This is a genomic window from Streptomyces sp. NPDC101110 (genome assembly GCF_044759525.1).
Classification (GTDB): domain Bacteria; phylum Actinomycetota; class Actinomycetes; order Streptomycetales; family Streptomycetaceae; genus Streptomyces.
The window spans coordinates 1-55610 of sequence record NZ_JBIVZM010000008.1 but is presented as its reverse complement, the minus strand read 5'-3'; the positions used below and the strand labels follow the sequence as shown (position 1 = coordinate 55610).

The window sequence follows — 55610 nt, the reverse complement described above, 5'->3', positions numbered from 1 at the left end:
CGCGCTCGTGGTCGCAGGGGTCACGTCATGCTCCCGTTTCCGCAGGTCATAGGCTCAGGCCGGACATTTTGCGGGAGACGGGGGGCCTTGCCGCAAGGCCCCCCGTGGGCTATAACTTGAGACAGGCGAGGAGAGGACTCCTTGCCTTTCTTGTTGCCCGCCCCTGGTGCCCGTCCCCGGTTCCCGTGTGGCACGCTCGTCGTCCCGGCAGCGTGGAGAGGCGGCGGCATGCGCATAGGACTGCTCGGCACCGGACCTTGGGCGCGGATGGCCCACGCCCCCGCGTTGAGCGGGCACCGGGAGCTGGATTTCGCCGGTGTGTGGGGCCGGCGCCCCGAGGCCGCGAAGGAACTGGCCGAGCGGTACGGCGTTCCCGCCTACGACGACGTGGACGCCCTGTTCGCGGCAGTGGACGCCGTCGCCGTGGCGCTGCCGCCGCAGGTGCAGGCCGCACTCGCCGCGCGGGCGGCGCGTGCCGGGTGTCACCTGCTGCTCGACAAGCCGCTCGCGCCGACGCTGACGGAGGGACGGGCCGTGGCCGACGCGGCCCGGGAGGCCGGTGTCGCCTCGGTCGTGTTCTTCACGACCCGCTTCCAGCCCGGCCCGGCGGCGTGGATCGCCGAGCAGGCGGCGGTGCCGGGCTGGTTCACCGCGCGGGCCGAGTGGCTCGGGGCGGTGTTCACCAGCGAGAGCCCCTTCGCGACGCCGTGGCGGCGCGAGAAGGGCGCCCTGTGGGACGTCGGCCCGCACGCACTGTCCGTGCTGCTGCCGGTCCTCGGCGACGTGCGGCACGTGACGGCGGCGGCGTACGGCCCCGGGGACACGGCGCACGTCGTCCTCGACCACGCGGGCGGCGCGTCCAGCACCCTCACCCTGAGCCTTACGGCACCGCCCGCCGCGGCCGGTGCCGCCGTGGAGCTGCGGGGTGAGGCCGGGGTGACCGCGCTGCCGGACGGCTCCGAGGGAGCGGTGCCCGCGCTGATGCGGGCCGCGGACGCGCTGCTCGGCGCCGCCCGGAGCGGTCACCCGCACGCCTGTGACGCAGCGTTCGGCCTGCGGGTGACGGAGATCCTGGTGGCGGTCCAGGAAGTGCTGGACCACTGAGGGCGCGGGCGGCCCGGTTACCCGGCCGGGGCGAGATTGATCCGCTCCTTCACCACCGGGTAGCCGGCCTTGGCGAAGTTCGCCGCCATGGGGACGTTGCCCTGGTCCGTGGCGGCGGCGACGAACCGCGCACCCTGCTCGACGAGGAAGTGGGTGCACTCGGCCAGGAGGTCGAAGGCATAGCCGCGGCCGCGGTGTTCCGGAACGACGCCGATGAAGCCGATGCAGGGACCGGAGGGGTTGTGGGCCGGGATGTGGATGCCGGCCAGGTCGCCCCGCGGGGTGTACGCGACCTGCCACCACTCGCGCGGTGACGGGCACCAGTGGAAGAAATCGAGTTCCTCCTGGGCGGCCCGCTCGGTTCCGCCCTGCTCGATGGCCTTGAGGGCGTGCGCGTCGCGGGTGACGGAGTGGATGCGGCGCAGCGCGTCGAAGAACACGGCGTCGTCGGGTTCGGCGCGGAACTCGAGGCGGCCGGGGCGCTCGGGCAGGCCGTGGTCGGGGGTCCAGCGGTACAGGAAGCGTTCGGCCAGGAGGTGGTAACCCGCCTTGCGGGCGGCGGTGCGGCGGATGTCGGCGGCGGCGCGCAGGGCGGGGTCGTCGCGCCAGCCGGCGGGCAGGTTCAGTTCCAGTTCGACCTGCCGGGGTGCGGAGCGCAGCAGTGCGGCGCCCGCCTCCTCCTCACCTTCGGCCACGTCGAACCAGTTGAGGTTGACGGGCTCGGTGTCGTCGGGGCCGCCCCACCAGGCGCCGCGGGCGACGACCCGGCCGTCGCGCAGGGCCACGCGTTTCCAGTCGGGGCGGTGCCGGGTGTGCCGGTGGTTCTCACGGGCGCCCAGCGGGTCGGGCAGGGTGTCGAAAAGAGCGGCGTCACTCGAGTCGAGCGCGCGGATGACCACGTCGGTCATGGGATGTCCTTCGGGACGCAAGCTGCTGGGAGCGCTCCCGGTCGGTCAGTCGCGGCACGCCGGGGCGGGGGGGAGGGAGCGCGGGAACGGTGTGAACTGCACGTCTCTGCCCTCCTCTTGCCGGTGTCGGGGCGTGGCGCGCCAACGCTACGGGATCTTCGGCGGGCCGTCCATCGGTTTCCGGCCAGGCCGGCGAGGCCCCTTGAGGGGCGGCCGGCCGAAGCCTGCCGCTCCCTCCGGGGTGACGACCTCGCCGTGGGCGGCGGTGCGGGTCCGGGTGCGGCGGGGGGCGGGGCGTAGCAGCGTGGTGGTGTGAGCAGTGTGCACGGCCGGCCGGCGCGCCGGGACGCGGAGCGGCGGGGCTGGCTGCGCGGCGCACCGCCGCCCGTCTGGGCCCGGGTGCTGCCGTCGGCTCTGCTGGCGGGCGTCTGTCTGGCGGAGCTGATCAGTCCGGAGCCGCTCGACATCGGTTTCCTGCTGGGTGCGATCCCGCCGCTGGCCGTGCTGGCGCACGGTCCGGTGGCGACGGCGGTGCTCGGCGCCCTGGTGGTGGTCGTGCTGACCGTGCCCGTCTTCAACCTCGACGATCCCGGCAGTACCGACCTGCTGACGGTGTGCTTCGTCTCGGTGCTGAGCGTGCTGCTGTCGTTCGTCCGTTCCCGGCGGGACGCGCAGCTGGTCACCGAGCGGGCCGTCGCGGAGGTCGCGCAGCGGGCCGTGGTGCCGCCGCTGCCGGACCGGGTCGGACCGGTGCGGTGCGCGGGGCTGTACCGGGCCGCGCAGCGCGGGACGCTGGTCGGCGGCGACTTCTTCGACGTACGGGCGGGCCCGTACGGGGTGCGGGCGGTCATGGGCGATGTGCAGGGGCACGGGCTGTCGGCCGTGGCCACGGTCGCGTCGCTGCTGGGGGCGTTCCGGGAGGCGGTGCTGGACCAGCCGGACCCGGAGGCGGTGGCGGCCCGGCTCGACCGGCGGCTGGCGGTGGACTCGGCGGGCGATCCGCACGCCGAGTTGTTCGCGACGGCGGTGCTGCTCGACTTCTCCGCCGACGCCCGGGTCGTGCGGATCGTGGCGTGCGGGCAGGCCGGACCGCTGCTGCTGCGGGACGGCCGGGTCGTGGAGCTGGACGTCGAGCCGTGCACGCCGCTCGGTCTGGGCCTGTCCGAGGCGGCCCCGCCCCGGGTCGTCTCGGTGGCCCTGCGGGCCGGTGACCGGCTCTTCCTCGCCTCCGACGGGGTGACCGAAGCCCGGGACGCGCAGGGGATCTTCTACCCCCTGGTGGAGCGACTGCCGGGCCTGGCCGCCGAGGACCCGGTCGCACTGGCCGAGGGGGTCTGGACCGACCTCGCCCGGCACTGCCCGGACGTACAGGACGACGTCACGATGCTGGTGCTCGCGCCGCGGGACGGGGCCTGAGGGCAGCGGCCGGCGGCGACCGTACGCGCTCTCCGGATGCACGCCGCGCTCCCGGGGGGAATGGTGATAGCGGACCCTTTTTTCAGCACCGGGGCCGCCCCAGAGATCCGGACCCTAGGAGCAGAGAACATGTCGACGTCAGAGCCCGCCGCGTCCCGGCCGCCCGAGGACCGCGCCACCCCGGACCGCCTGCTCCACGCCCGCACCGGCACCGAGGTGTCGCCGGAGGACCTCGTCCTCGCCTCGGGCAAGGACATCACCCCGCACAGCATCGAGTGGGCGAAGCGCAAGCTGGCGGCGGAGGGACCCGCCGCGCTCGAGAAGCTGCTGCCCTAACCGCCCGCGGCACCGCCCCGGCCGAGCCGTCAGGGCGTGCCCGCAAAGGCCACCGGCCCGGCGCGGACGCGTCCGGGTCCGGTGGCCTCATCTCCGCGTGCGCAAGGCCACCGGCCCGGCGCGGCAGCATCCGGGCCCGGTGGCCTCATCTCCGCGTGCGCAAGGCCACCGGCCCGGCGCGGACGCGTCCGGGTCCGGTGGCCTCATCTCCGCGTGCGCAAGGCCACCGGCCCGGCGCGGAGGCATCCGGGCCCGGTGGTCTCATGCCTGCCGGTTCGGTTTCGCCGTCCGGCCCGGCGGGCGGGTCACGACCTGCTGTCGTCCCCGGGCAGTGCGTCGTCGTCCTCCACCACGTGCACGGCCGCCTCCTCGGCGCCGGCCGCTCCGCCGTCGATGCCGACGTCGGACGCGACGGTCTCCTTCGTGATGTCGGCGTGGGCGCCCTCGTCGGGGGCGACCAGGCGGCCGGCACGGGCGGTGCCCGCCTCGGGGTCCACCGGTTCGCCGTCGCTGTCGGGGGTGTCCCCCACGCCGTCCCCGCCCGGCTCCGCGGACACGTCGGGGACCTCCTGGGCCAGCCGTTCGTCGAGGGTCTCGCCCTCGTGCTGCTCGGCCGCGGTGGTGCCGCGCTTGGTGACGCCCAGGGGCTTCTCCGGCGGGGAGTAGCCCTCGTCGAGCGTGTCGTCGTAGGTCCGCTCGTCGACGGCGTCCTGCAGGTCCAGCGGCGCGGCGTCCGCCTGCTCCTCGTTGGTACCGGTGGGCTGGTACGCGTCGTCCGCCATCGGTTCGGGGCGCATCGGTTCCGTGCCCATCACTCCTGCCTTCCTGTCCGCTGCTCGGCTCGTTCGTCTCGTCTGTCCGTCTCGCGTTTCCCGTTACGCGGGCTCTAACCTCGGCGGATGCGCCCCGGGCGGGAGGGGGCCCGAACGTCTCGCGGGCCGACAAGGGGCAAAACCCGTGGCGGCGCAGGACATTACCCACCAGTCAATCTTGAAAGCTCAAGCAGCGGGACTATCATCACTCGCACACACGGTGTGACCGGTTGCCGACGCGGCGGCAGCACGGTATCCGCCACCCCTTTGTTCATCGCCGCCGAGGCCGGGGCCACCCTTCCCTCCGCCCGGCGGCGCGCTCCACCCCACACCCTCACGCCGCCGGGACGGCCTGCCCGCCTCCGGTCGCGCACAAGTGAAAGCAGCGCATCCATGAGCTACAGCAGGGGCAGAGGGCTGCAGGCCAACGCCCTCAGCACGTTCGACACCGTGGTGATGGCGGTCGCCGGCAGCGCACCGGCGTATTCGCTGGCCGCGACCACCGCCGTCCTGGTCGGCGCGGTGGGACTGGCGAGTCCGGCCGCCCTGCTGTACTGCGCGATACCCATGCTGGGCATCGCGCTGGCGTTCAGCTACCTCGGCCGGATCGACGTGAACGCCGGCGCCAGTTACTCGTGGGTGGGGCGCACGCTCCACCCGTTCCTGGGCTTCATCAGCGGCTGGGCGCTGGTGATCTCGGCGACGATCTTCATGGTGGCCGGGTCGCTGCCCGCCGGATCGATGACGCTCGCCCTCTTCGACGAAAGCCTCGCGGCGAACACCGCGCTGTCGACGCTGGTCGGCGCGGCCTGGTTCGTCATCATGCTGTGCGTGGTGCTCGGTGGCGCCCGGCTCACGGTCCGCGCCCAGCTGATCATGTCCGGTGTCGAGCTGGTCATCCTGGCGCTGTTCGCGATTCTGGCCCTCTTCCACACGGGCAACGCCCGCGCCTTCGACTGGTCCTGGCTCGGCTTCTCGCACTTCGACGGAGTGGCCGGCTTCGCCTCGGGCGCGCTCATCGCCGCGTTCTACTACTGGGGCTGGGACGTCACCAGCAACCTCAGCGAGGAGACCCGCAACAGCCGCCGCACGACAGGGCTCGCGGGCCTGATCGGGGTGGGCGTCGTCTTCCTGCTGTTCGAAGTGTTCACCGTCGCGGTGAACGTGATCCTGTCCTCGAAGCAGATCGAGGAGAACGACGCGAACGTGCTGGCGGTGCTCGGCGAGGAGATCTGGCCGGGCTGGGGCGGCAAGCTGCTGATCGTGGCGGTGATGCTGTCCACCATCGCCACGCTGGAGACGACGCTGATCCAGGTGACGCGCTCGCTGTTCGCGATGGGCCGGGACCGCACGATGCCGTCGGCGCTGGGCAGGGTGCACCGGCGGTGGAACACCCCCTGGGTGGCGATCGTGGTGGTCGGGTCGGTGGCGCTGGCAATGTTCGTCGCCTCCAACGCCCTGGGGTCGGTGGGCGACATCCTCTCCGACGCCGTCTCGGCGATCGGTCTGCAGATCGCCGTCTACTACGGCCTCGCGGGGCTCGCGGTGGTGGTCGCGTACCGCAAAACGCTGCTGAGGTCCCCGGCCAACTTCCTCTTCGGCGGCCTGTGGCCGCTGTGCGGCGCCTTGTTCATGTTCTGGGTCTTCGTGGAGTCGCTGGGCGAGCTGAGCGGCACCGCGATCTCGATCGGCATCGGCGGACTCGTGGTCGGGCTGCTCCCGATGCTCTGGTACTGGAGGCAGGGCAGCGACTACTACCGGCCCGCCAGGCTCGACGCCTCGCGGGCGGTCGAGACGGACTACGTCCCCGACGAACAGGACGCGCGCGCCCGGGTCCACGAGGGTCTGTCCACCGACTTCTGAGGGAGGAGTTCGATGGCACGCGGGCTCAGACGCGGTTTCACTCCCGACTTCGACCCCGACTGCGGGGACGGCGACCTCACCTCCGCCCGCCAGGACGTCGTGATCGGCCGCTGGCAGGGGCTGCGGGACCTGCTGGCCGCCACCGGCCGTGACTGGACGGCCCGGGGGCACCGGATCCGGCAGCTCGCGCAGGTGTGCGCGGGCAGTTCGACGGTGGAGTCCTGGCTCTCGGCCGACGCCCACAGCGCCGACGCGCTGGTGCTGCGGGCGGCGACGGAGACCGCCCGCACCTTCAACGTGGCCATTGCGGCGGGGCGGGGCGTACCGATCGACCAGCAGCGCGTGGACGCGGCGGTGCTGGCCTGCCTGACGGCGGCGGAGGCGCACCCGGAGGACCCGACGCCGTGGGTGTCGCTGATCTCGGTGGCGCGCCTGTACCCGACGGGGGTACGCCGGCAGGAACTGGGGCGCTGGTGGGACGAGTTGCACGGGCGGGACCCGTACAGCGTCGAGGGGCACCTCCAGGTGCTGCACTACTACTCGGCGCGCTGGCACGGCACGCACGGCCTGATGTACGACTTCGCCCGGGACGCGGCCGGAGTGGCGCCACCGGGCTGTCCGCTGCCGGTGCTGGTGCAGTACGCCCGGGTCGAGGAGTACCGCTTCGCCCTGGACGCCGCCCGGGGCAGGCACTCCGCCGTCGGTCTCTCACAGCACTGGAGCCACGACGGTGCGGCGAGTGACCTGCGGCGGACCTGGCAGCGCTGGGTGATGGGCCGGCGGGAGACCGGGATCGCGCCCGGTGAACTCCGCGACTTCAACTACCTGGCCCACGCGGCCTGTTCCGCCGGCGCCCGGGACATCGCGGGTGTCCTGCTGGGCATGCTGGGGCCCCGCGCGACCCGTGCTCCCTGGTCGTACACGGGCGATGCGGAGCAGCAGATCACCAAGTGGCGCAAGGAGTTGCGGCCGGGGGCGTGAGCGCCCGCCAGGAGCGGCCCGGCCGGTCGACCGTCCCGATGAGCAGGACCCTGGTCCACTCCCGCCGCGTCATGGAGCTGGGGACGCGGCGCCGGGCCGTGCGCTGGGCCCGAGCGGGGAGGGGCGGAGTGGACTCAGGGGCGGCCGTCATCGGGGGAAGGTCTTTCTGCCGGACGGGACCGCTGCGATGACAGCCTCTCGCCATCCTCCAGCACCTGCAAGTGATGTGCAGTAAAGCGCGTGACAGGTCTTGTCCATGGAACCGAAAACTCCGCCGGGCGGCGGGGCAAGCCGGTGTCAGACCTCGGCGTTCGGTCCGTCCGGCCGAGTGCGGCGGCGCTCGACCATCTCGCGGCTGAGCTCCTCCGTCTCCGCCTCGGAGAGCCGCTCGAAGCCGTCCTCGGTGATGACCGAGACGATCGGGTAGATGCGGCGGGTGAGGTCGGGGCCGCCCGTCGCGGAATCGTCGTCGGCAGCGTCGTACAGCGCATGCAGTGCGGCCAGGGCCGCCTCGCGGCGGGACATGCCGGGGCGGTACAGCTTCTTCAGCGCGCCCCGGGCGTACGGCGATCCGGAACCCTCCGCGTGGAAGCCGGACTTCTCGTAGCGCCCACCGACGAGGTCGAAGGAGAAGATGCGGCCCCGCTCCCCCTCGGGCGCCGCGGGGTCGTAACCGACGAGCAGCGGGACGACCGCGAGACCCTGCATGGCCTGGCCCAGGTTGTTTCGGATCATCGTGGAGAGCCGGGTCGCCTTCCCGGCGAGGGTCATGGGGACGCCCTCGATCTTCTCGAAGTGCGCCAGCTCGACCTGATACAGCTTCACCATGTCCACCGCGAGCCCGACGGTGCCCGCGAAGGCCACCGCGCAGTGGTCGTCGGCCGGGTGCACCTTCTCCAGGTCACGCTGGGCGATGAGGTTGCCCATCGTCGCCCGCCGGTCGCCCGCGATGAGCACGCCGTCCCGGTAGGTGAGGGCCAGCACGGTCGTGCCGTGGGGGGCGCCCTCGGCGCGGACGCCGTCCGGGAGGACGCGCCGGGTGCTCAGCAGTCCGGGACGGTGGGCCGCCAGGAACTCCGAGAAGGAGGAGCCCGGTGTGAAGAACTCCTCCCCCAGCCTGCCCTCGTGCCCGCTCGCCGCCATGCCGTTCCCCCCTCGATCGTGACCGTCAACCGACTCCTACCTGAGCCGGGCGGGCGGGAAACGCCACCCGTGGTGTCAGCGGCCCGGCGCGACGCGGACGTCCAGGTCCGAGATCCGGTGGACGGGCCACGAACGGGCGTAGCGGGCCGGGGTGTCGCCGGCCGCCGCGAGGTGGGCGACCGGGAGACGGTCCGCGGTGCGCAGCACGCCGGCGACCGTCATGTTCTCGTTGTTCCCGGAGGTCGCCCCCGAGGAGCAGCCGGTGTAGTAGGCGAGGGGGATGGCCTCGTGGCCGGTGAGCAGGCAGGGCGGGCGGACGCCGAGCCGGTGCAGGGTGTCCGCGGTGCGGGCCCAGTCGCGGCGGCTGTCGGTGTTGCGGGACACTGCACCGTCCAGCACGGCGAGCTGTGCCGCGAGGTGCCCGGCCAGGGCGAGCGCGACGAGCGGGGCGGCCACCGGGCGCCACGCTCCGCCGGGCCTTCTGGCCAGGTGCCACAGCGCGTCGGCGACCGGGATCGCGAGCAGCGCGTAGGCCGGCTGGAGGAAGCGCGGTGCCGCGTAGCCGATCATGAAGAGATACGGCACCGCTGCGGTGGTCGCACAGGCCAGCGGGACCAGTGTCCGCTCCGGACGCCGGGCCCGGGCCGCGACGACCAGCGCGAGTCCGGCCAGGACGGGCAGGGCGAACCACCACACGGTGACCAGGGGGCTGGGCATCGAACCCGTGCACGGCCGGCACAGGGCCCGCCCGCCCAGGCTGCGCAGCTGGTCGTCGACGGCGATCTGCCAGCCCAGTCCGCCCTGGATCCGCGAGGCCTCCGCCAGCCGCGCGACCGGACCACCGTGGTCGAGGTACGCCTCGATCACCCACGGGACGGCGCCCGCCGCGAGCCCCGCCGCGAGCACGAGGAGGAGCCGGGGGCTGCGGCGCACCAGAGCGAGGACGAGCAGCGGCACGGCCACGTACACCGCGTCGGTGGGACGCATCCACGCCATGAGCGCGGCGCCCGCCGCGAGGCCCCCCAGGAGAGCCGGGGAGGAGCGCTCCGCCCGTACCCGCAGGAAGCAGCCGACGCTGATCAGGGCGCCGATCGCGACCCAGTAGTTGGGCATCGCCTGCGGACCGTAGAAGAGGGTCATCCACAGGGAGGCGAAGAGGGCCCCGCCGACGATCAGGACGCGGGGCGGGAACAGCCCCCGCCAGGCGCGCAGGGCCAGGTAGAGGGCGAGGCCGGACAGCAGGGCCAGGTAGACGCGCAGCAGCGGGACGGACGCCGACCAGGACGCGACCGGCGCGACAAGCAGCGAGACGCCGCGGGAGCGGGGGGCGCTGAAGAAGGCCGCGGGGTGGTGCGAGGTGACCTGGCTGACGTAAACGATCTCGTCCCAGCCCAGGCCCAGGACGGGCCGGACGAGGACGAGCTGCGCGAGGACGAAGACGGCGGCCAGGGCAGCGAGGGACGGCGCGCCGCGGGCCCCGCGGGGGGCACGCGGCGCGGCCGCCTGGTCGCGTCGTCGCCTTCGCACGAGGATGGCGTTGGCGCCGTCGGGCATGTTCCGCCCCTTCCCCGATGATCGGAAATCCCGATCAAGCTAACCCGCGGGGCCGGGGCGTGCAGGGCGGAACTGGGCCAACTGCCTGACCCGCGGACGCGGGTCAGCGGGGGCCGGCTCGGGGCCCGGTCAAGTGGCTGACCCGCGGGCGAGGTCAGCGGGTGTGCGGGGCGCGGTGCGGGGGCTGGCTCGGGGCCGGACGGTGGGTCAGTTCGGGGACGGGCCGGCTGACGGGGGCGTCCTCGCTCACCGTCAGTTCGCTCCCGTGGTGATGGAGGGTCAGGGGCTGGCCGGAGTTCAGGGTGTACGTGGCCGAATCGGGGGTCACCTCCACGCGCAGGCACCGGCCGAGGAAGCCCACCGTGAAGGCGAGCCGGCGGTAGCGCCCGGGGAGGCGGGGCGCGAACCGCAGGGACCCGTCGCTGCAGCGCATGCCGCCGAACCCGGCGACCAGCGCCATCCAGGTGCCGGCCAGCGAGGCGATGTGCAGTCCGTCCCGGGTGTTGTGCTCCAGGTCGCCGAGGTCCATCAGCGCGGCCTCCGCCGTGTAGTCGGCGGCCAGGTCGAGATGGCCGGACCGGGCGGCCATGACGGCCTGGACGCAGGCGGACAGGGAGGAGTCGCGGACGGTCAGCGGCTCGTAGTAGGCGAAGTTGCGGGCGATCTGCTCCTCGTCGAAGTACTCCTCGAAGAAGGCGCCGCAGGTGTACATCGCCAGCACCAGGTCCGCCTGCTTGACGACCTGCTTGCGGTACAGGTCGAAGTAGGGGAAGTGCAGCATCAGGGGGTACTGGTCCGGGCCGGTGCGGTCGAAGTCCCAGCGCTGGTGGCGGGTGAAGCCCGAGTGCTGTTCGTGTACGCCGAGTTCGTCGTTGTAGGGGACGTTCATGGCTTCGGCGGCGGCCCGCCAGGCGGCCGTCTCCTCGTCGTCGGCGCCGAGCCGCGCGGCCTCGTCGGGGTGGCGTTTGCAGGCGTCGGCGGCGGCCAGCAGGTTCGCCCGGGCCATGAGGTTGGTGTACGTGTTGTCGTCGGCGATGGCGCTGTACTCGTCGGGTCCGGTGACGCCGTCGATGTGGAAGACGCCCCGGTCGTCGTGGTGCCCGAGGGAGCGCCACAGACGGGCGGTCTCCACCAGCAGCTCCACGCCGACCTCGCGTTCGAAGGTCTCGTCGCCGGTGACGGCCACGTACCGGACGACGGCGTCGGCGATGTCGGCGCCCACGTGGAAGGCCGCCGTGCCGGCCGGCCAGTAGGCGGAGCCCTCCGAGCCCTCGATGGTGCGCCAGGGGAACGCGGCCCCGCGCAGGCCCAGTTGCCTCGCGCGTTCCCGGGCGGCGGGCAGGGTGTCGAGGCGCCAGCGCAGGGCCTCGGCGGCGGCCTTCGGCGCGGTGTACGTCAGCAGCGGCAGGACGAACGCCTCGGTGTCCCAGAAGGCGTGGCCGTCGTAGCCGGATCCGGTGAGTCCCTTGGCGGGGACGGCGCGCTGTTCGGCCCGGGCACCGGCCTGGAGGACATGGAAGAGGGCGAAGCGGACGGCCTGCTGGATCTCCTCGTCGCCGTCGATCTCGACGTCGGCGCGCTCCCAGAAGTCGTCGAGGTACGCCTTCTGGTCCTCGAGGAGTCCCTGCCATCCGCTGTGCCCGGCCGCGGCGAGGGCCGCCTCGACCTGGTCGCTCATCGCGGGCCGGGAGCGGACGCCGGACCAGCCGTGCGCGACCAGCTTCTCGACGCGCAGCCGCTCCCCCGGTTCCAGGACGGAGGTGACGGTCAGCCGCGCCACGTCCACGTTGCTCTCGCTGCTGGTGGTGGTCCGTTCGGGACCGGAGACGGTGTGGTCGGCGGCCACGGCGACCCTGAGTCCGCTCCGGCGGGTGCGGTGGACCAGCCGCAGCCTGCCGCCCTCGGCGACGTCCTCCTCCGGCTCCAGCGGCGACTTCAGCGCCTTGGCGGCACGCGGGTCGCCGTCCGGCTCGGGCAGGCTCTCGTTCGCGACGAGTTCCGACTGGACGACCACGCGGGTCCGGCTGTCGACCGGTTCCACCTCGTACGCCACGGCGGCTATCGCGCGCTGGGTGAGGGACACCAGCCGGGTGGAGCGCACCCGGACGGTCGAGCCGGCCGGGCTGGTCCATTCGCAGACCCGCTCCAGCACGCCCCGCCGCAGATCGAGTGTGCGCTCGTGGGTGACGAGCCGACCGTAGCGCAGGTCGAACGGCTCGTCGTCGACCAGCAGGCGCAGCACCTTGCCGTTGGTGACGTTGATGGAGGTCTGACCGGACTCGGGGTAGCCGTAGCCGGCCTCGGCGTACGGCAGCGGGTGCAGTTCGTGGACGCCGTTGAGGTAGGAGCCGGGCAGTCCGTGGGGTTCGCCCTCGTCGAGGTTGCCGCGCCAGCCGACGTGCCCGTTGGACAGGGCGAAGACGGACTCGCTCTGCGCCAGGACGTCGAGGTTGAGCTCCGTCTCGCGTACGGTCCAGGGCTCGACGTCGTACGCCCGCTGTGTGATCACTGCGCGTCCCCCAGTTCGGCGAGGTCCTGCACGACGATGTCGGCGCCGTGCCGGTAGAGCGCGTCGGTCTGCCCGACCCGGTCGACTCCGACGACGTATCCGAACCGCCCCGCGCGGCCCGCGTCCATGCCGGCCAGGGCGTCCTCGAAGACGGCGGCTTCGGAGGGCTCGACGCCGAGGTCCTCGGCGGCGGCCAGGAACGTGTCGGGGTGCGGCTTGCCGGGCAGCTTGCGCTCGGCGGCGACGAGGCCGTCGATGCGGACGTCGAAGAAGTGCTCGGCGCCGATCGAGCGGAGCACGTCACGGCAGTTGGCGCTGGAGGAGACGATCGCGGTGCTCAGTCCGTGGGCGCGGACGGCCTCCAGATAGCGCAGGGTGCCGTCGTAGGCCTCGACGCCGTCGGTCCGGATCTTCTCGAGGACCAGCTCGTTCTTGCGGTTGCCGAGGCCGTGCACGGTCTCGGCCCCCGGGGGGTCGTCGGGGTCGCCGTCGGGCAGGTCGATGCCGCGGGAGGCGAGGAACGTGCGCACGCCGTCCGCGCGTGGGCGCCCGTCGACGTACTCGTCGTAGTCCGCCGCGTCGAACGGGCGGAAGTCCGCGCCGTCGCGCTCGCGCAGGAAGGCGTCGAACATCTCCTTCCAGGCGGCGGCGTGCACGACGGCCGTCTTGGTGACGACGCCGTCGAGGTCGAACAGACAGGCGTGGATGCTTTCGGGAAGACCGAGCTGCGTCATACAGGACCGGTTCCCCCTGCGGGGATGTTCCAGTGAGTGGCGCACGCCACACGCCGGGGGCGCGAAGAGGCGGCACGTCCGGTGTTCGAGCCCGGCCCGGGTGACAGACTCTCCGTGTGCCGCTCACCTTCGACGACCTCCTCCACCGCGCCCGGGCCCTCCCCCGGGACGGCGGCCGTGCGATCCTCGGGATCGCGGGCAGCCCCGGCGCGGGCAAGTCCACGCTCGCTCAGCACCTGGTGCGGGAGTTGAACGGCACGGGTGCCCCCTGGGTCGCGCACGTCCCCATGGACGGCTTCCACCTCGCCGACGCCGAACTGGAACGCCTCGGCCGCCGGAGCCGCAAGGGAGCACCCGACACGTTCGACGCGGCGGGGTACGCGGCCCTGTTGCGGCGGCTGCGCGACGAGCCCGGCGACGACGTCGTCTACGCGCCCGGCTTCGAACGAGTCCTCGAACAACCGATCGCGGGGGCCATCCCGGTGCACCCGAGCGCCCGGCTGATCGTCACCGAGGGCAACTACCTGCTCCTGCACACCGGTTCCTGGTCCCGTGTGCGCCCCCTCCTCGACGAGGTGTGGTTCTGCGAGCTGCCCGAGCGCGAGCGCGTCCGCCGCCTGGTCGCCCGCCATGAGCGGTTCGGCAAGACGCACGAGGAGGCCGTGGTGTGGGTGTCCCGCTCGGACGAGCGCAACGCCGAGCTGGTCGCGACGACCCGGGAGCGGGCGGACCTGCTGGTACCGGAGTCGGCGATGCCGTGCCTGCTTCCTTGACCACCCCGCAGACGTCCCCGTGGCCCCCCGTCGGAGGGGGCCACGGCGTGGGTCGTCCGCGTCACCCGGCCGGTGCGGACCGGTGGGCGCGCAGTGCGAGGGTCAGCGTCTGCGGGCCGTGCCCGCCGAGGTAGACGCGGTTCCCCGTCGTCGCGTCGGTACCGCCCACGACGGTGTAGTCCTGTCCCGGGTCGTACCCCAGCAGGTCGCTCCGGTCCGGTCCGGCCAGCGGTTCGCCCGCCTCGACGCCGGCCTCGATCCTGATCTCGTCGTCACCGACCCGGTAGGTCATCGGCCCCGTCGTCAGGCACCAGCGCCCGTCGCCGAGCGGTGCGGCGCCCTCGGGCACACCACCCGGGCGGAAGGTCAGTTCGAGGGCCCAGGGCACCCGTGGTCCACTGAGGTCGATCCGCAGGTCGGCGCCGTCCTCCCGCAGGTCCACCTCGACACGGGTGGTGTGGGAGACCTCGTCCCGGGGCCGGTCCGCGAAGGACATCGCGGCCGAGAAGCGTCCCTCGTCCGCCACGCGGTAGGCGGCGTCGTCCCGCCGCAGGTCCGGGGGCAGAGGCTGGTAGTAGGCGGCCGTGAGGGTCTCGGTCAGCCGGTACCGGTGCTCGGCGGGCCGCTGCACCTCGGCGGCGCGGAACGGACCGAGGTCGAAGAATCCACGCGAGAGACGGACCGCGTCCAGGACGGCGTCGCCGGCGAACAGACGCATGAAGGTGGGATTGCAGGCGAGGCCCGAGCGGATGCGCCGGTGCTGCGGCACGTCGGAGCCGCCGTACACCACCGTGTGCGCGGTGGCCGAGGCGCGTACGGCGAGGCGCGCGGTGGTGAGGTAGCGCTCGCGGGGCAGTGTCTGCGCGGCCGGAGCCGGCAGCGGCCGGCACAGGTCGGGAGTGAGGAGGGTCCCGGCGAGCAGGTCGGGGTCGTCGATGCCGCCGGCCGCCGCCAGCAGCGCGGCCCGGCTGAAGTCGCCCCGGCCGGTGCGGATCGCGAGCAGCCGATAGTGCGGCAGGTAGGGCGCCGGCGGAAACGGCCGGTTCTGGTCCTGCCGTCGGGAGAGCACGGTCTCCACCATGCCGTCCGGGCTGATGAGGTCCAGGGTCGCGGCGAGATTGCGTTCCACGGCGTCCCGCAGGTCGGCGCGGTCGAGCACGTCGGCCAGCAGCAGCAGCGACGGGTTGGACACGTGGGCCGCGTAGTTGGCGCTCCGCTCCGAGTACAGGCCCTCCGCGTCGATGTCGACGCCCTCGGAGAGCCACTCCTCGACGCGGGCGCGGAGCCGGTCGTCGGGGAACGACCGGTGCAGCCGAGCCAGCGCCGCGCACAGCTCCCAGCGGTGGTTGGGGGTGTGCACGCCGCCGGTTAGCAGACTGCCCGAGGCGGCGCGGGCGATCCCGGCGAGCGCGGCCGTGACGTCGCGCAGTTCCGGCCCCGCGCCGGCGGCCAGCACGTGCGCGTCGCAGACGTCGTTGACGGTGAACGCGGAGTCCGGCGGGGACTGCACGTTGTCACCGCCGGCGAACAGGCCGGTGGACGTCTGCGCGGCCCGCAGGGCGCGCAGATGGGTCGTCGCGGCGGCGACGGCCCGTGCGCTGCCGTGCAGTGCCGACTCCGGGGACCGGTAGGCCGCGATCAGCGTCTTCACCCGGCGTGCCAGGGTGCGGTGGGCCACGCCTGCGGGTTCCGCGTCGGGCGTGGCCGCCAGCGGGGCGGCCTCCCGGTCGGCGGCACCGGCCACCGCACGGAGAAACTCGTGGTCGAGCGGGGTGGGCAAGGTCAGTCCTTCAGTCCGGCGTTGATGTCGGCGCCCATGACGTAGCGCTGGAAGACCAGGAAGATGGCGATCAGGGGGATCATGGAGATGACCGATGCGCCCAGCAGTACCGACCAGTTGATGTTCTGCGCGCCGACGATGCTTTGGATGCCGATCTGCACGGTGAACTTGCTGGGGTCGTTGAGCATCAGCAGCGGCCAGATGTAGTCGTTCCAGCGCCACTGGAAGGACAGGATGGCGAGGGTCAGCATGATGGGCCGGGAAAGCGGCACCATGATCCGCAGGAAGATCGACAGTTCGCGGGCGCCGTCGATGCGCGCGGCCTCCACGAGTTCGTCGGGAACCGTCAGGAAGAACTGGCGGAACATGAAGCATCCGGTCGCGGTGAGCACGGCCGGGAGGATGATGCCGGCGAACGAGTTGTAGAGGCCGAGGTTGCGGACCACCAGGAACTCCGGGGCGAGCATGACCTCGGACGGCAGCATCGTGGTGGCCAGGATGCAGATGAAGAAGACCTTGAGCCACCTGTTGTCGTACTTGGCCAGCGCGTACCCGGTGCAGCAGCTGACACCCACCGTGAGAATCGTCGTGATCACACACACGATGGCCGTGTTGATGAAGTACTGGGAGAAGTTCGCGCTGTCCCACGCGGCCTTGAATCCCGACAGGGTGGGGTTGTGCGGGACCAGCGTGAGCGGATACGAGAACAGGTCACTGGACGGCTTGAGTGAGCTGAGGACGAACCACAGCACGGGCAGACCGTACAGGCACGCCAGGATCCACAGCAGTGTCGTCGCGGGCACCGCCCGCCGGAGCCCGCGGGTGCCCGCGTGGCGGGGCCGCTTCCCGGAGACGGGCTGTTTGGCATCGGCGTCGAGCGGGCGTGGCATGTCTGTGGTTGTCATCGGTTCTCCACCCGCCGGTTGACGATCAGCTGGACGATCGCGACGGCCATCAGGATGAGCATGAGCACGAACGACGCGGCGCTCGCATAGCCGATCTGGCCCCGTTTGAAGCCGGTCTCGTAGATGTACTGGACCAGCAGGTTGTTCGACGTTCCGGGTCCGCCGTTGTTGAGGGCGACGAACACCGGGTATTCCTTCATCGCGTTGATCGTGTTGAGCAGGATGACGATGAAGGAGGTGGGTGCGATGCTCGGCAGCGTGATGCTGATGAACTTGCGCCACGGACCGGCGCCGTCGAGCTCGGCCGCCTCGTAGTACGACACCGGGACGTTCTTGATCGCCGCGATGAACAGCAGCATCGTGAAACCCGTCCACGCCCAGGCCGCCGCCATCACGACCACCAGCAGCGACAGGTCCGCGTTCGACTGCCAGGGCACGGCGCCGCCGCCGAGCTTCTCGATGACGTAGTTGACCAGTCCGAAGTTCTCGCCGAACAGCCACCGCCACAGGACACCGACGACGATGGGCGACAGCAGCCACGGGATGAAGAAGATGACGCGGGCGATCGACGAGCCCTTGGCGTGCTTGTTCACCACCAGGTTGGCGGCGAGCAGCGAGAGCGCGAAGTTCAGCGGGACGAAGAGGACGGTGTACAGCAGCGTCCGGCTCAGCGCGTCGTAGAACGTCGAGTCCCCGAACAGGTTCCGGTAGTTGCCCAGCCCGACCCACTGGAACACCCCCACGCCCGTGTAGTTCGTGAAGGAGTAGAGGAGCCCGATCACCGCCGGCCAGACGAAGAACAGCGCGAAGAGCACGACGTTGGCCGCGATGAGGACGAGCGGCGCAAGGGTGTACTTACTGCGTCTCCTGGGCGGGCTCGCGGACACGTCCGAGGCGCGTTTTGTCATCTTCCTGACTCCGTGCTGGTGGAAGGGGTTGCAGGTGGGCTCACACCATGAGCCCGAGGAGCGCGGGGCGCGTCCAGGGCCGGGCGGCGGCGGTGTCGCACGCCCGCCGCCCGGCCCCCGCGGCCTACGATCCGCCGCCGACCTGCTGGTTGTAGCCGGCCACGATGTTCTCCAGGGCCTTGTCGGGCGACTGCTGGCCGTTGATCGCCTTGCCGAGCTCCGTCTTGGTCGGGTCCTCGGTGAGGCTCTTGCCCTTCAGCACCCACTTCGTCTGCGCGCCGTTGAAGTAGCCGGAGATAGGGGCGTAGAGCGGGATCGACTCGTTGTACAGCTTGAACGCCGCCTGCGCCGCCTCGGAGGTGAAGGGGTACTTCGGGTTCAGACCGTTCTCGACCGGCAGGAACCCGGAGGCCTCGCACAGCACGCGGTAGTTGTCCGGCTCGTAGATCCAGGACAGGAACTTCTGCGCGGCGGTGGCCGCGTCAGCGTTGTTGTTGAAGCCGACCATCATGCCGCCGCTGTTGACGTCGCTGGCCTGCACCGGCTGTGCGGGAGTGGGGACGCTGGCCCAGTCGAACTTCTTGATGCTCTCGGAGAAGGCGGCGACCTGCCACACGCCGGACCAGTAGGCGACCACGTCACCGCTCTGGAACATGGCGGACGGGTCGGCGCCGCTGGTCCACACCGACTTCGGCATGGTCTTGTTGTCGTTCCATCCGACGAAGGTGTTCACGGCCTTCTTGGTCGCCGCGTCCACCGAGAACTTGCCGGAGGAGTCCGCGTGGACGTACTTCCCGCCCATCTCGTACACCATGGCGCGCAGCCGGGACGGCGACTGGTCGAAGGTCAGGGAGTACTTGGCGCCGGTCTTCTCACGGACCTTGTTCGCCGCCTTGATGAACTCGGTCCAGGTCCAGGTCTTCTGCGGCGAGGTCGGGAAGGGGACGCCGGCCTTCTTGAACAGCGTCTTGTTGATGAACATGCCCGACGCGGTGACGTCCGAGGGGATGGACAGCACCTTCCCGGACGAGTCCTTGGCGAGGAAGTTGGCGTTGATCTTGTTGCTCTTCTTGTCGGCGATGGAGCTGAGGTCGATCAGCTTGCTCGACCAGATCGGGTCCAGCGCCGGCACGGCCGCCACATCGGGCAGGGAGTTCGCCTGGGCGGCGTTGTGCAACTTCGTCGGGTACCCGTCGTAGGGGATGTTGACGAGCTTGACGGTGACACCGGTGTCCTTCTTGTACTGCGACACCATCTTCTTCCAGCCCGCGTCCTGGCCCGGAACCGTGGAGATCCAGAACGTCAGCGACTTGGAGGTACCGCCCGAGTCGGACCCCGACCCGCAGGCGGAGAGCAGAAGAGCACCTGCCGTGGCCACGGCAGCGAGGGGAACCACGCGGCGTATACCGCCGCGGCCGAGTCGGCGGGAGCGCCGCACACCCACACTGATCATCTTCGATCCCTTTTCTTCGTAGCGGAAGAAGCACGGCGCCAGCCGAGGCGGCACGGGTGCATTTTGAAGGAGATTTCGCTTTCCGGGGGCACGGCCTCGCCCGGCCGCGTCGCCTTGACGGGTGGGGTCCCCGGCCATGTCGGCCGGCGTCGCACAAGCACGCCCTCGTGCGTCTGCCGTACTTCGCGTACGGGCGGGAGGCTCACCCGGAGTCGGCGTCCCGGCCGACTCAGAAAGCGCTTGTCCGGACATTGGCAGATCGAGTTGGAAGCCGTCAATCCTTCGTCCCCGCGACCTGGGTCACGGTTTGGACTCCTCGGGAAACCGCCAGTCGGGCGGCCCCCACGACGGTGCCGAGATCGCCGACCGTGCTGCTGACGACTTCGGTGGGCCAGCTCAGCCGGGCGAGCTCGGCACGGACCCCGTGCAGGAGCCGTGGGTACGCGCCGGTGCTGCCGCCCAGCACGACCAGCCCCGGGTCCAGTACGGCGGTCACGGCGGCGGCCAGCCGGCCCACGTCCACGGCATGGCGGTCGACGACGGCACGGGCGGCGGCACGGCCCTGCTCGGCGAGGGCGAAGAGCTCCTCGGCGGTGGCCGGGCACGGCCCGTCATCCTCCGGCCAGGCCCGGGCCGCTCGTCGCAGCAGGGATTGCGCGCCCATGTACTCCTCCAGGGCTTCATGGCGGGGCTCCCGGCCGTCGTCCCACGGGTAGGGCAGCCGGGCCAGCTCCCCTGCGGCGCCGTTCGCTCCGCGCAGCACCTGACCGCCGACGACGATGCCGAGGCCGATGCCGACGCCGATGCGCAGGTAGCCGAAGGTGTTCCGGCCCCGGGCGGCCCCTTCGTGCAGTTCGGCGAGGGCGGCGCAGTTGACGTTGTTCTCGAGGTGGACGGGGACGCCCGGCGGCAGTGCGACGGCCACGGCGTCGAACACGGGACCGGCCTTGGCGGTCGCCGGACGCACACCGGTGCCCTGCGCGCGCGGCGCGGTGACGTCGCCGACGGCGACGACGATGGTCCGCAGCGGGGCGTCGGCGGGCAGGGCGCCGAGCGCCTCGCGCACGACGCCGGCGGCGTCCGCCCGGGAGCCGGCGGCGTCGGCGAGCAGCGTGCCGTCCAGGGCGCAGCCCCGGACGCGGGTGACGGCCGGGCCGAGGTCGACGGCGAGCACGGCCCCCGCGGCCGGCCCGAGGCGGTAGACGGCGGCGTTGCGTCCCGTGCCGCTGGAGGCCGTGCCGGAGTGGGCGGCGAGCCGGGCGCCCTCCAGTTCCGCGACGGCCGAGGACACCGTCGGTTTGGACAGGCCCGCGAGGCTCGCGAGCTGTGGACGGGTCGCGCGGCCGGCGGCGGCCAGGACGGCGAACACCGCTCCGGCGCTCTCGGTCAGACGGGGGGCTCTTGCCACGTCAGGTTCCAACGGTTCCCCCAACGGGTGACGGGCCGCACCCCCGGATCGATCGTCTCGGATCGTCTCGGGTCGTCTCCACGGGAGGCGGCGAAGGGATTGCTCTTGACGCACTGTACTTCGTTAGTTAACTTCCTAACGAACGTCACGGTACTCGCCTGCCGTGCTCCGCCAGAAGCCCGTCCCGGGGCTTCCCTGATTCCTCGACTGCCCCTCATCCAGGCACGGTTCGCCCGCCGTCGCAGCACAGCGCAACGACGAAAGAGGTTCCGTGCAGGACTTCGCGCCCCTTGTGGTCGGCATCGACGTGGGTGGTACCAAGACGCATCTGCGCGCGCTCGCTGGCGACGCCCCCGTGGCCGACCACGTCCGTGCGAGCGCCGGCTGGCGCCCGCACGATCCGGCGGCCGCCGCCCGGTGGCTGACCTCGCTGGTGACCGACTCGCTCCCGGCGGGCACCCGGCCCCGCGCCGTGGCCGTCGGCGGGCATGCCTGTGAGACCCCCCGCCAGTGCGAGCTGATACGCGCCGCGCTCCGGCAGCACTTCGACGCGCCCGCCCTGGTGGTGGGCGACGCGCAGCTCCTCGTCCCCGCGGCCGGACTGGACAAGGGCGTTGGCCTGGTCGCCGGCACCGGTTCGGTGGCGGTGGGGCGGCTGCCCGACGGCAGCGCCGTCCAGGTGGGCGGCTGGGGCGCGGTCCTCGGCGACGAGGGCGGCGCCGCCGGTCTCGTCCGGGACGCGGCGCGGGCCGTGTGGGCCGCCCACGACCGTGGGGAACGGCCCGACGCGCTCGCGCTCGGGCTCATCGCCTCGCTCGACGTGCCCGAAGTGCCCGCGCTCGGCGCGGCCCTGGAGCGGGCCACGGATGTCTCCGCCGAGTGGGGCCGGCACGCTCCCGTCGTCTTCGCGGCGGCCGCCGCCGGCTCCGCGCTCGCCCGGGCCGTGATCGACGAGGCCGGAGGAGCGCTGGCCATGCTGGTCTACCGGCTCGCCGCCCGTGGGGTCACCGTCGACGACGTGGTCGTCGCGGGCGGCACGGTGCTGTCCCAGCCCGGTCTGTACGACGCCTTCGCCACCGCCCTGGCCGAAACGGTGCCGACGGCCCGTGCCAGGCGCCTGGAGGTGCCACCGGTCGAGGGCGCGGTGGCGCTGGCGCGGTCGCTCCTGTGAGGCGGGGTCGCCCGTTCACCAGCGGTTCCGGTCCCGGCCCCATACCCCTCGCCGAGGGGGCGACAGGCCTTTGCAGCACTCATCGCACGACTTCCCCGGCCACATCGCCGCAGAACTGAAGAGAGGCACGTCCATGCCGTCATCCGCCGGGCACCACTCCCCCACCCTGAACCGGAGGGGTTTCCTCAGGACATCCCTGGGCGGCTCGGCCGCCCTGGTCGCCGCGCCGGCCTTCGCCGGGTGGCTGGGCGCCGCGGACGCCAAGGCCGCCACCGCCCCCGCCGCGTTCGTCGACGACTACAAGACCAACCTCCTGACGAACCAGACCCCCGAGACCAACGCGGTCGTCCGGGCTCTGGGAGGCTTCGCCGAGATATGGAAGACCGGCGACTGGAACACCGGAACACCGCTGATGCCGGAGATCCTGCGCGCCAACGTGCGCTACTGCGAGCGGATTACCGCCGAGCGCACCGACGCGGAGGCGAAGCGGGCCTTCGTCATCGACCGCCAGCACCAGAGCTATTCGATGATCGACGGCCTCGGACCGCTCGCCGCGCTCTACAAGTCGGGCGCCAAGGCGGTCACGTCGATCACCGACGCTCCGGAGGGCACACCGCCGGCCAAGGTGAACGACGCGGTGCCCGCCGACGCCCCGGCCGGTTCCGCGCTGGGGGCGGGCTCCTACGACTCCGAACTCGGCCAGGTGGCGCGGCTGGTGGACACCGTGCGCGGCAACTGGGCCTCCAGCAACCCGGCCAAGTTCGCCTACCAGTACCCGCGCCCGTGGCGGATGAACGAGGACAGCGAGGTCGTCGACACCGGCCATACGGACGAGTTCGGCTTCCCGGTGTACGAGTCGAAGGTCGTCGTCGCCCCGCAATTGCTGCGCCAGCGCGGCGACAAGCCCGCCGAGGACGGCGGTTTCCCCAGTGGCCACACCAACGCCCTGCACCTGGCGTCGCTGGCCTACGCGTACGCGGTGCCGGAGCGCTTCCAGGAGCTGGTGACGCGCGCCCTGGACCTCGCCCACACCCGGATCGTCGCCGGCATGCACTCACCCGTCGACGTGCTCGGCGGCCGGGTCATGGCCACCGCCCTGGCCGCCGCGACCCTCGCGGACCCGGCGAACGCCGGCCTCAAGGCAGCCGCCCGCGCACAGGCCCTGGACTACTTCACTCAGAGGACCGGCACCACACCCGACACCCTGTACGCGTACGCGCACTCGGCGGGCACCGCCACCGACCCCTACGCCGACCGGGACGCCAACGCCCGTGCGGTCCGGCCCCGGCTGACGTACATCCTGCCCCGCCGCGGCCGCACGGACCCGCTCACGGTGCCGAAGGGCGCGGAGGTGCTGCTGGAGACGCGGCTGCCGTACCTGGCGGCGGACCAGCGGCGCGAGGTGCTGCGGACGACCGCGCTGCCCTCCGGGTACGTCCTGCTGGACGGCTTCGAGCAGTGGGGCCGGCTGAACCTGTTCGCCGCGGCCGACGGCTACGGGGCCTTCGAGCGGGACGTCACCGTGACACTGGACGCGACGGCCGGGGGTTTCCACGCGGCCGACAGCTGGCGCAACGACATCGACGGCGACGGCGGCCTGACCAAGCGCGGTTCGGGCACGCTCACCCTGACGGGCCACAACCGCTACCACGGCGGGACCACCCTGGAGGAGGGGACCCTGGTGGCCGCGTCGCCGCACGCCCTGGGCGAGGGCGACGTCCGCGTCACGGGCGGCACACTCCGCGCGGACCGGGTGCTGCGGGTGCGCGGCTCGTACGTCCAGGAGGGCGACGCGACGCTGGACCTGGCGCTGCGCAAGGACCGCGGCCCGGCGATGGCGGTGGGCCGGCGGGTGCTGCTGGGCCGGGGCAGTGTGCTGTCGCTGCGCCTCGACGCCGGCCGCCCGCCGGTCGCGGGGACGACCGTTCCCGTGCTGTCGGCCTTGCAGCTGCGCGGCCGGTTCGACCGGGTCGAGCTGGACTCGGGGACACTGCGGGCCGTGCCCCTCTACACGGCTGACGGTCTGTCGGTGCGGCTCGTGCGGAGGTAGCGCTTTCTTCGGCGGGGGCTGATGCAGAGTGGGTCCATGTGGGACCTCCGGATCGCTCCCGCCGTTCCGCGGCCCGTGTCGCTGTCGCCCCCGGCACGGGCCGACGCCACGCCCCGGCCGGGCAGACGCCTCCCTGTGGTCCTCCTCGTGGCGGTACTGCTCGCGCAGATGGCGTTCGCGATGGTGACGACCACCGTGCAGCAGACCCCGACGATCGACGAACCGGTGTACGTGGGTGCGGCCGCGGAGTACGTGCACGAGCACCGGCTGCGGCACAACCCCGAGCATCCGCCGCTGGGCAAGCTGGTCATCGGTGCGGGGGTCGCCCTCGCGGATCCGCACATCGGCCCCCGCTTCACCGGGGACCAGGGGCGGTGGGGCCGGCATCTGCTGTACGGGTCGGGCAACGACCCCTGGCGGCTGATGCTGTGGGCCCGCCTTCCGGTGATCGCGCTGACCCTGTCGTTCGGGCTGGTGGTCTTCGCCTTCGCCCGTGAACTGGCCGGGACCGCCGCGGGGTCGGCCGCACTCGCGCTGTACTGCTTCTCCCCCGACGTCATCGCCCACGGCTCGCTCGCCACGCTGGACATGCCGGCCGCCGGGTTGGTGCTGACCGCGGCGTGGCTGGTGTGGCGGGCGCGCCGTGCGCCCCGGCTGTACGTGCCGCTCGCGGGGACCGCGCTCGGCGCGGCCCTGGCCACGAAGATGAGCGTGCTGCCCGCCGTGCCGGTGCTGACGGTGCTGGCCGCCGTGTCCGTCCTGCGGTCGCCGGGAGGCAGCCGGCGCAGGGCCGCCGCGGCCGCGGGCGGGTTGGTCCTGGTCGCGGTGGCCGTCGTGTGGATCACGTATCTGGTGGTCGATCCGCGGTTGCGCTGGGCCCCGGAGCAGCACGTGCCGGTGGTGCACGGGCTGCGGGGGCTGCTGGTGGAGACGATGCCGTTCCCGGAGGCCTACCGCGACGGGATGCGGATGCAGTTCGGGCTGGAGAACCGTCCGTGGCAGGGGTTCCTGTACGGGCGGCTGTACGACGGCTCACGGTGGTACTACCTGCCGGCCGCGCTGCTCGTGAAGACGCCGCTGGGGATGCTCGCCTCGTGGGCCGGGGGCGCCGCGGCCGTCGTGGCGGTCCGGCGGCTGCGCCCTGCCGCACCGTATGTGCTGGCCGTCCCCCTGGTGCTGCTGGGTGCGGCCATGCAGGGGGCACGGAACTTCGGCACGCGGTACGCCCTCGTCCTGCCGCTGTTCCTCGCGGTGGCCGCGGGGTGCGTGCTCGTGGTGCGGTCGCGGTGGGTGACTTCGGGGGTGGCGGTGCTGGTCGCGGTCGTCGCGCTGAGTTCGGTGCGGGCGTACCCCTTCTATCTGCCCTATTCCAACGAGGCGTTCGGGGGGCCGGGCAGGACCCGGGAGTGGCTGCACGACTCGAACGTGGACTGGGGGCAGGACCTCGGGCGGCTCGCGCAGCGGCTGCGGGAGCGGTATCCGGGTGAGCGGGTGTGGCTCGTGTACAAGGGCGGCGGGGTGCCCTCCTCCTACGGCATCGAGGCGTCGGATCCACGGCGGGTGCCGGTGCGTGAGGTGCGGGGGCTGCTGGCCGTGTCGGACTCGGCGGCCGCGAAGGCCACGGGGCGGCTGGCCGAGTTGATCGGCGGCAGCCGCCCCGTCGATGACGTGGGGCACTCGATCACGCTGTACCGCCGCTGAGTGCCGTTGCGCGGGTACGTCAGTGCGTCGCGTAGAAGAACCCGTCCGCGCTCACGTGCTGCATGACCCTGCTCGCCACCCGGTAGCGGCCGTTGGGCACGTCGGGGCACCTCGCCACGTGGACGGCGAGCGGGCCGGCGAACTCGTAGCCGCGGCGTTCCGCGTGGCGGGACAGGCGGTCGGTGAGCGCCTGCCCCACGTGGGTGCCGGTGCGGGTCAGATGGTCGTGCACGTCGTCGGGGAGTTCCACGTCGTAGGCGTTGGGGACCATGACGCGGCCCTCGCGGCACACGACGGCGTTGTCGTCGCACTCGCGCCGCAGGGCGTCGAGGACCTCGACCGGTTCCTTGTCGAGGAGCCGCGCCCACAGCGCGTCCCAGCGGTTCTCCAGGGTCTGTTCCAGCGCACTCAGCGCGCTCATGCCGTCACTCCTGCCGGAAGCGTCGTGGTTCGGTCGTGTGCGGGGGGTGTCCCTAGCGGTCGTCGTAGTCGTCGGGGCGAACCTCGGCCTCCTCCAGCGCCTCGCGCATCGTGCGGCCGGTCGCGCCCGGTGGGCGGGTGGCGGTCTCGTCCCGACGTTCCAGCGGTTCGTCGGTGGTCTCCGTCTTGGGCCGGCTCTCCTCCGGGACGGTCATGGCGAACGGCTCCTTCCTCGGTCGTGTGCGGCGGCGGGTTCCCGCCCGGCGTACGGGTAACCCCCGGCGGGGCGGCTCATGCCGCCCGGAGAAGCCCTGGTCACCATGTGCGTGAGCTATGTTGAACGTCCGTGGGAGACGAAGGAGGCGCACCGTTGCCATCGCCGCAGCAGGCACGCGCACAGGCATCCGCGATCACCTCGGGGAAGTCCGCCCCCGAAGCGGAGGTCTCCCCGTCTGCCCAGCTCAGGACGCTCTTCGACCGGCCCCGGCTGTCCCCGGGGCAGCGGCGTATCGCGCAGTACCTGATCGAGCACATCACCGAGGCGGCGTTCCTGTCGATCACGGAACTCGCGGACCGGGTCGGCGTCAGCCAGCCCTCGGTGACGCGGTTCGCCTCGGCGGTCGGTTTCAGCGGTTACCCGGCGCTGCGGGAGAAACTGCAGTCGATCGCGCTGGGCACCCTCGCGGTCGGCCCGGCCGAGGAAATGCGGGGCAACGAGCTGCAGGCGGCGGTCGATGCCGAGATCGAGAACCTGGAGAACCTCCGGCGCGACCTGGCCGACCCGAACCTGGTCATCGACATCGGCCGCAAGCTGTCCTCGTCCGCCCCTCTGACGGTCCTCGGGCTGCGCATCTCCGTCTCGCTCGCCGAGTACTTCGCCTACGCCGCCCGCCGGATCCATCCGGACGTACGCCTCGTGACGCGGGGCGGCAGCGTCGCCTACGACGCGCTGCTGCAGTCGCGTGAAGCGGGCGGCACGTGGGTGCTGGCGTTCTCCATGCCGCGGCACGCCCAGGAGACCCTGACGGCGGTCCGGGTCGCGCGGGGCGCCGGCCTCAAGGTCGCCCTGATCACCGATCTGGCGCTCGGGCCGCTGGCGGACGAGGCCGACGTCGTCTTCGCCATCGGGACGGGCTCGCGGCTGGTCTTCGACTCCTACGCCGCCCCGGGCGTGATGTGCTCGGCTCTGCTGCAGGCCATGACCGACGCGGACCCGGAGCGGACCCAGGCGCGTCTCGAGGAGTACGAGCAGGTCGCCGACCAGCACCAGTTCTTCCTCAGGGACTGAGCGGACGCACGGCGGATCCCACATGGGGACCATCCGCAACAAAGCACGCATGAATGTTTTCATGCTCCTTGCAAACCGGATGGCATATATAAATACTGCTCACGGATCGCGACCCGGCAGTTCCGGATCCGTTCCGCACCCGTGGAGCCGGGTCCTACCCACTCCGGGTCCCGGGTGTCCGTGGCGGCCCCGGTCATCCCCTAGGCCGGGGCCGCCCCGACCCGTCGTCCACCCACGCGACGCCGCACACCCGGAAGCGATGATCATGCCCCTCACGACTACGCGCATCAGCCCGGACTGGCCCTGCCAGGTCAAGACCCCCGGGAGCTACGACTGGGAGCGCTCGGCGGCCAAGTGGCTGCGCGAGCTGATGCCCACGCGCTACGCCGGATACCCCGTGTTCGTCCGCCACCCCGTCCTCCTCGCACGGCATGCCCAGATCCAGGTGCAGAACGAGATCCGGGTCGCCCGCACCGCTCTGCAGACCGCCCGCGCCGACCTGCCCGGGCTGGGCCTGCACGAGGGCGTCATCGAGCACACGATCAAGCTGTACGCGGCCGAGGTCATGCAGCTCCAGCACATCGCCCGCAGCGTCCGGGCGGTCACCCAGGCCCTGGTCGAGGCGAACCGCCAGCCGTGAGCCGCCGGGCATGACCGGCGCCGGGCGTGGCACACGTGGGGGAATGAGCACCACGACAGCCCGGCGCGGTGAGCCGGTGACCACGGTCCTGACCTGGCAGGTGCGCCCCGGCCGGGAGCAGCGGTTCGAGGAGTGGACGCACGGCATCACCCGCTGCGCACGGCAGTTCCCCGGCAACGAGGGCGTCTCCTGGCTGACGCCCGAGGACGGCCACCGCTACCACGCGGTGCTGCGCTGGTCCGATTCACACCGGCTCGCCGCCTGGCTGGAGTCCGAGGAGCGGGCGCACTGGCACCGGCAGATCGAGGACATCGCGACCGAGGTCAGCAGCGAGCGCCAGTCGACGACCGGGATGGAGACCTGGTTCAGCCTGCCGGGCACCACCGTGCACGCCCCGCCCCGGTGGAAGATGGTCCTCACCACCTTCCTCGGCGCCTACCCGTTCACCCTGCTCATCCAGTGGCTGGTGACGCCGCACACCACCGGCTGGCCGCTGCCTCTGCGGGCGGCCGTCTTCCCGCTGGTGCTGCTTCCGCTGCTGACCTACCTCGTGATGCCGCGGCTCAGCCGGCTGTTCCGGCTGTGGCTGTATCCGCGCGGCGGACGGTGAGCGGTTCCCCGTGAGGCGGATGCGACCCGGGGGACCTCGGGGAACGGGGATCATCCCGTGCGTACAAGTCGGTCTGCGATCCGGGCCAGGTGTGCAATGCTCGACGCGTGACGAGCGAGCCCGTGACGCCGGCGCAGCCCGGTGCCGCACCGGACCTGGTCGAACTGGCCAAGATCGTCGCCCGGCAGCGCGCCGAGCTGGACCGGCTGCGCGACCAGGCGGCCACCTCCGCTGTCGTGGAACGGGCCAAGGGCGCCGTCATGGCGCTGACCGGCTGTGCCGCCGACGCGGCGGGGGAACAGCTGCTCCAGCGGGCCAAGGCCGGCCGTCACACCCTGCTGGAGGAGTGCTGGATCACTCTCGGCACGCTCGCGCCGAGGGCATCCGGCTCGGGCACCGCCAGGGAGTTCCGCGGCTCGGAGATCCCCGGCCGGGCGGGCGACCTGGAGACCTCGGCCGTGCCGGACGACGTCACCGCGGCCCTGGCCCGCCTCGGCCAGGCCCTCGTTCGGGTGACGACCCCGCACGACCTCGCCGGATGTCTGCTGGAGCATCTCGGCCCCGACATGGCGGCGGACGCCGTCCTGATCTACGCCCGCAGGCCCGACGGCGGCCTGGAGCTGACCGGCCACGCGGGGATCGACGACAAACTGGCGACCCAGTGGGGCCAGGTCCCGCCGCTGAGCGGAATGGCGGCACTCGACGCGCTGCGGGCGCGCGAGCCGCGCTGGCTGGAGGACTACCCCGCGGACGAACGGCGCTACCTCCTCATCGGCGACCCTCCCGACCGGTGGCGCTCGCGCGCCTGGCTGCCCGTGCTCGTCGCGGGCTCCGCCGAGGTCTGCATCGGTGTGCTGCGCGGCCGGGCCGGGGCGTTCACCTCGCGCGATCGCGCCCACCTGCACGGTGTCACCGGGCTGTGCGCCGGCCGGCTGCGGGCCTTCGACACCCCGCCCGAGCGTGACGCCGACGCCGCCACGGACGCGGTGCAGGCGCTGTTCGAGGCGCTGCCGGTCGCGGCGATGCTCCTCACCCCGCTGCAGGCGGCGACGGGTGAGACCGAGGACTTCCGCGTGGAGGCCGCGACCGCCCAGGTGGGTGACCTGCTGGGTCGCAGCGGTGAGGAGACCGCCGGGCGGCGGCTGCTGGAGCTGCGCCCGGCCCTGGCTGCCGAGCCGCTGTGGCAGGGCTGTCTGCGGGTGCTGGCCACCGGGTCGGCGTACGAGGGTGAGCCGTTCGCACACGAGGAGGTCGTGGCGGGCGTCGCCGAGTTGTCCGTGTACACGGCACGTGTGGCACCGCTGGGCGACACCCTCGTCGTCTCGTGGATCCGGCACGGCTCCTCCGACCGGCAGGAACAGCGGCTGGCGGACCTGCAGCGGCTGGGCAACCTCGGATGGGCGAACTGGAACCTGGCCACGCAGGAGGCGTCCTGGTCGACCCAGGTGTTCTCCCTCTTCGGCGTCGATCCCCGACGCGGTCCGGTGCGCCTGCCCGAGGTGCCGGAGCTCGCGCTGCCCGAGGACACGCCCGCCCTGACGCGTGCCATCGGTGAACTCGTGCACCACGGGCGGCCGTTCGACGTGCCGTTCCGGATCCGGACGAGCGGTGGCATCCGGCATCTGCGTCTGGTGGCCGAGGCGGTGCCCGACCGGCACGGTACGCCCGTTGAGGTGCACGGCTTCGTACAGGACATGACCGCCCGGCGCCGGGCGGAGCTGGCCCTGGTCGAGAGCGAGCGGGCGATCCTGACGCAGCACGACGTGCTCCAGGCCGAGCGGACCCTGGCCTCCCGGCTCCAGCACGCGCTGCTGCCGATGTCCAACCGTCCCGTGCACCTGGCCGGGCTGCGGGTCGAGGTCGCCTATCTGCCGGCCCAGTCGGGGGTGCACGTGGGCGGTGACTGGTTCAGCGCCATCGAACTGCCCGACGGGAGCGCGCTGCTGGTGGTGGGCGACGTCGCCGGGCACGGGGTGGACGCCGTGGCCACGATGGCCCAGCTGCGGTTCACCGCGAAGGGCATGGTCATCACGGGTTCGTCCCTGACCGGCGCGCTCGCGCGGCTGAACACGCTGCTGCTGCACTCGCGCGACTCCCACACGACGGCCACGATGGTGCTGGCGCGCTACGACCCCCGTCGCCGCCGCCTGGTCTGGGCGCAGGCGGGGCATCCCCCGCCGTTGCTGCTGCGTGACGGCGAGGCCCGGTATCTGCGCCGCCCGGGCGGCATGCTGCTGGGGGCGTCGGCCACGCCGGTCTACCAGGAGGCCGAGTGCCGTCTGCATCCGGGCGACCGGCTCATCCTGTACACGGACGGCCTGGTCGAGCACCCTCCGCACAGCATCGACCGGGGTCTGGAGGAGCTCGCCGAGGCGGTGGCGGTCCCGCACGGCGACGGGCCCGCGTCGCTGGGACCGTTGCTGGCGCGGATGCTGCCGGACGTGCGGCGGGACGACGTGTGCGTGGTGGACGTCCGGGTCCCCGGGATGCAGGACGGCTAGGTCGTGTCCGCAAGGCCCCGCCTGCCGCGCGACGCCTGGCACGCCCTCTCGCCGCACCGGGCGATGCCCCGCGGGCATCTGCCGGAACTCCCCCGGGCTCACGCTGCCTCACAGGTCCCCTCGGTGGCGCCAGTACCACCACAGGCCCACCAGCAGGGCCAGCAGGAAGAGGGTGGGCAGCACCAGGCCGGGGATGCGGGAGGCGTTCATGGGCGGGGCCTTCGTTCGCGGTGGTTCGGGCGCTGCGTACTGCGCCCGGGCCCCAGGGTGACGCCGCACGACCCCGCCGTCCGGTGCTTTTCCCAGCTGTTGCCCGGCGTTCGAAACAGCGCCGTCAGCCGACCGGGTGGCCCGGGTCGATGGGGAGCGCGTCGGACAGGCGCAGCAGCGGCCCGTCGTAGTCCTCGTCGCCGCCCCACTCGACCGGGTCGAGGACGAAGCCGACGTGGTCGCCGCCGTCCGCGCGCGTCACGATCCGGCCGACGAACCAGGCGGGCGTGTCCCGCAGGACCAGGGCTTTGCCGTACGCCTCACGCACGCGGAGGCCCGCGAACTTGTCGGTCCGGTCGCCGGTGCGCCCGCCGAACAGCTCGGCCAGGGCGTGCTGTTCGCGGCCGAGCAGGTGCACGGCCAGGACGTCGGCGTTCCGGGCCACCCGGAACGTGTGGTTGAGCTCGGACAGCCACACCACGAACCGCACGGGCCGCAGCGAGCACTGCGAGGCGAACCCGACCAGACAGCCCGCCCGTTCACCACCCGCGGCGGCGGTGACCACGCACATGTCGGGGTTCAGCCGGTCGATGAACCTGTCCATGCGGGCCATGGTCACACATCAGCTCGTGCCCGCCGGGGTGCGCGACTCCAGGGCGGCCCGGGTGTCGTTGCCGTAGACGCCGGTCTCGTCGCCGCGGATGCCGTACCAGAGCTGGAAGCGGGCGACCGCCGCGGTGAGGGTGGGGTCGTAGCGGCCGCTGGTGGAGCCGTCCCGGTAGACGTCCGGGATGCGCAGGAGGCGTTGCTGGAGTTCGGTCACCTCCGGGCCGGACGCCCCTTCGCGCAGTGTGCCGGCGCCGTCGGGGTCCACGGGCGCGGTGGCGGGCGGGCCGGACGGGGCGGACGGCGGGTCGGAGGCGGGGCCGGGCGCGGAGGCGGAGGAGCGCGGCGGGACGGGCGCGGGTGCCGCGCTGTCGTCGCCGGGCCCGCCGCGGAGCAGGAGCGCCCCGCCGAAGCCGAGCACCGCGGCCGCGAGGACGGCCACCGCGACGGCGGCGCGGCGCAGCCCGGCTCCCGGGGGTTCGGCGTCCGCACGCCGGCGGGTCTCGCGGGCGACGGGCGGGAGTTCCTGCGTGGAGGCCTCGGAGCCGGCCGGTGCCGATGGCAGCGCGACGGACTCGTAGCCGCCGGGTTCCCGGCCGGTCTCCTGCCGGAACTCCCGCATCAGTTCCGCGAGTGCGTCGGTCCGGCGGGGCCGCAGGACACGGATGGGTTCGAGGACCGGGCCGTCCTGCGACGGCCGTGGCTCGGACGGTGTCGACACGCTGTTCTCCTTCGTCCGGGCCCCGGGGCGCCCGTCTTCGGGGATCGTCCTGACGCTGGTGCCGCGACAGGACGGACGCCGCCTGCCGCGGTACTGGATACGCGGCCGCCGCCTGTGGGGTTCAGAGACCGGCCGAGGGCCGAAGGACAGAGCACTCAGTACCCCCCTGTGTGTGCACCGAGTGCCATGCAGGTCCGCCGGGTGCTACGTTCGCGCTCATGAGCTCCGAGAAAGCCGAGGCCGGCACCGGGAAGCCGCCCATGCGGGACGCCTTGGTGGCGGCGGCCTTCCAGCTGTTCCTGGAGCGGGGGTACGAACAGACCACCGTCGACGACATCGTGGCGCTCGCCGGGGTCGGGCGGCGTTCGTTCTTCCGTTACTTCCCCTCCAAGGAGGACGTGGTCTTCCCGGACCACGAGCGCTGCCTGGCCGACATGACGGCCTTCCTGGCGGACGGTTCCGACGACGACGAACCCGTGCGGCGGGTCTGTGACGCGGCCCGGCTGGTCCTGCGCATGTATGCCGAGAACCCGACGTTCTCCGTGCAGCGCTACCGCCTCACCAAGCAGGTGCCGGGGCTGCGGGCCTACGAACTGTCCGTCGTCTGGCGCTACGAGCGGGCTCTCGCCGCGTACCTGCGCCGGCGCTTCACGGCCCGCCGGGACGGCACCCTGCAGGCCGATGTGATCGCGGCGGCGGTGGTCGCGGCGCACAACAACGCACTGCGCTCCTGGCTGCGTTCGGACGGGGAGGGCGAGGCGAGCGCGGCGGTCGACCACGCGCTGGCCTATGTGCAGTCGGCGTTCGGCGGGGTGCCGGTGCCGCCCGCCGCGGAGCAGCCGGAGGACGTGGTGGTCGTCGTGTCGCGGCGCGGGGCGCCGTTGTGGCGGGTGGTGCAGGAGATCGAGACGACGCTGGGGCGGGGCCGAGGCCGCGAAGATTGAGGGAACGGAGTGCCTTTACGAGTGGCACTGAGTGCCATACTCTGTGCTGCGTGCACGGTGGCACGGCGAGCCGAGCACCCGTGTGCGCGAGTGATCGCGTGCGCGGATTCCGGCCGAGTGCAGGGAGTTGACCAGCGTGTACCACTCAGGAAGCGTCACTCAGCAGGCAGCCGGCTCCGCCACGGGTCTGCTCGACCCGAGGGGCCAGGGCTCGGAGGCCATCCTCTACCAGCGCTGCACCTGGTGCGGCACCGCCATGTACCACCGGCTGCTGTGCCCGGTCTGCCGGGGCAGCGAGCTGCGCACGGAGCGCGCCGAGGGCACGGGCACGGTCCGCCACTCCACCGTGGTGCACCGCAACACCCCCGCGGCACGCAACGTCTCCATGATCGAGATGGCCGAGGGTTTCGTGGTCCGCGGCCGGGTGATGGGCCCGCCGATCGGCATCCACAGCGGGGACCGGGTACGGCTGTCCACGGCCAAGGACCCCGTACGCGGCGAGCCGGTCTTCCAGCTCCTGGACGAGCCGTACCGGGCCTGGAGCTGACGCCCCCTGACGGGATTCCCGCCGGGCAGGCGCCTTACGCTCGGGTGCCGGCCGGCCGTCAGAGGGTGATGCGGATGCCCACGGTGCCGTCCACGCCCCGGCGCAACCGGCTGCCGAGCAGGGTCAGCCGGCCCATCAGGCCGTATTTGCCGGCGATGAGCCGCCGGTAGCGGGCGGTGGTGGCCGGGTCGCAGATCTCCGCCGTCGCGGGCACCTGGTCGCCGGTGGGGTTGCCGCGCAGGTCGCAGGGACCGACCAGCACGTCGGCGCGGTTGCGGATCCGCTTCACCTTCCAGGAGTCGGCGGGTGTCCACGCGCCCAGTGCCGCGCCGTCGCGCACCACCCAGACCGGGGTGGCGACCGGCGTGCCGTTCCTGCGGTAACTGGTGATCAGCAGGTACTTGCCCGCGCCGAGTTCGTCCAGCGTCCTGTCGTCCATGGCGGGCAGTGTACGAGCGTGTGCCCGGGTTCAGCGCAGCGCCGCCGCCATTCTGTGCACGGCCTCTTCGAGCACCTCCTTCGAGGTCCCCAGGTTGAGGCGGGCATGGCCGGCGCCGCCCGCGCCGAAGGGAGGGCCGGAGCTGAGGGCGACCCGGCCGCGCTCCAGGAAGACGCCGGCCGGGTCGTCACCGAGTCCGAGCGCGCGGCAGTCGAGCCAGGCCAGGTAGGTGGCGTCGCCCGGCCGGTAGCGGATCGCGGGCAGGTGCTCGGCGAGCAGGTCCGCGAGCAGCCACCGGTTGGTGTCGAGCCCGGCCAGCAGGGCGTCCAGCCAGGCGAGGCCGTCCCGCAGCGCGGCGGTGTGGGCGATGACGGCGACGTGGCTGGGGCCGTGCCCCACCTCCTCGGGCATCCGCTCCAGGTCGGCGGCGGCCCCGGGCCCGGCGATCGCCAGGGCGGCCTTGAGCCCGGGCAGGTTCCAGCCCTTCGAGGCCGACATCAGGGAAAGGCCCCGCTCGGCGCCCGGCACACTCAGGTACGGCACGAAACCGGCGCCGCCGACCACGAGCGGGGCGTGGATCTCGTCGGCGACGACGCGGACTCCGTACCGCTCGGCGAGGCCGGCGACGGCCGACAGCTCCTCGGCCGTGTGGACGGTGCCGGTCGGGTTGTGGGGGTTGCACAGCAGATACGCGGCTCGCCGCCCGTCCGCCACGGCCTGCCGGAAGGACGACTCCAGGACCGCGAGGTCGATACGCCCGTCCGCGCCGAGCGGGGCCTCGGCCACCCGCCGGTCCATGTGCTCCACGAACAGGTAGAACGGCGGATACACGGGCGGGTTCACGACCACCGTGTCACCGGGTCCGGTGACCAGCCGGAGCATCTCGACGACACCCAGCATGACGTCGGGCACGATCGCGGTGCGCTCCACGGCGAGCCCGTCCCAGCCCCACCGCTTCGCCGCGAAGGCGGCCAGGGCCTGCGCGTATCCGGTCCCGGCCGGGTAACCGGTGTCCCCGAGGCGGAGCGCGTCGGTGACGGCGCGCACGACGGGCTCCGCGACCGGCACGTCCATCTCCGCCACCCACAGCGGCAGCACGTCCTCGGGATACGTGCGCCACTTCATGCTGGTGCGCTGCCGGAGACGGTCGAGGGTGAGGGCTTGCAGGGGATTCGGCTCACCGGACGATTCGTGCGGGATCCTGGTCATGGGCACACGATAGGGGGCTGTGCGGTGAGCGGGAATCATGTGGACGGGCGGCGGGGCGGGGCGGGGGGCACGATTCTCGAGGTCGCCTGCGACGAGTCGGGGTCGGACGGTGAGAACCTCACCGGCGGCAATACCGACGTGTTCGCGCACGCCGGGGTGTCGCTGTCCGAGGCGGCGGCCGCGGCGGCGGTGCGGGAGATCCGGGACCGGATCCGGTCACCGGCCGAGGAGTACAAGGCGAACCACCTGCTGCGGGAGAAGCACCGCGCGGTGCTGGAGTGGCTGCTCGCGCCACGGGGGCCGATCCACGGGCGGGCGCGCGTGCACCTCATGGAGAAGACGTTCCTCGTGGTGGACCGGACGGTCGGCCTGCTGCTGGACGACGCGGACGAGGCGGGCGAGCTGTTCCGCGCGGGGCGCGAGGAGCTCGGGGAGGCCGGCTGGCGGGCGTTCCTGGAGGCGGCCAACCAGTTGCTGCGGGTCCGCCGGGACGGGGACCCGGTGGACGGCTTCTACACGACCGTCGACGCCCTGCGCCGGGCCCATCCGCGCACGGACGCGGCGCGGGTCCTGGAACGCCTCGCCGCGACCCGTTCCCGCGCGGTGTCGTACCGGGACGGTCTCCTGGCCGGGCCGCCGCTGGTCCCGCTGCTCAATCCGCTGCTCCCGGCGATCGTGCGCACGGCCGCGCTCTGGAGCGGTGACGGGCGGACGGTGCACCTGGTGCACGACCGGCAGAACATGCTGACGCCCGACCGCATCGCGTGGATCGGGCAAACGGCCCGGCGGGCCGGAATCGGGCTGGCCGGGCTCCGGCTGGTCGTCGCGCGGGACGACGCACGGGTGCAGGTGGCGGACTTCCTCGCGGGGATCGCCCGCAAGATCGCCTCGGACGAGCTGAACGGCCGCGGGGACCCGGCGCTCACCGCCCTGCTGCGGCCCTACGTCGACCCGGACTCGGTGTGGGGTGATGCCCGCAGCGGGGCCCTGCTCGCGGGTCCGGTCGCGGGTTGACGCGGAAGAGATCACCGGTGCGCTGAACACGGCACGGCTGAGCCCCGTATGGATGAGGGGCACTCAACTCAAGGAGGGCCCCGCGCTGTTCGCATCGTGATGTTCGGGTTCGGGAGCCATGCATGAGGCACGCACGACGACGGGTCGTCCGGCGAGTGACACGGCTGGCGGCCGTCGGCGGACTCCTCCTCGGAGGAGCCATGGTCACCACCGCCGTGGCGAGCGAGCCGGCGGCCCCGTCCATCGGGGTCCCCTTCACCGCGCCGCCGGCGACGGGTGAGGGCACCGACCTCGTGTCCCGGCTCGGGAACACCCGCACGGCGGGCAGCTGGGTCGACTCGGCCGGGCGGCCGGTCGTGGCGGTCACCGACGAACAGGCGGCGGCCGAGGTCGAACGGGCCGGTGCGCGGGCGAAGATGGTCAGCCACAGCATGAGCGACCTGAAGTCCGCGGCGAGGACGCTGCGTTCGGCCCCCCGGGTGTCCGGCACCTCCTGGGCCCTGGACTACAAGAACAACCAGGTGGTGGTGCGGGGCGACAGCACCGTCTCCGGCTCCGACTGGTCCCGGATGACCGAGGTCGCCGAAGGCATCGGCTCCTTCGTGCGCATGGAGCGCACCGAGGGCACGTTCACCACCCGGATCAACGGCGCGCAGCCCATCCTGTCGACGGCCGGGCGCTGTTCGGCGGGGTTCAACGTGACGGACGGCAAGAGCGACTTCATCCTCACGGCCGGGCACTGCGGGTCCGACGGTTCCCTGTGGTTCGCCGACGACCGGGGCCGGCAGCAGGTCGGCACCTCGCTCAAGGGGAGCTTCCCCGGCGACGACTACTCGTTGGTGAAGTACGACAGCGGTCGTGCGGGCAAGGGCGCGGACGTCGTCGCGGTCGGTGACGGCAAGGGTGTGCGGATCACAGGCGTCGCCGATGCGGAGGTCGGGCAGAAGGTCTTCCGCAGCGGCAGCACCAGTGGGCTGCGCGACGGGGAGGTCACCGCGCTCAACGCCACGGTCAACTACCCCGAGGGCACGGTGACCGGCCTCATCGAGACCGACGTGTGCGCCGAACCCGGCGACAGCGGGGGCCCGATGTTCGCCGACGGCATCGCGCTCGGCGTGACGTCGGGCGGCAGCGGCGACTGCAGGGCCGGCGGTACGACGTTCTTCCAGCCGGTGACGAAGGCGCTGACCGAACTGGGCGTCAAGCTGATCGTGGCGAAGTCGGCGGGCGGTACGGGCGCCGCACCCGCGCCGTCGGCGACGCAGGGCGCCGCCTCGCCGGGATCGCCGGCGCCGATCACCGGTACGGACGTCTCGACACTGCTGGGCCGCCTCACCGACCCGCGCAATGTCGGCCCCGGCATGCTCGTCATCGCGGGCAGTCTCGTCGCCCTGGTGGCGACCCGGTGGATCCGCGCGGAGCAGGACCGGAAGGCGTACCGGCAGTACTACTCGGCCACGTGGGGATGATGCCGGCAGCGCGGAAGTCGCCGTCGGCCCGGAGTACGCGGCACGGTCGCGATCCCCTCCCCCGGCAGCCTCAGGCCGGCGGGACGGACGGGCAGGCGCCGGGGAAAGCAACGATTCCGTCGACAACCGCTGAGGAAGCGCGAAAGGGGCACCCATGGAATCAGGGGTGCCCTTCGACGAGGGTCCGGTGCACGACGGGCCGGGACGAGGGTCAGGCCGCGGGCGCCGATTGCGGGGCCGCGGCGGCCCACTCCAGGACGAGCCGCTGGTACTCCTCGCGCTGCTCGACGCTCAGTGTCCCGCCCGACCGGCGCCACAGCGCGCGGATCTCCTCGTTGACCTCGTCAGCCGATCGCTCGGATGAGGTTTCAACAGTGGTGGACATGCTGTGAAGCATACGTCGCCAGACGTGAAGACGATGTGAGTAATCATGAGCTAAACGGTCATTTCGGACAGTGTTACTGATCACGTCCATCTCCCGGTAAACGTGAGGCTGTTCACATCAGCCGCCTGCGAGTACCTTTCGCCGCCGGGAAGTTCACCGTCACTCACGCTTCGGCCGATCCCAGCACCAGCACCTTGATGGCCAACACGGCCGCGCCGCGGGCCCAGTCGTGGAAGTCGGACACCTTTGTCTCCAGGCCGACCGGCGCGGCGAGCGGATGCCTGTGCTCGCGCACCGTCTCCTCGACCCTCTTCCCGGCCACGTCCATCAGCCCGACCCCCTCCCCAGCGAGCAGGATCTTCTGCGGCATCACGAAGTTGGAGATCTGCGCGACGAGCGTGCCCAGGGCTCGCGCCGCCTCGTCGACGATCCGGGCGGGCATCGGGTCGCCCGCGGCGGCCCCCGCGAGGATCTCCTCGTAGGTCCGGTCCTCGCCGGTGGCGGCCCGGACCTGGTAGCGGATGCTGGGAATGGTCAGCAGCGAGACGGCGCTGCCACGCCTGCCGTCGGGGGTGAGCGGCCCGTTGGAGTCGACGATCCAGTGCCGGCCGAAGCCGCGGTCCTCCTCGGCGAAGGGCACCCGCTTGCCGCCCAGGACCAGGCCGTAGCCCAGACCGGCGCCGATGGTGAGGACGACGAAGCGGTCAAGGCCGCGCCCGGCGCCGAACCAGGTCTCCGCCTCGACGAGCGCCGCGACGTCGTTCTCGACGACAACCGGCAGGCCGGTGCGCTCCCCGACCAGGTCGGCCAGGGGGACGTCCCGCCACAGCAGGAAAGGAGATTCGCCGACCACGGCACGGTCCTGCACGAAGCCCCCGACTCCGATGCCGATCCCGGCGAGCCGGGGGTGACCCGCGGCCATCTCGACGGTCATCCCGGCCAGCACGTCGGCGACTTCGGCGGGGTCGTGGGTGGTGAGCCGGCGGTCGTGGCGGGCGACGATGTGGCTGCGAAGGGTGGTGACGACGCCGTAGACCATGTCCTCGGTGATCTTGAAGCCGAGGAAGAAGCCCGAGTCGGCGACGACGTCCAGCGGCTGCGAGGGGCGACCCTGGCGCGCCCCGGCAGGCACTCCCGCCTCGGGCACCTCGACCAGCAGGCCCGACTCGATCAGCGGCTTGGTCAGGCGGGTGAGGCTGCCGGCCGACAGGCCCAGCCTGCGGGCGAGTTCCGCGCGGGACAGCGGGCCGTGGACGAGCACCTCGATCGCCACGGAGCGCTCCCCCGGGCTCAGCGGCAGCCAGCCGGCGGTGCCTTCGGTCATGAAGGTCGGACTCCCCTCACCCATTTTTTTTCACACCGAAATCAACAGGACCACTCTAGGCTGATGTCGGATCCTGGGAAAAGATGTTTGCAGGCCCCTTGACGCAGCAATTGTTTCGCACCAAAAGTAAGTCCCGCCATGAGGACGAACCGCCGCAGCGAGGGAGTCTCCCGATGACCATCGCCTCCAGCAGTCCTCCTTCACGTCTGCCCTCGGGCGGCGCGGCGGAGGCCATCAGCAGGACCCGGACGCGACGGGGGGTGTCCGGCGAGGACCGGGGGGACGGCCGGCTGGCCGCCCTCTTCATCGCACCGGCGATGCTCGGTTTCCTGGTCTTCCTGCTCTGGCCGACCCTGCGGGGCGTCTATCTGAGCTTCACCCGCTTCAACCTGCTGACGCCGGCGGAGTGGGTGGGCCTGGACAACTACGTCCGCATGGTCAACGACCCCATCTTCTGGAACTCCCTCTGGGTCACCGTCGAGTACGTCGTCATCAACATCGGCGTCCAGACGGTCGCGGCGCTCGCCATGGCCGTCCTGCTCCAGCGGCTGACCCAGTCGGCGATGCTGCGCGGGATCGTGCTGACGCCGTATCTGATGTCGAACGTCGTGGCCGGTCTGGTGTGGTTGTGGATCCTCGACGCCCAGCTCGGCATCGGCAACGAGATCATCAGCGGCCTCGGCGTGGACCGCATCCCGTTCCTCGCCGACGAGACCTGGGCGATACCGACCATCGCGCTCATCAACGTCTGGCGGCACGTGGGGTACACGGCCCTGCTGCTGTTCGCCGGTCTGCAGGCCATCCCGGGCGACATGTACGAGGCGGCCAGGGTGGACGGCGCGAGCGAGTGGCGGATGTTCTGGCGGATCACCATGCCGCTGCTGCGGCCGGTGCTCGCGGTCGTGCTGATCATGACGGTGATCGGTTCGTTCCAGGTCTTCGACACCGTCGCCGTGACCACCGCGGGCGGCCCGGCGAACGCGACCAACGTCCTGCAGTACTACATCTACGGCTCCGCCTTCGGCCGCTTCCAGTTCGGCTACGCCTCGGCCATGTCCGTCGCCCTGCTCGTCGTGCTGAGCGCCATCACCGTCCTCCAGTACCGGCTCACCCGGGCCGGGCGGACCGACCTCGGCTGAGAAGGGAGACACCGCCATGGCTGCCGTAGCGACAACACCGACGACCACCACGCCGGCGACCCCGCGGCCGGTGCGGCGCAGGTTCTCCTTCGGGCGGGCCGCCGCCTGGACCGTGATGGGGCTGATCGTCCTCATCACCCTGCTGCCGTTCTACTGGATCCTGCGCACCGCGCTGTCCACCAACGCGGGCCTGAACACCGACCCCACCAACCCGCTGCCGGCGGACCTCACCACCAGCGGCTTCGAACGGGCCCTGGGCCTGCAGTCGGCCGAGGAGGCCGTCGCGCAGGGCGGCGCGGGCGGCGGACTGGAGTTCTGGCGCTACCTGCTCAACTCGGTGCTGGTGTCGACCCTGATCACCGGGTGCCAGATCTTCTTCTCCGCGATGGCCGCGTACGCCTTCTCCCGGCTGCGCTGGCGGGGCCGGGACAAGGTGTTCGGGCTGTTCCTGGCCGGGATGATGGTGCCGGCCATCTTCACACTGCTGCCGAACTTCGTGCTCATCAAGCAACTGCACCTGATCGACACGCTCCTCGGCATCGCCCTGCCCACCATGTTCATGACGCCGTTCGCGGTGTTCTTCCTGCGCCAGTTCTTCATGAACATCCCGAAGGAGGTCGAGGAGGCCGCGCTGCTCGACGGCGCCGGGAAGATCAAGATCTTTTTCCGGGTGGTCCTGCCGATGGCGTCCACGCCGATCGTCACGCTGGGCGTGCTGACCTACATCACTTCCTGGAACGACTACTTCTGGCCGCTGATGGTCTCCTACAGCGACAGCTCGCGCGTGCTGACCGTGGCGCTCGCGGTGTTCCGGGCGCAGACCCCGGCGACCGGCGTCGACTGGTCCGGGCTCATGGCGGCGACGCTGATCGCCGCGCTGCCGATGCTGGTGCTGTTCGCCTGCTTCGCCCGCCGCATCGTCAGCTCCATCGGCTTCACCGGGATCAAGTAAGGGGACTGTGATGCGAATTCGACTTCGTCCGCTCGTCGCGGCGACCGGAGCGCTGGCGCTGTCCCTGGTCAGCGGGTGCGCACAAGGAGGCGCCGCCGGATCCTCCGCCCACACGGTCACGTACTGGCTGTGGGACGCCAACCAGCTGCCCGCCTACCAGGCCTGTGCCAAGGGGTTCGCGAAGGAGAACCCCGGGCTGAAGGTGAAGATCACGCAGCTGGGCTGGAGCGACTACTGGACCAAGCTCACCGCCGGGTTCATCGCGGGCACCGCGCCGGACGTGTTCACCGACCACATCCAGAACTTCGGCCAGTTCGCCGATCTGAAGGTCCTCGAACCGCTCGACGACCTCGGCGTCGAGAACTCCGACTATCAGCCGGGCCTCGCCGCCAACTGGGTCGGCAAGGACGGCCACCGTTACGGCACTCCCAAGGACTGGGACACCGTCTCGCTGTTCTACAACTCGAAGATGGCCGAGGCGGCCGGCCTCACCGCCGACCAGCTGAACAGCCTCTCCTGGAACCCGAAGGACGGCGGCACCTTCGAGAAGGCCATCGCCCGTCTCACGATCGACAGGAACGGCAAGCGCGGCGACGAGCCGGGCTTCGACAGGAACAACGTCAAGGTGTACGGCCTGGCCACGGGCGGCGGCGGCTTCGGCGACGGCCAGACACAGTGGAGCCCCTTCACCGGCTCGGCCGGGTGGAACTACCTGAACAAGCCGCGCTGGGGCACGAAGTACCAGTACGACAGCAAGACCTTCCAGTCGGTCGTCAAGTGGTACTTCGGTCTGGCGAAGAAGGGCTACATGCCACCCCTGTCGGACTACAACATCCAGTCCAACCAGCAGAACACGCAGATCGCCGCGGGCAAGGCGGCCACCGCCTTCGACGGGGCCTGGATGATCTCCACCTACGCGGGCTTCAAGGGCCGGGACATGAAGACCGCCCTGACGCCGGCCGGCCCGACCGGCAAGCGCGCCACCATGATGAACGGCCTCGCCGACTCCGTCACCAAGGGCTCCAAGAACAAGGCGGGCGCGAAGAAGTGGGTGGCCTACCTGGCCTCCGACCGGTGCCAGTCCGTCGTCGGCGGGTACGGCGTCGTCTTCCCCGCGACCAGGGCCGGCACCGAGGCCGCCGTCGCCGCCTACCGGAAGAAGGGCATCGACGTCTCGTCGTTCACCGAGCCCGTCGCCGACAAGAAGCACTTCCGGACCTTCTCGTACCCGATCGCCAGCTACTCGGCCGACATGACGGCGCTCATGCAGCCGGCGATGGAGGACATCTACGGCAACGGGAAGCCCGTGAGCAGCCTCGACCAGACCAACGACCAGATCAACCTCATCCTCTCCCAGTGAAGGACACGCGCTCCATGACCTTCTCCATCGGCATCGTCGGCGCCGGCCAGTTCTCCGGCCAGTTCGCCACGCTGTTCCAGGCCCACCCCGGCGTCGGCGACGTCCACGTCACCGACCTGCTGCCCGAGAGGGCCGGGCAACTCGCCTCCGCCCAGGGGCTGGCGGGCACCTTCCCGTCCTACCAGGCCATGCTGGAGTCGGAGGACGTCGACGCCGTCGCGATCTTCACCCAGCGCTGGACGCACGGGCCGCTGGTGCTCCAGGGCCTGAACGCCGGCAAGCACGTGTACTCCGCGGTCCCGATGGCCATCAGCACGGAGGAGATCGCCGCGATCATCGACGCGGTCAAGGCCACCGGGCTGACCTACATGATGGGCGAGACCAGCGAGTACAACCCGGCCACGGTCCACGCCCGCAACCAGATCGCCGAGGGCGCCTTTGGGCGGCTGTTCTACGCCGAGGGCGACTACGTCCACGACATGGACCTGGGCTTCTACGAGGCCTACCGGTACAGCGGCGGCGAGAACTGGAAGGCGACCGCCAGCTATCCCCCGCTGCTGTACCCGACGCACGCGATCGGCGGGGTGCTGGGCGCCTGGAAGACGCACGCGGTGAGCGTGTCGGCGATCGGTGTCACCGACGACCGGGGCGACGGCGTCTTCGACAAGGACGTCAGCCAGTTCGGCAACGACGTCTCCAACGCCACCGCGCTGTTCGAGGTGGCGGGCGGCGGTTCGTTCCGTACCAACGAGTTCCGGCGGGTCGGCTACCCGTCGCACATACGGGAGTCGCGTTTCCGGTTCTTCGGCACCGAGGCGAGCATGGAGCAGCTCGCCACGGTGGCCCTGTGGCAGGACAAGCAGGGGGTGAAGGACATCAGCGAACTGCTGGAGCCCAAGCCCACCATGGCGCCCGACGACCCCTCGCTGCAGCACATCGCACCGGAGTTGCGGGCCGCCTTCACCTCCGGGTCGGCGCCCGTGCACGACCGGGCGCGGCTGCCGCGGGAGTTCGACCACCTCCACAACGGCCACGAGGGCAGCCACCACTTCCTGGTGGACGACTTCGTCACCGCGGTCAACAACCGCACGCTGCCGTCGGTGAATGCCTGGGTGGCGGCCCGCTACACCCTGCCGGGCATCGTCGCGCACGAGTCCGCGCGGCAGGGCGGAGTCAGGCTGGAAATCCCGGACTTCGGGGACGCGCCGCAGTAGGAGGCGCCGCGTGCGAGCCGGGTGCCGGTATCAGGTGCCCGGCTTGCGGCCGTACACGAAGACGTCGTCGCCCTTCTTCAGCAGCGACCAGTACTTCTTGGCGTCGGTCTTCGTCATGTTGGTGCAGCCGTGCGAGCCCGGCGGGTTCCACATGCTGACCCCGACCGAGTGGAAGGCCTGGCCGCCGTCGAAGAACTGCGCGTAGGGCATCGGCACGTGGTAGATGGACGACACGTGGTCGATGTTGCGCCAGTAGATCTTCTTCAGGCCGGTGCGGGTCTCGTAGCCGTTGCGGCCGGTGCGGACCGGGACGGGGCCGTAGACGAGCTTCTTGCCGTCCTGGATCCAGCTCAGCTGGAGCGTGAGGTTCACGCAGGCGATCCGGCCCTTGTTGACCGGGCACTTGCCGTCCTTGTTCGGGGTCTTCCCGACGGCCTTCTGCTTCTGCATCAGGTCCATCACGCCCCAGGTGACGGAGCCGGCGTAGCCGATGTTCGGGGAGATGCCGTGCTTGGTCTGGAAGGCCTTGATGGCCTTGCAGTCGGCGGCGGACTGCTTGCCGTCGACCGGACGGCCGAGAAACTTCTCCACCTTCTTCTGGTACGGGCCGGCCTGCGTGGTGCAGCTCGCGGCCTGGGCCGGTGCGGCGCCGAGTGCGAGCGTGAGCGGTGCCACCAGTCCGGTGATCCCCAGTGCGACGGCGCTCCGTCTGCGTACGTCCCCCATGGCTGGTCATGCCCTTTCGCGAATGCGGTTCTGCGATGTCTGCCAGCTAGACGGACGGAGGGCGGTTCCGGTTGTGCGATCGGCCGGGCTGGGACGGAACGGTGACATTCCTCGTGGGGCGGCGCGGGATCGCGGGGCACCATGGACGGACTAAACGGACAAATTAAACCGACGGCATAAGTTGCACATATACGCTTACAACGTAAGGTTATGGATATGACCTAGTCCCTCCAGTGGTTCGGAGCACGTGATGACCGAGACACCCTCTCCCGCAACAGCGGCGACGCCCGTCGCACCGCAGGAAGTCCCCCGGGTGATCGTGCTCGTGCCCGCATACAAGGAGGTGGATTCCCTGCCCCGGGTGCTGGAGGCGCTGCGGGGGCAGACGCGGCCCGCGGACCGCGTCATCGTGACGCTCGATCCGCACAGCGACAGCCGCCGGACCGCCGACCTGGAGCGCATCGCCCGGACGGGCGGGGCCGAGGTCTGGCACTCCGTCGGCAACCGGCACAAGAAGGCCGGCAACCTCAACGGAGCGCTCAGCAGACTGCTGCCGGTCGTCTCCGATCAGGACGCGATCCTCGTCCAGGACGCGGACACCTTTCTGGACCCCCAGTTCATCGAGGTCACCGCCAGGAAAATGGGTCAGGGGTACGGCGCGGTCGGCGGCACCTTCCGTGGTCGCGCCGGGGGCCGGCTGTGCGGGACGTTCCAGCGCAACGAGTTCGCCCGGTACGCCCGCGACACCGCACGCAAGCAGGGCAAGGTGCTGTGCCTGACCGGCACCGCCTGCCTGTTCCGGGCCGGAGCCCTGAAGGACGTCCTCCAAGCCCGGAGAGCCGGCCGGCTCCCTCGGGCCGAGGGCGTCTACGACACGAAGGCGCTGACCGAGGACAACGAGCTCACCCTGGCCCTGAAGCACCTCCACCACCGCATCGTCGCCCCGTCGCGGGCCACCATGACCACGGAGGTCATGGAGAGCTGGCGGGCCCTTGCCAAGCAGCGGCTGCGCTGGAAGCGCGGCGCGTTGGAGAACCTGATCGACTACGGCCTGACGCGCTACACCACGGAAGGCTGGGCCAGACAGCTCGTGGCGTTCCTGGGGGCCTCGGTGTCGACTGCCTACCTGGCTTCGGTCGTCTGGTTCCTCGCCATCGGCACGGGAGTGCGGATCGCTCCGTTCTGGATCGCCTTCACGGCGTTCTACGCCATCGAACGGGCGATCACCGTGAAATCACGCGGCTGGCGCGCCTCGATCGCCTCGATGCTGGTCCTGCCCGAGTGGTTCTACGACCTGTTCCTCCAGGGCGTCCACCTCCGTGCGCTCGCGGACACGGCTCTGCGAAGGGACCGCGCTTGGTGACACACGGACGACTCGCACACGAAGTTCCACGACGAAATCTCACGGCGAAAGGAAAAGATCATGGCGAACTATGCAGGCGCAGGCACCACAGCGGCCGGAACCACCGGGGCCGGGCTGCTGCCGGTCACCGGGGGCCCCGGAAGTGTCTGGTTCTGGGTCGTCGTCTTCGTGCTGATCTCGGCGGGATGCGCCGCACTGCGGCTGATACCGCGCAAGGTCAGGGACGACGCCTGACGAGGTCGCCGAGGCGGGGCCACGGGAGTGGCCCCACCCCCCATGCGGGAGGTCCGACATGAGAAGGGTGCTCCGGTTTCTGGGCGTCGGTCTGATTCTCGCCGGCCTGGCCCTGGGCGGCGTCAAGATCTTCCAGGACCGGCAGGCGGACGACGCCTACGGCCACACGCAGCAGGCGCTGCGCGAAGATCTCAGGCGATCGGACGCCCCACCGCGGAAGGCCCGTGCGGAGGGACCCGGACCACGCGAGGGCAAGGCCTTCGCCGTGCTGCGCGTCCCCCGGTTCGGTGACCGGTTCGCACCGGTGATCGTCCAGGGCGTCTCACCGCAGGCGCTGCAGAAGGGCCCCGGGCACTTCCCACGGACGGCGCTGCCGGGTGAGACGGGCAACTTCGCGGTGGCCGGTCACCGGACGGGCTGGGGACAGCCCTTCAACCGGCTCACGGAGCTGCGGCGGGGTGACACGATCGATGTCGAGTGGCGGGGGACGACCTATACCTACCGGGTCACCCGCAGCAAGGTCGTGGAGCCCTCCGACGTCGGCGTCCTCCTTCCGGTGCCCGGCAAGCCGGGAACCCGGCCCGACAAGGCCCGGATCACCCTCATCACCTGCACGGACCGCGGGTGGGACGGCAGGTATGTCCACCGGTTCGTCGTGTGGGGCGAACTGCAGAGGTCATGACGGGTGAGCGGGAACTGCGCGAAGGAGGCGGACGATGGTGGACGGCGCGGGGCCCGGGGGTGACGAGGACGGACGTCCCGGCAGGCTCAGCCGCGAGCGGGTTCTCGCCACGGCCCTGGAGCTGGTCGACCGCGACGGCCTGTCGGCACTGACCATGCGCCGTCTGGGAGCCGAACTCGGTGTGGAGGCCATGTCCCTGTACCGCTACGCGCCGGGCAAGACAGCGCTGCTGGACGGGGTGGTGGAGGCCCTGTTCCTGGAGCTGGAGGAGCGGCTCGCCGAGGCGGAACCGGCGGCGGTGACCGCGAGCCTCGGGTGGCGGGCCGAACTGCACCACATCGCCCGGATCACCTACGAGGCCTGTCTCGACCATCCTCAGGTGGCACCGCTGATCTTCACGCGCTTCACCGAGGTGCCGCTGGCGCGCCGGGCGCCGGCGGTCCTGCGGGATCACGAACGCGTGCTCGACGCGCTCTGGGACGCCGGTCTCGAGGAGACCCGTTCCGCCCTGGTCCTGCGCGCCGTCACCGCCTGGGTCCTCGGGTACGTCTCCGTGGAGCTACGGGCCGTGGTGGACAACCCGAAGGAGCCGGACCCGGCGTTCCGGCTCGGTCTGTACCGCCTGCCGTCGGAGGAGTTGCCGCGGCTCCGGGCGACCGCGCCCGCCCTTGCCGAGCGGGGCGGCCCGGAGGGCCTGGCGGCCGGGCTGGACGCGCTGCTCGACCGCTTCGTCGAAAGGGGCCTGTGACGGTCCCGCAGCGCGCCCGCGTCACCGGTGGTCCGTCACCGGTAGCCGGTGACGTCCGCGGGCTTCCCCGCGTCCTGGACCTCCACCAGGTAGCGCCAGGCGTCCGGACGGGAGCCGTCGAGGTCGGTGAAGCCGTACACCCGGGCGAGTCCGCCGCTGGACAGCGACCGGCCGTTCCAGCGCGACACCTCCTCGTCGGCGGCGAGCGCGGCCACGGCCCGGCCCACATAGTGGGGTGTCTCGGAGATGGCGAAGTGGGGGACGCGTTCCAGGGCGTCGCGCCAGTTCTCCTCCCGCACCCCGAAGCCGTCCAGCATCAGCTCCGAGCGCAGCCAGCCGGGGGTGAGGGCCACGGCGGTGGCGCCGCGCGGACCGAGCTCGTGACCCAGGGCGAAGGCCATGCGCAGCACGGAGGCCTTGGCGAGGTCGTAGAAGAAGTTCACGCGGTAGTTCCGGGCGTTGTAGTCGGCGGTGCCGTCGGTGACCTCGACGACCAGGCCACCGGGGTTGCGCAGCAGCAGGGGCAGGGCGTGGTGGCTGGTGACGGCGTGCGTCTCCACGGCGAGCCTCAGCAGACGCAGTCCGTTGTCGAGGTCGTGCTCCCACAGCGGGGTGTCCCACTCGAAGAGCTTTTCGCCGCCCCAGATGTCGTTCACCAGGACGTCGAGGCGGCCCTGCTCGTCGGCGATGCGGTCCACGAGTGCCCGGACCTGCGCCGGGTCGAGGTGGTCGGTGGGGACGGCGACACCCCGGCCGCCGGCGGCGGTGACCAGGTCGGCGGTGTCCTCGACGGTCTCGGGCCGGTCGTACTCCGAGCGGCGGGCGCGGGTGGTGCGGCCCGTGACATAGACCGTGGCGCCGGCCGCACCGAGTTCCACGGCGATCCCCCGCCCGGCGCCCCGGGTCGCACCGGCGACCAGTGCGACCCTGCCTTGCAACGGAGCTGACATGTCCGACCTCCCGTGACGGTGACTGCGTGCCGCCTCCAGGGTCACGGGTAAGCCGGACATCTCCTGTCGCCTTTTACGGGCGACACGCGGTCGGCGCCAGGGGCGGCACACGATCAGTGGCCCCTGGCGATCCACTCCTCCAGGTGCGGGGACTCCGCGCCGATCGTCGTGGAAGCGCCGTGGCCGGTGCGGACCGTCGTCTCGGGCGGCAGGGCGAGCAGCCGGTCGCGGATCGAGTCGATGATCGTCGGGAAGTGCGAGAAGGACCGGCCGGTGGCGCCGGGGCCGCCCTGGAACAGGGTGTCGCCGGTGAAGACGGTGCCCAGTCCCGGGTCGTAGAGGCAGACGGCACCGGGCGCGTGCCCCGGGGTGTGCAGGACCCGGAGGTCGGCGCCGCCGGCCTCGATGGTCTGGCCGTCGACCAGCCAGGCGTCCGGCTCGCGGTCCGGGTGGGTCTGCTTCCACAGCGGCAGGTCGTCGCGGTGCAGCCAGATGGTGGCGCCGGTGCGCTCGGCGAGCGCGGGGGCGGCGTCGATGTGGTCGTTGTGGGCGTGCGTGCAGACGATGGCGGTGAGCCGGCGGTCCCCGACGGCCTCGGCGATGGCGTCGGCGTCGTGGGCGGCGTCGATGACGATCGCCTCGTGGTCGTCGCCGACGATCCACACGTTGTTGTCGACGTCCCAGGTGCCGCCGTCGAGGCTGAACTGGCCTGAGGTGACGAGGTGTTCGATGCGCGTGGCCATCACAGCACCACCACCGAGCGCAGCACGTCGCCGTGGTGCATCCGCTCGAAGGCCTTCTCCACCTCGTCGAGCTGAATCGTCTCCGTGACGAACGCGCCGAGGTCCAGGCGCCCCTGCAGATGCAGGTCGATCAGCATGGGGAAGTCGCGGGAGGGCAGGCAGTCGCCGTACCAGCTGGACTTCAGGGACCCGCCGCGGCCGAAGACGTCGAGCAGCGGCAGTTCGAGTTTCATCTCGGGCGTGGGGACGCCGACGAGGACGACGGTGCCGGCGAGGTCGCGGGCGTAGAAGGCCTGCTGGTAGGTCTCGGGGCGGCCCACGGCCTCGATGACGACGTCGGCGCCGAAGCCTCCGGTGAGTTCGCGGACGGCCTCGACCGGGTCGATCTCGCGGGAGTTGACCGTGTGCGTCGCGCCCATGGAGCGCGCGGTCTCCAGCTTGCGGTCGTCGATGTCGACGGCGATGATCGTCGCCGCTCCGGCCAGCCGCGATCCGGCGACGGCCGCGTCGCCGACCCCGCCGCAGCCGATGACGGCGACCGAGTCCCCCCGGCCGACGTTCCCGGTGTTGATCGCGGCGCCGATGCCGGCCATCACACCGCAGCCCAGCAGCCCGGCCACCTGCGGGGCCACGCCCGGGTCGACCTTGGTGCACTGCCCGGCCGCGACCAGGGTCTTCTCCGCGAAGGCGCCGATGCCGAGGGCCGGGGACAGCTCCTGGCCGGTGGAAGCGAGGGTCATCTTCTGCTGTGCGTTGTGGGTGTCGAAGCAGTACCAGGGGCGCCCGCGCAGACAGGCCCGGCACTTCCCGCACACCGCACGCCAGTTGAGGATCACGAAGTCACCGGGTTCGACGTCGGTGACGCCGGGGCCGACCGCCTCGACCACGCCCGCGGCCTCGTGGCCGAGCAGGAACGGGAACTCGTCGTTGATGCCGCCCTGCTTGTAGTGCAGGTCGGTGTGGCACACCCCGCAGGCCTGCACCTGCACCACGGCCTCGCCCGGGCCGGGGTCGGGCACCACGACCGTCTCGATCCGCACCGGCTCGTCCTTGCCGGGGGCGATCACGCCGCGTACTTCCTGGGCCATGCTGCTGACTCCTTCGTCGGCCGGGGTCCGTTCCCTTCCGACCCTACGCGCGACTGATCGGTAGGGGGCGCGGACCGGCCGTCCCGTTCTGCTCGAAAAGGGCAGGCCGCGCGGGTCGGGGGCGACGTAGCCTGAACGCTCCGCCGACGCCGAGGGAGCGCCGTGAGCATCGCAGAGACCGGGACCGCCACACCCCCGTGGCGACAGCTCCTCGGATACGTACGGCCGCACCGCTGGTCCCTGTTCGCCGGCGCGCTGCTCTCCCTGGTCACCGGGGCGACCGGGCTGCTGCTGCCGCTGGTGGCGCGCGACCTGATCGACGACCTGTCGCACGAGCGGGCCATCACCGGTGCCCTGCTGGCGATGTCGGCCCTGGTCGTGGCCAACGCGGCGCTGGGCGCGCTGGGTTCGTACGTGCTGACCCGCACCGCCGAGTCGGTGGTGCTCGGCGCTCGGCGGGCGCTGTCGTCGTATCTGCTGCGGCTGCGGATCACCGCCGTGGACCGCAGCGAACCGGGTGACCTGATGGCCCGCATCACCTCCGACACCACCCTGCTGCGCGCGGTCACCACCGACTCGCTGGTCGGCCTGGGCACGGGCGGGCTGACACTCGTCGCCACGGTGGTGATGATGGGCCTGGTGGACGCCGTGCTGCTGGGCGTCACCCTGGCCGTGATCCTCGGTGCCGGCGTGGTCCTCGGGGTGATCGTGCCACGCATCAACAAGGCGAGCCGTGAGGCGCAGAACGCGGTGGGGGTCATGGGTGCCTCCCTGGAACGGATCCTGGGCGCGCTGCGCACCGTGAAGGCGTCCGGCGCGGAGCACCGGGAGGAGCGGACGCTGCACGAGGCGGCGCAGGAGTCGTGGCGCCAGAGCGTGCGGGCCGCCAAGTGGTCGGCCGCCGCGGGCAACACGGCGGGGCTGTCCATGCAGGTCGCATTCATCACGGTCCTCGCCGTGGGCGGCGCCCGGGTGGCGACCGGCGCGGTCGACGTGGGCACCCTGGTGGCGTTCCTGCTGTACGTCTTCTACCTGATGTCGCCGATCCAGCAGGTCGTCGGTGCCATCACGCAGTACCAGACGGGTGCTGCGGCCCTGACCCGCATCGAGGAGGCGCTGCGCCTTCCCGCCGAACCGGCCGCCGAGGCGGCCGGGCTGCCCGAGCCCGGCACGCGGCCCGCCGCCGTCGCCTTCGACGACGTCCGCTTCCGGTACGCCGAGGACCTGCCCTACGTCCACCACGGCGTGACGTTCACCGTGCCCGCGCAGGGTATGACGGCCTTCGTCGGCCCGTCCGGCGCCGGCAAGACCACCGTCTTCTCGCTGATCGAGCGGTTCTACGACCCCGAGTCCGGCGTGATCACCCTGGACGGGCGGGACCTGGACGACTGGGAGCTGCCCGGGCTGCGTGCCGCGATCGGCTACGTGGAGCAGGACGCGCCGGTCCTGTCGGGGTCCCTGCGGGAGAACCTGCTGCTGGGCAACCCGGAGGCGGACGAGGACGCCCTCGCACGGGTCCTCAAGACCACCCGCCTCGACGACCTGGTCGCCCGGCTGCCGGGTGGGCTGGACACCCTGGTCGGGCACCGCGGCACCAAGCTGTCCGGCGGTGAACGGCAGCGCGTCGCCATCGCCCGCGCGTTGCTGCGCCGCCCCCGGCTGCTGCTGCTCGACGAGGCGACCTCGCAGCTGGACGCGGTGAACGAGGCGGCGTTGCGCGACACCGTCGCGGATGTGGCCCGCACGACCACGGTCCTCGTCGTGGCGCACCGGCTGTCCACGGTGACGATGGCCGACCGGATCGTGGTGATGGACGCGGGCCGGGTCCGGGCGGTCGGCACGCACCGTGAGCTCGTGACGGCCGATCCGCTCTACGCGGAGCTGGCGGCGACGCAGTTCCTCGCCACGGCGGACTGACCCCGGACACACGTGAGGAGCGGGTCCGGGCGGGTTCTTGGCCTCCGCCTGGCCCGGGCACGTGTGAGGGGCGGGGCCGGGCGGGCTGTTCGCCTTTGCCGGGCCACGTCCGCCATCGGCGCGGCGAGGCCCGAGACGACCCCGCTGCGAGACCAACGGCGGCGCCGGTACGTCGTGTTGAGATCGTGCCCGTCGCGCCGCGAACGGGTCCCCGGCGGACACGGGCGGGCCGTTCCGCCCACCCGTCAGGACCGGCGCCCGGCTGGGCTTGCCGAGTCCGCCGGGCGGGAGGAACCTCGACAGGAGAGGCTTACGCGGCCCGCTCCCGCCGGGTCGCGGCCCTTCGAAGGAGGTCATCATGGGAACCGCCGCAGACCCCGCCTTCGACCGAGAGACCCTGCGCCAGGGCCTGGAAGGTCACACCCCGGACATCCTGCTCTCCCTCTACGCCGACGACGCCGAGATGCGCATCGTGGACCACACGACCCAGCCCAGCCACCCCAAGGTCCTGCAGGGGCGGGACGAGATCGGGCGGATGCTGGAGGACGTCTACAGCCGCGACATGTCGCACAAGCTGGAGCGCTGCGTGATCCAGGGCGACGAGGCCGCCTACAGCGAGAGCTGCCAGTACGCGGACGGGGTGCGCGTGCTGTCCGAGTCCATGCTGTCGCTGCGCGACGGCAAGATCACCGAGCAGACGCTGGTCCAGGCCTGGGACGAGTAGCGGGCGGGGCCGGAGGAATCCGTCTCCGTCACGACGCAAAGCGGTCGTCGCGCTCAGCGCATCCACGCGCTGTACGACATGACGTCACCCGCCTCGACACCGAAGGCGGGCTCCGGCCGGGTCAGGGTGCTTTCCAGCCCGAGCACCGCACCGGTGGCCGGGTCCATGAGCAGCATGCGGCGCACACCGCCGCTGTCGTTCACGTAGGCCTGGCCCCGGCGGCCCAGCCGGTCGGTCACCCGGCCGACCGGCCGCAGTCCGTCGGCGGCGGCCAGCAGCCGGGCGAGCGCCGCGCTCTCCCGTGCGCCGAGGGTCCAGTGGTCCAGCAGTGTCGCCATGGCGTCCAGCAGCTCAGGGGTGGTCAGCGGCGTGCCGGTGAACTGAGACTCCGTCAGGTAGCTGCGCAGCCGGGCCGGGTCCCGGGGCGGGGGTGAGTGGGGCGGGGCGTCGCTCCAGCTCGGCGGGTAGGTCCGGTCGAGCAGGACGTGGCCGTCGTCGACGAGATGCGGTTTGCCGCCCGCGTCCGAGAGGACCGGACGCCCGGGGTGCCTGGGGTCCGTGGCCACGACGAGTTCGGTGTGACTGTCGTCGGCCCTCCAGCGCACGATGCGCTCTTCGGGCAGGGTGATCGGGGGCTTGTCGTCCGACATGCCCAGGCTCCAGGACTGCACGTGTGTGCCCTTGCGCAGGCGGGGCGCGCCGGGGGCCTCGGCGGCGGCTGACGCCCGCTCGGCCATGCGGTTCAAAGGCACGGGTGTGGAGCCCGACTCGACCACCAGCGGGCGGGGCGCGGCGACCGCGGGTGGGGCGCTCGCGCCGCTCAGCACGAGGGTGAGGGTCAGCGCGGTGACGACGGCCGTGGCGACCAGGCCCCAGGCCAGCCGCTGCCGCCCGGACCCCGGCAGCCGCGGGCCCGGCCGACGGCCGGAGCGCAGGCCCCGCTGCGCCCGGTAACGGGCGGTCAGCAGGCCCCACCATCGTGCGCGCGTGCGGCCGGGGAGCGGCCCCGTTCGGCCCGGGAGCCGGTCCTCCGGCTCCCGCAGCAGCCGTTCCAGCCGGCGTTCGGCGTTGTGGTCGAGGGGACCGTCGCCGAAGCGGGGGCCGTCGGGCGGCACCGGGTCGGCGCCGCGCAGCAGTTCCAGTTCATCAGCCATGGCCGTGTTCCTTCGGGGCGGTCATGCAGGGGTGCTCGGCGGTCGGGGCCTCGGGACGCACACGGTCGATCTCGGCTCTGAGCCGGCGCCTGGCCCGGTGCAGCCGCATGGAGGCTGCACGGCTACCGCAGCCGAGGACGACGGCGACCTCGTCGACGCCGAGTTCCTCCCAGGCCGTCAGGCGCAGCACTTCCCGGTCGGCCGGGGAGAGCCTGGCGAGTGCCTCGTGCACCCAGCCGCCGGGAGTGTCGGCTTCGGGGCCCGCCGCGATGTGCCGTCCGTGCGCGGTGTCGTCGTTGCCGAGCCGGTCGACGAGCCGGCGGCGGCGTCCGTGGCCGCGCACCGCGTTGGCCAGGCAGTTGCGCGCCACGCCGTACAGCCAGGGCAGCGGGGAGGGCGGCAGGTCGGACCGGCGCCGCCAGGCCACCGTGAACACCTCCGCCACCACTTCCTCCACGTCGACGGCCCGTCCGTCCAGTCGCCGTGCGACATAGCGGCTGACCGCCCAGTAGTGCTCGCGGTAGGCAGCGGCGAAGATCTCGTCGTTGCTCATGTCCCGTTCGTGTCCGGCACTTTCTCGATCGTCACACCCGTCTTCGTGATTCTCGTCGCGCAGGTGAAGTGTGACGTCCGGGCGGGGCTCGGACACAGGCGGGGTATGAGGCACCTCAAGTGGCTGACGACCACGGATCACAAGACGATCGGCACGCTGTACCTGGCGACGTCGTTCGCGTTCTTCGTCATCGGCGGCGTGATGGCGCTGCTGATGCGCGCCGAGCT

53 protein-coding genes (1 of these 53 running past the window's edge) are annotated in these 55610 nt (G+C 72.0%); 27 read left to right on the top strand and 26 right to left on the bottom strand.

Annotated features, from left to right (window positions below):
• Nucleotides 1–24, bottom strand: the 5' portion of a protein-coding gene (helR, locus tag ACIQU3_RS20190; protein ID WP_403926823.1) for an RNA polymerase recycling motor ATPase HelR. 2136 nt of this gene lie to the left of the window's left edge; 24 of the gene's 2160 nt are visible here — the first part of the coding sequence; its start codon is at nt 22–24; the stop codon falls past the left edge of the window.
• A 204-nt stretch (nt 25–228) separates the two neighbouring features.
• On the opposite strand from helR, the gene ACIQU3_RS20185 reads away from it, so the two are divergent.
• On the top strand, nt 229–1104 hold the full coding sequence (locus tag ACIQU3_RS20185; protein ID WP_403926820.1) for a Gfo/Idh/MocA family protein: 876 nt from the start codon (nt 229–231) through the stop codon (nt 1102–1104).
• A gap of 17 nt (nt 1105–1121) precedes the next feature.
• Here the strand turns inward: ACIQU3_RS20185 and ACIQU3_RS20180 are convergent, their stop codons facing one another.
• A complete protein-coding gene (locus ACIQU3_RS20180; RefSeq protein WP_403926817.1) occupies nt 1122–2012 on the bottom strand; it encodes a GNAT family N-acetyltransferase in 891 nt (296 codons plus the stop codon).
• A 312-nt stretch (nt 2013–2324) separates the two neighbouring features.
• On the opposite strand from ACIQU3_RS20180, the gene ACIQU3_RS20175 reads away from it, so the two are divergent.
• Nucleotides 2325–3428, top strand: coding sequence for a PP2C family protein-serine/threonine phosphatase (locus ACIQU3_RS20175; RefSeq protein WP_403926814.1), 1104 nt, complete (start codon nt 2325–2327; stop codon nt 3426–3428).
• A gap of 129 nt (nt 3429–3557) precedes the next feature.
• Complete coding sequence (locus ACIQU3_RS20170; RefSeq protein ID WP_403730689.1) at nt 3558–3764, top strand: hypothetical protein; 207 nt, start codon at nt 3558–3560, stop codon at nt 3762–3764.
• Nucleotides 3765–4069: 305 nt separating this feature from the next.
• Here ACIQU3_RS20170 and ACIQU3_RS20165 read toward each other — a convergent pair whose 3' ends face one another.
• Entirely contained in the window at nt 4070–4561 is a 492-nt protein-coding gene (locus tag ACIQU3_RS20165; RefSeq protein WP_403731525.1) for a DUF5709 domain-containing protein, read from the bottom strand.
• Nucleotides 4562–4969: 408 nt separating this feature from the next.
• Between ACIQU3_RS20165 and ACIQU3_RS20160 the strand changes: the two genes are divergently transcribed.
• Entirely contained in the window at nt 4970–6439 is a 1470-nt protein-coding gene (locus ACIQU3_RS20160; protein ID WP_403730686.1) for an APC family permease, read from the top strand.
• Between the two features lie 12 nt (nt 6440–6451).
• Nucleotides 6452–7420: a hypothetical protein gene (locus ACIQU3_RS20155; protein ID WP_403926811.1), complete on the top strand. Its 969-nt coding sequence runs from the start codon at nt 6452–6454 to the stop codon at nt 7418–7420.
• 297 nt (nt 7421–7717) lie between these two features.
• Here the strand turns inward: ACIQU3_RS20155 and prcB are convergent, their stop codons facing one another.
• The 4 genes from prcB to ACIQU3_RS20135 form a co-directional block, all read right to left on the bottom strand.
• Nucleotides 7718–8563: a proteasome subunit beta gene (gene prcB / locus ACIQU3_RS20150; protein WP_403926808.1), complete on the bottom strand. Its 846-nt coding sequence runs from the start codon at nt 8561–8563 to the stop codon at nt 7718–7720.
• Nucleotides 8564–8638: 75 nt separating this feature from the next.
• Nucleotides 8639–10117 carry a hypothetical protein gene (locus ACIQU3_RS20145; RefSeq protein ID WP_403926805.1) on the bottom strand — a complete coding sequence of 493 codons (1479 nt, stop codon included), beginning with the start codon at nt 10115–10117 and terminating at the stop codon, nt 8639–8641.
• Nucleotides 10118–10271: 154 nt separating this feature from the next.
• Nucleotides 10272–12626, bottom strand: coding sequence for a glycoside hydrolase family 65 protein (locus ACIQU3_RS20140; RefSeq protein ID WP_403926802.1), 2355 nt, complete (start codon nt 12624–12626; stop codon nt 10272–10274).
• Nucleotides 12623–13360 carry an HAD family hydrolase gene (locus ACIQU3_RS20135; protein ID WP_403730667.1) on the bottom strand — a complete coding sequence of 246 codons (738 nt, stop codon included), beginning with the start codon at nt 13358–13360 and terminating at the stop codon, nt 12623–12625. The genes ACIQU3_RS20140 and ACIQU3_RS20135 overlap by 4 nt, the downstream gene beginning before the upstream one ends.
• Nucleotides 13361–13476: 116 nt before the next feature.
• Between ACIQU3_RS20135 and ACIQU3_RS20130 the strand changes: the two genes are divergently transcribed.
• Nucleotides 13477–14133, top strand: a complete 657-nt coding sequence (locus ACIQU3_RS20130) for a nucleoside/nucleotide kinase family protein (RefSeq protein ID WP_403926799.1) — start codon at nt 13477–13479, stop codon at nt 14131–14133.
• 61 nt (nt 14134–14194) lie between these two features.
• Here the strand turns inward: ACIQU3_RS20130 and ACIQU3_RS20125 are convergent, their stop codons facing one another.
• The 5 genes from ACIQU3_RS20125 to ACIQU3_RS20105 all read right to left on the bottom strand — a co-directional run bounded on the left by ACIQU3_RS20125 (nt 14195) and on the right by ACIQU3_RS20105 (nt 20587).
• On the bottom strand, nt 14195–15913 hold the full coding sequence (locus ACIQU3_RS20125; protein ID WP_403926797.1) for a hypothetical protein: 1719 nt from the start codon (nt 15911–15913) through the stop codon (nt 14195–14197).
• Between the two features lie 2 nt (nt 15914–15915).
• On the bottom strand, nt 15916–16818 hold the full coding sequence (locus ACIQU3_RS20120; RefSeq protein WP_403926795.1) for a carbohydrate ABC transporter permease: 903 nt from the start codon (nt 16816–16818) through the stop codon (nt 15916–15918).
• The gene (locus ACIQU3_RS20115; RefSeq protein WP_403730651.1) at nt 16815–17726 is read right to left on the bottom strand and encodes a carbohydrate ABC transporter permease; all 912 of its coding nucleotides are present in this window, start codon (nt 17724–17726) and stop codon (nt 16815–16817) included. The genes ACIQU3_RS20120 and ACIQU3_RS20115 overlap by 4 nt, the downstream gene beginning before the upstream one ends.
• Before the next feature lie 124 nt (nt 17727–17850).
• Nucleotides 17851–19179 (bottom strand): extracellular solute-binding protein, encoded by a 1329-nt coding sequence (locus ACIQU3_RS20110; protein WP_403926792.1) that lies wholly within the window; start codon nt 19177–19179, stop codon nt 17851–17853.
• A gap of 274 nt (nt 19180–19453) precedes the next feature.
• Nucleotides 19454–20587 (bottom strand): ROK family protein, encoded by a 1134-nt coding sequence (locus tag ACIQU3_RS20105; RefSeq protein ID WP_403926790.1) that lies wholly within the window; start codon nt 20585–20587, stop codon nt 19454–19456.
• A 271-nt stretch (nt 20588–20858) separates the two neighbouring features.
• Here ACIQU3_RS20105 and ACIQU3_RS20100 point away from each other — a divergent pair, with 271 nt between their 5' ends.
• The 3 genes from ACIQU3_RS20100 to ACIQU3_RS20090 all read left to right on the top strand — a co-directional run bounded on the left by ACIQU3_RS20100 (nt 20859) and on the right by ACIQU3_RS20090 (nt 25509).
• Nucleotides 20859–21758 carry an N-acetylglucosamine kinase gene (locus ACIQU3_RS20100; RefSeq protein ID WP_403730641.1) on the top strand — a complete coding sequence of 300 codons (900 nt, stop codon included), beginning with the start codon at nt 20859–20861 and terminating at the stop codon, nt 21756–21758.
• A 133-nt stretch (nt 21759–21891) separates the two neighbouring features.
• The gene (locus ACIQU3_RS20095) at nt 21892–23808 is read left to right on the top strand and encodes a phosphatase PAP2 family protein (protein ID WP_403926787.1); all 1917 of its coding nucleotides are present in this window, start codon (nt 21892–21894) and stop codon (nt 23806–23808) included.
• 36 nt (nt 23809–23844) lie between these two features.
• Nucleotides 23845–25509, top strand: coding sequence for an ArnT family glycosyltransferase (locus ACIQU3_RS20090; RefSeq protein ID WP_403926785.1), 1665 nt, complete (start codon nt 23845–23847; stop codon nt 25507–25509).
• A gap of 19 nt (nt 25510–25528) precedes the next feature.
• On the opposite strand, the gene ACIQU3_RS20085 is transcribed toward ACIQU3_RS20090, so the two are convergent.
• Nucleotides 25529–25930 carry a DUF3662 domain-containing protein gene (locus ACIQU3_RS20085; protein ID WP_403730627.1) on the bottom strand — a complete coding sequence of 134 codons (402 nt, stop codon included), beginning with the start codon at nt 25928–25930 and terminating at the stop codon, nt 25529–25531.
• A 52-nt stretch (nt 25931–25982) separates the two neighbouring features.
• Nucleotides 25983–26144, bottom strand: a complete 162-nt coding sequence (locus ACIQU3_RS20080; RefSeq protein ID WP_403730624.1) for a hypothetical protein — start codon at nt 26142–26144, stop codon at nt 25983–25985.
• Between the two features lie 155 nt (nt 26145–26299).
• Between ACIQU3_RS20080 and ACIQU3_RS20075 the strand changes: the two genes are divergently transcribed.
• The 4 genes from ACIQU3_RS20075 (at nt 26300) to ACIQU3_RS20060 (ending at nt 30968) form a co-directional block, all read left to right on the top strand.
• Nucleotides 26300–27217, top strand: a complete 918-nt coding sequence (locus tag ACIQU3_RS20075; RefSeq protein ID WP_403730620.1) for a MurR/RpiR family transcriptional regulator — start codon at nt 26300–26302, stop codon at nt 27215–27217.
• A gap of 265 nt (nt 27218–27482) precedes the next feature.
• A complete protein-coding gene (locus tag ACIQU3_RS20070; RefSeq protein WP_403730617.1) occupies nt 27483–27857 on the top strand; it encodes a hypothetical protein in 375 nt (124 codons plus the stop codon).
• Between the two features lie 43 nt (nt 27858–27900).
• On the top strand, nt 27901–28467 hold the full coding sequence (locus ACIQU3_RS20065) for an antibiotic biosynthesis monooxygenase (protein WP_403730614.1): 567 nt from the start codon (nt 27901–27903) through the stop codon (nt 28465–28467).
• A 107-nt stretch (nt 28468–28574) separates the two neighbouring features.
• Complete coding sequence (locus ACIQU3_RS20060) at nt 28575–30968, top strand: SpoIIE family protein phosphatase (RefSeq protein WP_403926782.1); 2394 nt, start codon at nt 28575–28577, stop codon at nt 30966–30968.
• 334 nt (nt 30969–31302) lie between these two features.
• On the opposite strand, the gene ACIQU3_RS20055 is transcribed toward ACIQU3_RS20060, so the two are convergent.
• Nucleotides 31303–31791 carry a flavin reductase family protein gene (locus ACIQU3_RS20055; protein WP_403926780.1) on the bottom strand — a complete coding sequence of 163 codons (489 nt, stop codon included), beginning with the start codon at nt 31789–31791 and terminating at the stop codon, nt 31303–31305.
• A gap of 9 nt (nt 31792–31800) precedes the next feature.
• Nucleotides 31801–32505, bottom strand: a complete 705-nt coding sequence (locus tag ACIQU3_RS20050) for a peptidoglycan-binding protein (RefSeq protein WP_403730605.1) — start codon at nt 32503–32505, stop codon at nt 31801–31803.
• Nucleotides 32506–32723: 218 nt separating this feature from the next.
• Between ACIQU3_RS20050 and ACIQU3_RS20045 the strand changes: the two genes are divergently transcribed.
• On the top strand, nt 32724–33449 hold the full coding sequence (locus ACIQU3_RS20045) for a TetR family transcriptional regulator (RefSeq protein ID WP_403730602.1): 726 nt from the start codon (nt 32724–32726) through the stop codon (nt 33447–33449).
• Nucleotides 33450–33585: 136 nt separating this feature from the next.
• The gene (locus ACIQU3_RS20040) at nt 33586–33996 is read left to right on the top strand and encodes a Zn-ribbon domain-containing OB-fold protein (RefSeq protein WP_234850110.1); all 411 of its coding nucleotides are present in this window, start codon (nt 33586–33588) and stop codon (nt 33994–33996) included.
• A 58-nt stretch (nt 33997–34054) separates the two neighbouring features.
• On the opposite strand, the gene ACIQU3_RS20035 is transcribed toward ACIQU3_RS20040, so the two are convergent.
• Both ACIQU3_RS20035 and ACIQU3_RS20030 read right to left on the bottom strand, forming a co-directional pair.
• On the bottom strand, nt 34055–34435 hold the full coding sequence (locus tag ACIQU3_RS20035) for a PPOX class F420-dependent oxidoreductase (RefSeq protein WP_403730598.1): 381 nt from the start codon (nt 34433–34435) through the stop codon (nt 34055–34057).
• 30 nt (nt 34436–34465) lie between these two features.
• Complete coding sequence (locus ACIQU3_RS20030) at nt 34466–35644, bottom strand: MalY/PatB family protein (RefSeq protein ID WP_403730595.1); 1179 nt, start codon at nt 35642–35644, stop codon at nt 34466–34468.
• 24 nt (nt 35645–35668) lie between these two features.
• Here ACIQU3_RS20030 and ACIQU3_RS20025 point away from each other — a divergent pair, with 24 nt between their 5' ends.
• Together ACIQU3_RS20025 and ACIQU3_RS20020 are read left to right on the top strand one after the other, a co-directional pair.
• Nucleotides 35669–36658 carry a hypothetical protein gene (locus tag ACIQU3_RS20025; RefSeq protein WP_403730592.1) on the top strand — a complete coding sequence of 330 codons (990 nt, stop codon included), beginning with the start codon at nt 35669–35671 and terminating at the stop codon, nt 36656–36658.
• A 122-nt stretch (nt 36659–36780) separates the two neighbouring features.
• Nucleotides 36781–38127, top strand: coding sequence for a S1 family peptidase (locus tag ACIQU3_RS20020; RefSeq protein ID WP_403926777.1), 1347 nt, complete (start codon nt 36781–36783; stop codon nt 38125–38127).
• Between the two features lie 211 nt (nt 38128–38338).
• Here ACIQU3_RS20020 and ACIQU3_RS20015 read toward each other — a convergent pair whose 3' ends face one another.
• Both ACIQU3_RS20015 and ACIQU3_RS20010 read right to left on the bottom strand, forming a co-directional pair.
• Nucleotides 38339–38524, bottom strand: a complete 186-nt coding sequence (locus ACIQU3_RS20015) for a hypothetical protein (protein WP_104788133.1) — start codon at nt 38522–38524, stop codon at nt 38339–38341.
• 151 nt (nt 38525–38675) lie between these two features.
• A complete protein-coding gene (locus tag ACIQU3_RS20010) occupies nt 38676–39836 on the bottom strand; it encodes an ROK family protein (RefSeq protein WP_403926775.1) in 1161 nt (386 codons plus the stop codon).
• 173 nt (nt 39837–40009) lie between these two features.
• Between ACIQU3_RS20010 and ACIQU3_RS20005 the strand changes: the two genes are divergently transcribed.
• From ACIQU3_RS20005 to ACIQU3_RS19990, 4 genes are read left to right on the top strand one after another with little or no spacing between them, the layout of a single operon-like run.
• On the top strand, nt 40010–40975 hold the full coding sequence (locus ACIQU3_RS20005; protein WP_403730582.1) for a carbohydrate ABC transporter permease: 966 nt from the start codon (nt 40010–40012) through the stop codon (nt 40973–40975).
• Nucleotides 40976–40991: 16 nt separating this feature from the next.
• Nucleotides 40992–41927 (top strand): carbohydrate ABC transporter permease, encoded by a 936-nt coding sequence (locus tag ACIQU3_RS20000; protein WP_403926772.1) that lies wholly within the window; start codon nt 40992–40994, stop codon nt 41925–41927.
• 10 nt (nt 41928–41937) lie between these two features.
• Nucleotides 41938–43287: an ABC transporter substrate-binding protein gene (locus ACIQU3_RS19995; RefSeq protein WP_403730575.1), complete on the top strand. Its 1350-nt coding sequence runs from the start codon at nt 41938–41940 to the stop codon at nt 43285–43287.
• Nucleotides 43288–43301: 14 nt separating this feature from the next.
• Nucleotides 43302–44501, top strand: coding sequence for a Gfo/Idh/MocA family protein (locus tag ACIQU3_RS19990; protein WP_403730572.1), 1200 nt, complete (start codon nt 43302–43304; stop codon nt 44499–44501).
• Between the two features lie 30 nt (nt 44502–44531).
• On the opposite strand, the gene ACIQU3_RS19985 is transcribed toward ACIQU3_RS19990, so the two are convergent.
• The gene (locus ACIQU3_RS19985; RefSeq protein ID WP_403730569.1) at nt 44532–45227 is read right to left on the bottom strand and encodes a L,D-transpeptidase family protein; all 696 of its coding nucleotides are present in this window, start codon (nt 45225–45227) and stop codon (nt 44532–44534) included.
• 250 nt (nt 45228–45477) lie between these two features.
• On the opposite strand from ACIQU3_RS19985, the gene ACIQU3_RS19980 reads away from it, so the two are divergent.
• The 4 genes from ACIQU3_RS19980 to ACIQU3_RS19965 are packed head-to-tail and all read left to right on the top strand — an operon-like array spanning nt 45478 to nt 48254.
• On the top strand, nt 45478–46590 hold the full coding sequence (locus ACIQU3_RS19980; protein ID WP_403730566.1) for a glycosyltransferase: 1113 nt from the start codon (nt 45478–45480) through the stop codon (nt 46588–46590).
• Between the two features lie 60 nt (nt 46591–46650).
• Nucleotides 46651–46824 (top strand): hypothetical protein, encoded by a 174-nt coding sequence (locus tag ACIQU3_RS19975; protein WP_403730563.1) that lies wholly within the window; start codon nt 46651–46653, stop codon nt 46822–46824.
• A gap of 58 nt (nt 46825–46882) precedes the next feature.
• The gene (locus tag ACIQU3_RS19970; protein ID WP_403730558.1) at nt 46883–47506 is read left to right on the top strand and encodes a class E sortase; all 624 of its coding nucleotides are present in this window, start codon (nt 46883–46885) and stop codon (nt 47504–47506) included.
• Between the two features lie 34 nt (nt 47507–47540).
• A complete protein-coding gene (locus tag ACIQU3_RS19965) occupies nt 47541–48254 on the top strand; it encodes a TetR/AcrR family transcriptional regulator (RefSeq protein ID WP_403730554.1) in 714 nt (237 codons plus the stop codon).
• Nucleotides 48255–48289: 35 nt separating this feature from the next.
• Here ACIQU3_RS19965 and ACIQU3_RS19960 read toward each other — a convergent pair whose 3' ends face one another.
• The 3 genes from ACIQU3_RS19960 to ACIQU3_RS19950 form a co-directional block, all read right to left on the bottom strand.
• Nucleotides 48290–49204 (bottom strand): SDR family oxidoreductase, encoded by a 915-nt coding sequence (locus tag ACIQU3_RS19960; RefSeq protein ID WP_403730551.1) that lies wholly within the window; start codon nt 49202–49204, stop codon nt 48290–48292.
• Between the two features lie 113 nt (nt 49205–49317).
• The gene (locus ACIQU3_RS19955) at nt 49318–49947 is read right to left on the bottom strand and encodes an MBL fold metallo-hydrolase (protein ID WP_403730548.1); all 630 of its coding nucleotides are present in this window, start codon (nt 49945–49947) and stop codon (nt 49318–49320) included.
• A complete protein-coding gene (locus ACIQU3_RS19950; protein WP_403730544.1) occupies nt 49947–51035 on the bottom strand; it encodes an S-(hydroxymethyl)mycothiol dehydrogenase in 1089 nt (362 codons plus the stop codon). Before ACIQU3_RS19950 ends, ACIQU3_RS19955 begins: the two co-directional genes overlap by 1 nt.
• A gap of 162 nt (nt 51036–51197) precedes the next feature.
• Between ACIQU3_RS19950 and ACIQU3_RS19945 the strand changes: the two genes are divergently transcribed.
• Together ACIQU3_RS19945 and ACIQU3_RS19940 are read left to right on the top strand one after the other, a co-directional pair.
• On the top strand, nt 51198–52952 hold the full coding sequence (locus ACIQU3_RS19945; protein WP_403730539.1) for an ABC transporter ATP-binding protein: 1755 nt from the start codon (nt 51198–51200) through the stop codon (nt 52950–52952).
• A gap of 358 nt (nt 52953–53310) precedes the next feature.
• Nucleotides 53311–53676 carry a nuclear transport factor 2 family protein gene (locus tag ACIQU3_RS19940; protein ID WP_403730536.1) on the top strand — a complete coding sequence of 122 codons (366 nt, stop codon included), beginning with the start codon at nt 53311–53313 and terminating at the stop codon, nt 53674–53676.
• A 53-nt stretch (nt 53677–53729) separates the two neighbouring features.
• Here the strand turns inward: ACIQU3_RS19940 and ACIQU3_RS19935 are convergent, their stop codons facing one another.
• Entirely contained in the window at nt 53730–54830 is a 1101-nt protein-coding gene (locus ACIQU3_RS19935; RefSeq protein WP_403926771.1) for a CU044_5270 family protein, read from the bottom strand.
• Nucleotides 54823–55383, bottom strand: a complete 561-nt coding sequence (locus ACIQU3_RS19930) for an RNA polymerase sigma factor (RefSeq protein ID WP_403730528.1) — start codon at nt 55381–55383, stop codon at nt 54823–54825. The genes ACIQU3_RS19935 and ACIQU3_RS19930 overlap by 8 nt, the downstream gene beginning before the upstream one ends.
• Nucleotides 55384–55610 lie beyond the last annotated feature (227 nt).

Excerpts from the sequence above, each read along its gene's own strand:
- ACIQU3_RS20185 (WP_403926820.1), top strand. The coding sequence starts at position 229 with ATGCGCATAGGACTGCTCGGCACCGGACCTTGGGCGCGGATGGCCCAC.
- ACIQU3_RS20180 (WP_403926817.1), bottom strand. The coding sequence starts at position 2,012 with ATGACCGACGTGGTCATCCGCGCGCTCGACTCGAGTGACGCCGCTCTT.
- ACIQU3_RS20170 (WP_403730689.1), top strand. The coding sequence starts at position 3,558 with ATGTCGACGTCAGAGCCCGCCGCGTCCCGGCCGCCCGAGGACCGCGCC.
- ACIQU3_RS20165 (WP_403731525.1), bottom strand. The coding sequence starts at position 4,561 with ATGCGCCCCGAACCGATGGCGGACGACGCGTACCAGCCCACCGGTACC.
- ACIQU3_RS20160 (WP_403730686.1), top strand. The coding sequence starts at position 4,970 with ATGAGCTACAGCAGGGGCAGAGGGCTGCAGGCCAACGCCCTCAGCACG.
- ACIQU3_RS20155 (WP_403926811.1), top strand. The coding sequence starts at position 6,452 with ATGGCACGCGGGCTCAGACGCGGTTTCACTCCCGACTTCGACCCCGAC.
- prcB (WP_403926808.1), bottom strand. The coding sequence starts at position 8,563 with ATGGCGGCGAGCGGGCACGAGGGCAGGCTGGGGGAGGAGTTCTTCACA.
- ACIQU3_RS20145 (WP_403926805.1), bottom strand. The coding sequence starts at position 10,117 with ATGCCCGACGGCGCCAACGCCATCCTCGTGCGAAGGCGACGACGCGAC.
- ACIQU3_RS20135 (WP_403730667.1), bottom strand. The coding sequence starts at position 13,360 with ATGACGCAGCTCGGTCTTCCCGAAAGCATCCACGCCTGTCTGTTCGAC.
- ACIQU3_RS20120 (WP_403926795.1), bottom strand. The coding sequence starts at position 16,818 with ATGACAACCACAGACATGCCACGCCCGCTCGACGCCGATGCCAAACAG.
- ACIQU3_RS20115 (WP_403730651.1), bottom strand. The coding sequence starts at position 17,726 with ATGACAAAACGCGCCTCGGACGTGTCCGCGAGCCCGCCCAGGAGACGC.
- ACIQU3_RS20110 (WP_403926792.1), bottom strand. The coding sequence starts at position 19,179 with ATGATCAGTGTGGGTGTGCGGCGCTCCCGCCGACTCGGCCGCGGCGGT.
- ACIQU3_RS20095 (WP_403926787.1), top strand. The coding sequence starts at position 21,892 with ATGCCGTCATCCGCCGGGCACCACTCCCCCACCCTGAACCGGAGGGGT.
- ACIQU3_RS20090 (WP_403926785.1), top strand. The coding sequence starts at position 23,845 with ATGTGGGACCTCCGGATCGCTCCCGCCGTTCCGCGGCCCGTGTCGCTG.
- ACIQU3_RS20085 (WP_403730627.1), bottom strand. The coding sequence starts at position 25,930 with ATGAGCGCGCTGAGTGCGCTGGAACAGACCCTGGAGAACCGCTGGGAC.
- ACIQU3_RS20080 (WP_403730624.1), bottom strand. The coding sequence starts at position 26,144 with ATGACCGTCCCGGAGGAGAGCCGGCCCAAGACGGAGACCACCGACGAA.
- ACIQU3_RS20070 (WP_403730617.1), top strand. The coding sequence starts at position 27,483 with ATGCCCCTCACGACTACGCGCATCAGCCCGGACTGGCCCTGCCAGGTC.
- ACIQU3_RS20065 (WP_403730614.1), top strand. The coding sequence starts at position 27,901 with ATGAGCACCACGACAGCCCGGCGCGGTGAGCCGGTGACCACGGTCCTG.
- ACIQU3_RS20055 (WP_403926780.1), bottom strand. The coding sequence starts at position 31,791 with ATGGCCCGCATGGACAGGTTCATCGACCGGCTGAACCCCGACATGTGC.
- ACIQU3_RS20045 (WP_403730602.1), top strand. The coding sequence starts at position 32,724 with ATGAGCTCCGAGAAAGCCGAGGCCGGCACCGGGAAGCCGCCCATGCGG.
- ACIQU3_RS20035 (WP_403730598.1), bottom strand. The coding sequence starts at position 34,435 with ATGGACGACAGGACGCTGGACGAACTCGGCGCGGGCAAGTACCTGCTG.
- ACIQU3_RS20030 (WP_403730595.1), bottom strand. The coding sequence starts at position 35,644 with ATGACCAGGATCCCGCACGAATCGTCCGGTGAGCCGAATCCCCTGCAA.
- ACIQU3_RS20020 (WP_403926777.1), top strand. The coding sequence starts at position 36,781 with ATGAGGCACGCACGACGACGGGTCGTCCGGCGAGTGACACGGCTGGCG.
- ACIQU3_RS20015 (WP_104788133.1), bottom strand. The coding sequence starts at position 38,524 with ATGCTTCACAGCATGTCCACCACTGTTGAAACCTCATCCGAGCGATCG.
- ACIQU3_RS20010 (WP_403926775.1), bottom strand. The coding sequence starts at position 39,836 with ATGACCGAAGGCACCGCCGGCTGGCTGCCGCTGAGCCCGGGGGAGCGC.
- ACIQU3_RS20005 (WP_403730582.1), top strand. The coding sequence starts at position 40,010 with ATGACCATCGCCTCCAGCAGTCCTCCTTCACGTCTGCCCTCGGGCGGC.
- ACIQU3_RS20000 (WP_403926772.1), top strand. The coding sequence starts at position 40,992 with ATGGCTGCCGTAGCGACAACACCGACGACCACCACGCCGGCGACCCCG.
- ACIQU3_RS19995 (WP_403730575.1), top strand. The coding sequence starts at position 41,938 with ATGCGAATTCGACTTCGTCCGCTCGTCGCGGCGACCGGAGCGCTGGCG.
- ACIQU3_RS19990 (WP_403730572.1), top strand. The coding sequence starts at position 43,302 with ATGACCTTCTCCATCGGCATCGTCGGCGCCGGCCAGTTCTCCGGCCAG.
- ACIQU3_RS19985 (WP_403730569.1), bottom strand. The coding sequence starts at position 45,227 with ATGGGGGACGTACGCAGACGGAGCGCCGTCGCACTGGGGATCACCGGA.
- ACIQU3_RS19980 (WP_403730566.1), top strand. The coding sequence starts at position 45,478 with ATGACCGAGACACCCTCTCCCGCAACAGCGGCGACGCCCGTCGCACCG.
- ACIQU3_RS19975 (WP_403730563.1), top strand. The coding sequence starts at position 46,651 with ATGGCGAACTATGCAGGCGCAGGCACCACAGCGGCCGGAACCACCGGG.
- ACIQU3_RS19970 (WP_403730558.1), top strand. The coding sequence starts at position 46,883 with ATGAGAAGGGTGCTCCGGTTTCTGGGCGTCGGTCTGATTCTCGCCGGC.
- ACIQU3_RS19965 (WP_403730554.1), top strand. The coding sequence starts at position 47,541 with ATGGTGGACGGCGCGGGGCCCGGGGGTGACGAGGACGGACGTCCCGGC.
- ACIQU3_RS19960 (WP_403730551.1), bottom strand. The coding sequence starts at position 49,204 with ATGTCAGCTCCGTTGCAAGGCAGGGTCGCACTGGTCGCCGGTGCGACC.
- ACIQU3_RS19955 (WP_403730548.1), bottom strand. The coding sequence starts at position 49,947 with ATGGCCACGCGCATCGAACACCTCGTCACCTCAGGCCAGTTCAGCCTC.
- ACIQU3_RS19950 (WP_403730544.1), bottom strand. The coding sequence starts at position 51,035 with ATGGCCCAGGAAGTACGCGGCGTGATCGCCCCCGGCAAGGACGAGCCG.
- ACIQU3_RS19940 (WP_403730536.1), top strand. The coding sequence starts at position 53,311 with ATGGGAACCGCCGCAGACCCCGCCTTCGACCGAGAGACCCTGCGCCAG.
- ACIQU3_RS19935 (WP_403926771.1), bottom strand. The coding sequence starts at position 54,830 with ATGGCTGATGAACTGGAACTGCTGCGCGGCGCCGACCCGGTGCCGCCC.
- ACIQU3_RS19930 (WP_403730528.1), bottom strand. The coding sequence starts at position 55,383 with ATGAGCAACGACGAGATCTTCGCCGCTGCCTACCGCGAGCACTACTGG.